This window comes from Rhodococcus sp. Leaf247 (genome assembly GCF_001426185.1).
Taxonomy (GTDB): Bacteria; Actinomycetota; Actinomycetes; order Mycobacteriales; family Mycobacteriaceae; genus Rhodococcoides.
In genome coordinates this window covers 1-57,671 of the sequence record NZ_LMRP01000004.1, presented here as the reverse complement: position 1 = coordinate 57,671, position 57,671 = coordinate 1, and the positions used below count along the sequence as shown (strand labels likewise).

Genomic DNA, 57,671 nt, shown 5'->3' with positions numbered 1-57,671 from the left:
GAACGCTGTGTCCGTGCGCATCTCGATGACCGGATCGATCGGCGCCGTCATCATCGATCGGAGCGCCTCGACGGCCTCGCGGGTGTGATCGAGCCTGTCCTCCAGACGCGCGAGATGCTCTGTGAGGACCCGATGTCGACTCACCTCGTCGTCGGCCGTGAAGTACGACGCGACGTCCGCAATCGGCATGTCCAGATCGCGTAACCGTCGTATCGTGCGGGCTCGGCCGACCTGCGAGATGTCGTAGTAGCGATATCCGGTGAACGCGTCCGTCTCTGCAGGCATCAACAGGCCGACGTCTTGATAGAGCCGCAACGCTTTCCGAGTAAGCCGCGTCATCGTCGAGAACTCACCGATGGTCACCATCGTCGCCACTGGAACAGTCTCTCATCCACCGATACGCAGACCCGTGATCGACGAACCGTCGAGTTCGAACCGATACACCAGGTCGGCCACCCCGCCCGGGAAGTTTCCGGCAATACGGACCGATACGCGATAGTTCGAGGCATCGACGAACTCCGAGCCCGTCACGGTGGTGGTGTAAGTGTAGCGCCCGGCGACCGTGTCGCGCCAGCGTCGGACCTGGTCGTGTCCGCGGTAGGTATGGCCTTCGTCGGTCACGCCGGCGTCCGGCGCGAAGCAGTCGACGAGCGCATCGATGTCGTCGAAATCAGCGGCAGCGAGGTAGCGGGTCACGACGTCCGGAGTTGTGGTTGTCATTACACCAGTCTGAGCCTGGCCCCGAGGTGAAGGTCCAGCCCCGCATCGGTATCTCTTCGCCACTCTCACCATAACTCCGACAGTGGGGCTTGCGGCAAGGGCCCGTGCGCGGTGCACACTCTCCCGATCACACCGTCGATGGAGGGATCGAATGGCAGACATGGCCGATACGCCGGAACGCTTCGTGGTGCATGAATCGGGTGCGTTCTTCCACGGCACCAAGGCCGACCTTCGGGTGGGCGACTTCCTCACAGCCGGCCACCGGTCCAACTACCGGCCCGAGCACATCTCCAACTACGTCTACATGACGATGGTCCTGGACGGAGCGGTCCTCGCAGCCGAGATGGCAGTCGGGAACGGTCCCTGCCGCGTCTACGTCGTGCAGCCGCACGGAGATGTCGAGGACGACCCCAACGTCACCGACAAGAAGTTTCCCGGGAATCCCACCAGGTCGTACCGCAGCGCGGAACCGGTGGAGGTTGTCGGAGAGATGACGGACTGGGTCGGCCACTCACCGGAATACCTGGACCGTTTTCGCGCGGGCTTGGAGACCTTGCGTGAGCAGGGCCGCGCAGTTCTGTACGACTGATCGCCTCGAGCGTGATTCAGTGGACCCATGACGTGGATCGGTCGAGAGCTGGTTGTCGCGTCCGCACTCGGTGCACTCTCAGGTGCTGCGGTGATGCTGGACAGTGTCGCCAACACGGCGGGTCTGATCCTGGGCGCCGTCGTCGGATCGATCGTCGGCCTCGTCGTCGGATCCGTGGCTGTCTGCGGCGGCAGGTTCGCTATGAAAACAACACTGCACTGGCAGCCCCGGTCGCGCAGCAGCTTCCGACACCGGTTCGCATTCTGGTCGATGATCCCCGTCGTCGGAGCGTGGGCCGTGTTCCTCATCTGGGGCGGCGCGGCGTCGTCGTCTGTCTCCGATCCCTCGACGCCGAACTACGTGCTGCCTCTCTCGATCATCGGCGCGGTGGGTGCCGTCAGTTACGTTGCCGCCTATATCCTCGCCCCCACACATCAGGACGTCGCACACCTCGATGCCACCACGGACAACTAGGCCACCGGGAGCGAAGCGTCGTGTCATGGATGGAGAGACATCAGATCCCGCTGTATCTAATGGCACTCGCTCTGGGAGCGGTGGTCGGGCTCGGTGCGCCGTCCACTGCACCTACCTTCGAACATGCGATCAATCCGGTCCTGATCCTGCTGTTGTACGCGACCTTCCTCGCAGTCCCCTTCGCCGCTATCGGACAATCGTTGCGAGACAGGAGGTTTCTTGCCTGCGTCGTCGCACTGAACTTCGTCGTAGTCCCCCTCGTGGCGTTTACACTGACCAGGTTCGTCGACGGAAACGACGCGGTCGTCGTCGGTGCCCTCCTTGTTCTCCTCGCACCGTGCATCGACTACGTCATCGTCTTCAGCGGGCTCGCCGGTGCGGCATCCGAGCGATTGCTCGCTGCTGCACCACTTCTGATGCTTCTGCAAATGGCTTTCCTACCGCTCTATCTGTGGCTGTTCGTCGGATCGGACGTCGTGTCGGTCATCGACGTCGCCCCCTTCGCCGAAGCCTTCGTGCTGCTCATCGCGCTTCCCCTGGCAGCAGCGGCAGCGACCCAGGCTCTCGCGAGGCGCTACCGCTCGGGTGGTGTCGTCATGGACTTCCTGGCGACGTCGATGGTTCCGATCATGATGGCGACCTTGGCCGTCGTCGTGGCCTCGCAGATCGATACCATTCGTGCCGAAGGCATGCGGTCGGTCGCCGCCGTCCCGGTCTTCGTCGCTTTTCTCGTCGTCATGGCGTTCGTCGGAAAGTGGTTGGCACACTTCGCCCGACTCGATGTGCCGGCGAGCCGCGCGTTGACCTTCTCCGGTGCCACTCGCAACTCGTTGGTCGTTCTTCCTCTGGCCCTGGCGCTCCCCGACAGCCTGTCGCTTGCAGCAGTCGTAGTCGTCACGCAGACGCTCGTCGAACTCATCGGGATGGTCGTCTACGTTCGGGCCATCCCGGCTCTGATCCCGGACCGCGGTACGCCACGACAGGTGCTGGACAACCTCGACACCCCTTGAGACCTGGAGCGTATGCACAGCTGACGTGACGCACGCTAGATGATCGACCCCACGTCGGCGGCGACGATCTTGTCGAGCGCGCGCTCGGCCACCGCGGCGATGGTCATCGACGGATTGCACGCCGCGCAGTTACCGGGGATCAGGGCGCCATCGAGAACGTACAGGCCGCGTTGTCCTTCGACTCGACCCTCCAGGTCGCACACCGTTCCCATGTTGGCTCCGCCGAGCGGATGCCACGTGGAGGGAAACACCGCGTTGGTGTCGACGACGATGCTGTTCGGGCCCGCGATGGCACGCACGCGCGGGTCGATCCGACTCTGGATCGCGGCATCCGCCTCGTGCGGCCACCGTAGGACCGCGTCGTCACGCGAGCCGTCGTACACGAAACGTCCGCGGGCATCGCTGACGCCGTAGCCGACGAGAATCGTGGTGCGAGGATCGAATCCGATCGGCGGAAACGATGCCTGAATGACGGTCATAGCTCGCGACGGGTCAGCCCAGTCGAGACTTCCGAACACCACCGGACCACCCTGAGCAGGCCCGAAGTCCTGGTCGAGTGTGGTCCAGGAGTAGATCCGGTCCGCATTCGATCCCCATCCTTCGCCGAGGGCGTCGGGCATGTCCGGGATCCGCCCGGATGCACCCGCCCGCATCAGCAGGCGCGTCGTATTCATGCTTCCCGCGGCCATGATCAGGGTCGGCGTCGTCAGGATCTTGTTCTCGAGTACCTTCCCCGTCGTGTCGATGCGATCGACGTACACCGTCCACCGGCCGTCGGGGGCCCTCTCGACGTCCGTGACCTGATGCAGCGTCTGCACGGTCACCAGTCCGGTCGCCTCCGCTTCCGCGATATAGGTGACATCGACGGAGAACTTCCCGCCATTGTTGACTCCGATCGCACCGTCGCCGTTGGTGTAGGACGGCTTCATCCGGCCGCGAAGTTCGTCGAGCGCGAAGTTCCAGTCGATCGGCATCGGAATCTTCGACACCGGCAGCCCGAGCCGTCGAGCGTTGTCTCGAAAAGCCCTCGGTGCAGCATAATTGGGACTGTCGATCAGCTCGTCGGGCGCAACCTGCAGATGCAGCATGCGCGCCACCCGCGGATAGTGCACGCGATCGAGCAGCCCCCAGTCCAGCTCTGCCGGGAACTGTGTGGCGAACACCGACTCGGCCGGCTGCAGCGTCATCCCCTGATAGACGAGGGATCCACCACCGACACCGGCGGCGCACAGCGCAGTCATGTTCTCCCCCGGTACCGCCTCGACCAGCCCGGTGTAGGCGGGAACATCGATGGGGCGACCGAAGGCGTTCTTGGCGGAGCCGTACCAGAGCAGACGGCCGTCGGGCGACTTCACGTGAGGGAACGTCTCGGCGTTCGGACCCGTCGGCCACCGCAATCCCCGTTCGAGCACCGTCACCGGCACACCCGCCTGAGCCAGACGCAGCGCAGAAACTCCCCCACCGAAGCCCGAGCCGACCACCACGACCCGATGATCTTCGCGGGACAACGGAACCCGTTGCACGCGTGCGCCGATTCCCTGCGCCGCGGCACGTCCGGCGCCCCGACCCGCTACCACCGATCCACCTGCCAGAGCAGCTCCGGTGAGAAACGTACGGCGAGTGAACGGTGTCATGCGGTATTACCCCCGGATCGACGCACACGCTCACCGATGTGTCGAGCACCCCCCGGTGAGCACCGACCTCTGCGGTCGGTACGCAGAATCTGACAGACATGACCCAATGTGTCAAGTATTCCGAGACCCGACGACATCGTGGTCCGTGGCAGAATGTCCTGGTGTCGGCACGAGAGAAGTTGATCGAAGGCACACTCGCGTTGATCGCGACAGGTGGTTTCTCGGCAGTCACCGTCGCGTCCGTAGCCCGCCAGTCCGACGTCTCCCGGCAGACCGTCTACACCCTGTTCGGATCCAAGGAAGCGCTGGTGTCCGAGGCTGTCGGAACCGTTGCCCTCGGCGTCCTCGGTGTCATCTCGGACCACGCGTCGGCGACCGACACCCCCCTGGACTATCTGGTGGAATTCGCGGTGGCGGCTGTCACCGAAGTGCGTCGCGACGCAGTTCTGACCACCCTTCTGTTCGCGAACGAAGGAAACCCGATCTTCATGCGGGAGACAGTACTTCGAGCTACCCCGATAGCTCGTGAGCTGCTGGCACCGATGTTCGACAAATATCCCCAGCTCACCGAGAAGAGCGACCGAGTCGTCGAACTGGTGGTGAGGCTGGGCATCAGCGTCATCATGTTCGACAGCGAGGCCGTGCGTGACGACGAGGGGCTGCGCGCATTCCTGCGGCCACCCCTCGCGTCCATTCTCTGAACACCCCCCCTGTCAGCGGCCCGCACCGGCGGGCATACCGCCGCCCGGCCCGCCTGTCGCCGCCTGCTGGGTGACGCTGCCGGCGTAATCGTTCGTGGGGTCCCGGTAGATGGTGTGGACGTGTCCCCAGCCCGAGGTCACCACACCGTCGACGTCCGCACCAGCGGAACCCCGCTGTGCCGCGAACTCCAGGTAGACGTCCGGTCCACTGATCTGGAAGTAGATGCCGTCGCCCTGACTCATGTCGTAGGTCGTCGCCCCCGACCAGTCGATGTAGGTCGTGTCCAACGAGGCTTCGATCTCGGCGAGTTGTGCAGCGTCGGTCTCGTCGTCGGCCATACCCGCCCAGTTCGCGATCACCGCGAGGAGTAGTTGTCGCTGGTCGTCGGTCAACTCCGCGCCGGAAAGGCCGGTGCCGGTGGGGAAGTCACAGGTGCTGCCCGGTGCGCAGACCATGTCGGGAATGCTCTCACCTTGATAGAGCTTCGCCTTCTGGTCCTCGGTGAGACTGTCGTAGAACGCGAAGGCATCGGTGTAGATACCGTCGAACGGTTGCACCGTCGTGCCGTCAGCGGCGGTGTACGCGGCCGGCTGGATCCCCAGATGGGTGGGCGCGAACGTGATCGCGTTCGCTGCGCCGTCCAGCGTGGCGTTGATACCGAGGTGATGCCCTCCGAACTGGATCTCCCACGCCGACGTATCGGACGGGTCACCGAAGAAGGCAATGTAGTACTGCCCCAACGACTCCTCGGTCGACGAACTGTTCTCGTGCAGGTACTCGTCGCCGCCCATGATGCCGGTGACGGTCGCGTAGGCGTCGTCACTGAGCAGCGACTCGAGGACGGCCATGGCGGCGGTCCGCTGCTCGTCGGTGAGGTCGGTCAAGTTCAGCCCCGCACGATCGACGAAGGTGACGGGGAAGTTCGACCAGGAGGTCGTCTTGGTCTCGTCGTCGTAGGCATACGTGACCTGCTCGCGTTGCTCGTCGGTCAGGGTAGCGAGGAAAGCGTCAGCCGCAGCGACGCTGTCGGTGATGGTCCCGGTGGTCGTCGTGGCGTCGGTCGTAGAGGCGTCGGACGCCGCAGCGGACCCGTCCACGCTCTGACTGGACGTGACGGTGGACGTAGGAACGGTCGTGGTGTTCGCCGCCTCGGCGGAGCATCCACCGAGCGCGAGACCGCCCGCCAACAATGCGGAGATGAGGGCGGTGCGGCCGCGGCCCGTTCGAAAGACTCGTCGTGGGGGCGAAGTTTCGTGTGTCATAGGACGAAAACTATGGGGCTTGCCCGGGACCCAGCTGGATGCCAGCTGGGTGCCGGCTGTGAGAGATTCTCGCTAGACGAGCTCGGCCGGCAGTTCGACCGGATAGAGACTGAAGGCGCCCGACAACCCCTTCAAGTGGACCTCGCGAGGGGTTCCGAGCGCTATGCCGGGTGATGGCTCGAGTGCTTCGCGGACCTGCTCGCTCACCAGTATCTCGCCGCCGTCGGCCTGACTCGCCACTCTGGCCGCCAGCGCGACGTTGAGCCCGAACAGGTCGTTACCCCGGCGCACCGAACTGCCCGTGTGGATACCCATGCGTACCCGAATTCCGTTCCAGCGCTCCGGCTTGTCGTTCAACGCCGCCTGCACCTGCATCCCGCATCGAACTGCTTGGCCTGGGTCCGAGAACGCCATCATGAAGCCGTCACCCTGATTCTTGACCACGTGCCCGCCATGGGACTCGACCTTCTCGGTGACCAAGCGATTGTGACGCTCGAGCAGCTTCAACCAATCACGATCCCCGAGCTCCTCGTTGCGCGCGGTCGATCCCTCGATGTCGGAGAAGGCGATGACCACCGCACCGGCAGCAGTCATCCGCGCAAGGTCCGGCCGCTCGATTCGCGCCCATCCCGCCAGGTCTTCGACCGAGTTACGCACCGTGACCCCGAAGCCTTTGTGAACCAGCGAGTCCGCCGTATTGAACGCCGTCTTGATCGCCAGCGGCGCAAGGCCCCGGCGGCGACGACGCGGCGAGTCACTTCTCGCGAGTTCGAGCGCCGCCCGTGTCTTCCTCAGCTTCACCCGTGAGACGACGAGTACGACGACGAGGGCCACGATCAGGGCCAGTTCTACCGACGCCGCGATTATCAACAAGGTCACGCCGCTCATCTTGGCCCCCATTCGACAAGGGCGATCCCCTGACCCGCGTTTTCTATGAAACGTCCCGGCGAGTTCTGTTCGAACGGGTCACATCACCGGACCGCTCTGTGACCGCTTCGGCGGCTAGGCCTGTCCACGATCGTGGATGATGGACCCCGGATTCCGGGGTCCAAAGTCCACAATTCGTACGAGGACCCGACGCACGCCTATACGACCGTTCCGGCGGACGGTGATCGCGAGCTGACATGCGACGTATGGTGACGCCCATGAGCGCGACGACACCACGACCGGGGCAGGCAGTCCGCGGCTCCCGCTCGGGGAGGCCGATCATGGTCGCGCTCGACCTCCTCGGCCGCCGCGGAGCTCTGACCGTCCTGTGGTCGCTTCGGGACGGTCCCGCCACATTTCGCAAGCTCCAGGAACTCGCCGACGGTATGGCCGCCAGCACCCTCAACACGCGCCTCCGCGAGCTGAGGGACGTCGGGCTGATCGAGCGTTCCGACGGGGGATACCGATTGGCCGTTGACGGTCGGGCGCTGCTCGACGCCGGTGAGCCGCTGCTGGATTGGGCGCACGAGTGGGCCCTGCGACTCCCCCGGTCCGACTGAAGCGGTCGGTTCAACCCACCTCGGCCGCAGTACCTCTCACCAGGGTGACGCCGGGGATCGTGTCGATGAAGTCGACACCGAACGCCGTGGATGGTGTCAGGGCACCGGTCACCGGAGAGTCGGCCAGCGCGATCATTGCCTGAACCATCGACTTCGCGGTGAAGGCGTAGGTGTTGTCCACCTCGATGGACCGCTCCACGCTGCGGCCCGAGCCGTCGGTCAACCGAACCCACCCGGCACTACGAGTGCGCCCTCGCGTCGCTTCCGACGGTACGGGCACGAACGCCAGCAGCTTCTCCAGAGCGTCACCGACACCACGGACGGACAGCAGTCGACGCATCGGCCGATCGAGTCGTCGCAACAGCGTCGCTCCCGGCAGGGCGGTGAAGGTGGTGACGTTCTGCAGGCCTGCAGTGCGGGCCGCGGACGCGAGATCACCGAGTGGAGTGGATGCGACCGTGGCCTTCTTCGAACCCGGCAAGTCGATGGTCAGGATGCGATGGCTGTGAGCGACGGGCTCGAATTCACCCGACACGCGAATCTTGTTTCCCGCGGCCATCCCGAGCAGGGCCGTGCTGAGTGTGCCGCGACTGAAACCACCAGGACTGACCATGGCGATATCGCCCGTGATCGCCTCGAGGAGGGCCTGTTTCGCCACTGCTGCGAGGTGGTCCGTGGGAACCACGTCGAAACCCACTCCCGGAACGAGCGCGACGCCGGCGTCACGCGCGTCGGAGTCGCGGGCGTACACCGCTTCGAATACATCCGCCTCCCCCGTCAGATCGAGGTAGTGCGTTCCTGTTCGAAGACACGCATCGACCATGGGTGCCGACGTCCGCTCGTACGGGCCCGCGCAGTGCGCGACGATGTCGACGTCCGCCAGTGCAGCGTCGAGGCCCTCCGCATCGTCGAGTGCCACGACACGGAATTGCACGCCGAGGTCGCGGGCTGCGGCTTCGGTGCGAGCTCTGTCACGACCGGCCGCGATGATGTCCACGTCACGGCGTACTGCCTCCCGCCCCACGAGAAGCCCTGTGTAGCCGTAGATTCCATAGACGAGAACGGTCGTGCGGACGGCTTCGCGCTCGGATGTCGTGGGTTCGCTCACGCACCGCAGTCAACACGATCGATGCTTCGATAACAAGAGCGAATCAGCTCCTCCCGGAGGTTCTGCAAGCTCATCACCTGCGATCCCGTTCTACAGTCTGAACATGACCATCGAACGAGTACCGGTATCCGGCGGCAGCATGGCCGTCGAGATTCTCCACGGACCCTCGGAGCCGATTCTCGTGGTGCACGGGGTCTCCAGCCAGCGCAGGCTGTGGGGCTGGCTGCACACGGAGGCGCCACACCTGACACTCGTCGCACCGGACCTCCGCGGTCGCGGTGACAGCGTGAACATCTCGGGTCCGTCCTCGCTGGCCCAGCACGCCGACGACCTTCGTGCCGTCGTCGATGCGCTGGGACTCGACGCCGTGCACGTGTGCGGTATGTCGATGGGCGCGTTCGTGGCGGTCGAATTCGCGGCTCGGCATGCGTCCCGAGTGAAGAGCCTCGTTCTCGTCGACGGGGGCGTGCCGGTAGGACCGCCCGCGGGTCTCACCCGGGAGAACGTCGCGGCAGTCTTCATGGACAGGATGGCTCGAACTCGGCAGCGGTGGAACGATATCGACGACTACGTCGACTACCTGGTGTCGACGTCGTTGCCGCTGCTCGACCGTACCGACCCCCTGCTGCGGGAGTACGCCGAACACGACCTCCTCGACGGGTCGGTCAGGTTGTCGTCCGAGGCGGTCGTCGCGGACGCTACGGACGTATTCTTCGGCGATTCGCGGTTTCGGGACATCACAGTTCCGGTCCGATTCCTGCACGCTCAGTGGAGCATCGGGGCCGATTCGGCGCCGATGTATTCTCCGCGAGACATCGAAGCGCTGGACGTGACCTCGGTCGAATCGATGGTCGGGCTGGATCATGCCGGCACGATCATGACGTCGACGGGAGCCCGCGCTGTCAGCGCCATGATCGACACCGCGGTGAAGGGCGGGTGAACGCGTTACCGACGGATCGTGCCGAACACGTCGACCGGGTGAGGCACTCGAAGCCCGCCGTCGTCACCGGTGACCGACACCGCCTCCAGGTAGGCGCGCACCGGCCCGTACAGGTCAGGGCTCAGCTGGGCCTGGACTGCGAAGTTCAGCACCAGGTCGCTCGCGGACGCCAGGTCCACCAATGCGTCCAGGGTGACCGCGTCGTCGATGACGATCTCGGCATCCACGAAAGCCTTCTCGACGTCGGCGCTGAACCACTGCCGATGACCTTCCACGGGCGGCGCGAGAACGCCGACCAGCGCATTGAGTGCGGCCGTCGGTGCCACAGCCACCCACAGTTCGCCGCCGGGACGTAGCAGGGCGAGCGCGGCACGCAGCGTTGCACCGACATCGACGACGTAGTACATCGAGTGCACGAACATCACGACGTCGAAGGTCTCGTCCACGGGCGAGTCGTCGAACGATGCGACGAACGCGTCAGTGCTCAGCTCGTCGGCTCCCAGCGCATCCATCGTGGACGTGAAGAGGTCGGCGCTCCCGAGCCAGGGGTCGACGCCGACATACCGAACTGGTCGGCCGGGAACTGCTCGCACAAGGCTTGCGGCAAGTCTGGCGTCGAGCACGCCGTCGCCGCATCCCACCGACAGGACCGAGATCGGTCCGTCGCCCCTCGTCGCCAACCGACCGGCGAAGTGCTCGGCGATCAGACCCCGCTGATCGGAGAGTCGCTCGAAGGCGGCGTGCTGTCGGGCATAAGAGTCGGGCTCGAGGCCCGCGAGCGCCGGAGCGCCACGCCGAACGTCGCGCAACCCGTCGATGAGCACGGCAGCGGTGTCGGTCGGCGGAGTCGGCGCTATGTTGGACATCGATACGAGTCAACCACGACGCACCCACCCGGTGTGCTGCGGTCGGCTTCCTAGGAGGAATGTCGTGAGCAGCGGAGATACAGCCGAACGCAGTCTCGAGCACTGGAGCGAGGCCTGTCGGACCGGCATGGAGGCGTTCTACGCGCTTGCCACCGAGGACTACCGACAGCTGGCACTGGCAGCCGAGTGGCCCACTCTGCTCGCCGACCGGGCCCACGACGGGTGGTCACTGCTCGACGTCGCCTGCGGCAGCGGGAAATTCCCCACCGCTCTCCGCCGCTACACCGACCTGTCGGCGGTGCCCGAGATCGCCTACGACCTGCTCGACCCGTCCGCGTTCTCCGTCGCCGAAGCGCGGGGGGCTCTGGGAGCACCGTTCGCGGCCCGCCACGACCTGGTGATGACTCTTCAGGACCTGCCGGCGGACCACACCGGTTACGACGTCGTGTGGGCAACTCACGCGCTCTACGCCCTTCCGCCGGCCGAATTGGACGCAGCCGCAGAACGATTCGTGGCAGCGATCGCTCCGGGCGGCCTCGGCCTGGTCGCTCAGGCCACGGCGTCGTCCCACTACCTGGCGTTCTACGACGCCTTCCGAGCCGGCGTGCGCGACGCGACCCCGTACACGACGGCCGAGCAGGTACGCGACGCGCTGATACGCGCAGGCGCGGACGTGCGAGACCAGCGGGTCACGTACACCACCGGTACCTCCGATCGCGCCATCGCCGAGGGTTTCCTACAGCGCTGCGCATTCGACGACTCCGTGTCCCTGGACGAGATGGAGGCGGCACCGGTGCTGGGCGACTACCTCGCGTCGTGCCGTGACTCGTCCGGTGCCTACACCTTCTCCCATGAGGCGGCCCTGCTGTGGCTCTGACCGATCCGACGACCAACGAGCGGCTTCCCGAACAGAACCGGGACGGCGGTATCGATCAGGACTGGGCAGGCGACGATCAGGACTGGTGGGACTGGTACGTCACCCTCGCCGCCAACGACGCGACGTCCACCGAACTGGTCGACGGCCCCGGCCTGCCCGATGTCGAGGCGGCCACGGACGAACAGGTCGAGCGCGAGCTGGCGGAGCCCTACGACCTCGATCCTGCCTCCGTCGAAGCTTTTGCGCGACAAGCATTCGTACGGCTACCGGGCGTGCTGTCTCCGGCCGTGGTCCGGCGACTCGCCGAGCGGCTCGAGGAACTGCTGCGCGCCGAGCACGGTGAGGACGTCGCCGGCCGGTTCACCGCGCTGGAACAGATGTGGTTGCACGACGACCTGATGCGTACCGTGGCGCTCTCGCCCCGGATCGGAGGCTTGGCCGCCACCCTTCTCGACGTGTCCGGCGTTCGGCTGTATCACGACAATGCTCTGTCCAAGGAGCCCGGCTGCGGGCGTACGCCCTGGCATCACGACGCCGAGCACTTCCCGCTGCAGACCACCGACGCCGTCACCGCCTGGATGCCGATGTCCGCCATTCCCGGTCGGATGGGACCGCTGTCGTTCGCGCGCGGCCGCACCGTTCTGAGCGAGGTAGCCGACCTGGAGTTCGACAAGGTCGGTACGTCGTACGACGAGGCCGTCGCTCGCCGTTTCGTCGAGCGCGATGTCGCCGTGGAGTCGGAGCCGTTCGCAGTGGGCGACGTGTCGTTCCACTCCGCGCTGTGCTTCCACACCGCGGGCCCGAACCGGACGACGCAGCCACGCCGTGCGTTGGCGACCACCTACTTCGCCGACGGGACACGCGTCGTGGAGTCGCCGACGCTGATCAGTGGCACGTGGCGCGAATTCCTCCCCGGCATCGAGCCCGGTGGCCTCGCGAACTCCGGGCTCAATCCGGTCGTGGGCCGGCGAACCTGACTCGAGACCAGCACTGGGCGTTCAACACCTCTTCACGGTGGTCGATGCCCTGAGTTCGTCGCGCCGTGAATCCTGTTCTCGATAGACCCCAGCTCGATACTGACGATATGCTCAGTTCTGTACGGGTTCTCCACGAGGAACGGACACTCCATGGTCGAGGAAGGCTCGGATCAGGCTCTCTCCCGACAAGCGAGACGTCGCCTGCACACACGGGCCATGCTCGTGCAGGCAGCGTGCGCATTCCTTGCCGGCGACGTCGGCGCCGACGCGAGCGTCCAGCAGTTGGCCGACCGAGCGGACGTCGGGGTCGGAACGTTCTACAACCACTTCGACAACAAAGAAGCCTTGTTCGAGGCCGCGATCGCAGAGACACTCGCCGAGTTCGGCCGATTCTTCGACGACGCGTGCGCCGACGTGGACGATCCCGTGATGCTGTTCGCCCACGGAGTGCGAATGACCGTGCATTTGAGCGAGTCTCACCGAGAGATGACCAGCATCCTGATGCGACTCGGGTTCGGATACCTCGCAGGCGATACGGCGTTGGCGCCCCGCGCCGCCGCCGGACTTCGGGCGGCAGCCGAGTCGGGTCGGCTGACGATCACCCATCTCGACACCGCTCTCGCGTGCACGGCCGGATCACTCCTGGGGTGCTTGCACGTGCTCGCCGCGGACCCCTCCGCCGATGTGGCACGCACGGCAACTGCCCTCGCTGCCGGACTACTTCGCATGTTCGGCCTCGACGACGCGACCGCGTCGGACCTCGCGTCCCGGCCCCTACCGACGCACCGAGTCATCCAGTCGGCCTGACTCCGCCGCCAGAACTGTCCGTTGACCTGCAGTACTGCATCGGCAGTCCGGTCACATGCAAACTGACGAAATCGTCATAAGTGAGGGTTCTTGACCCCCACAGGGCTCGAACGTGACGATTCGTTCACCGACACCGCCGAACACACCTCGGAAAGAGAGCCATGAGCATCGCCAGTACGAATCATCCCTCATCGGACGTCGACGTGGACGTCATCGTCGTCGGACTCGGTCCGACGGGAGCCACCGCAGCAAACCTGCTCGGACAGAGGGGCATTCGTACTGCGGTGATCGAGCGGGATGTGGACATCTATCCACGTCAACGCGCCATAGCCTCGGACGAGGACGCGCATCGGGTCTGGCAGAGCCTCGGATTGTTCGACCGCATGCTCGACACGATGTCTACCGACGTGAGAGTTCACCTCAAACACGGCGACCGAACGTTCCTGACCACCCACTCGGCAGAGAGCTACGGCCAGGGTGTTCCCGGGATGGCTTTCTACCACCAGCCGGAGCTGGAGCGAGTCCTCCGTGACGGCATCGAGCGCTTCCCCAGCGTGACCGTGACTGCAGGTCTCGATGCGGTGGCCCTCACCCAGGACGCCGACCGGGTCGTGCTGACTCTGCGGCCGGCGGACGGGAGCCCTGATCGGACGCTACGGGCTCGCTACGTCGTCGCCGCGGACGGCGGATCGAGCTCGATCCGGAAGATGCTCGGAATCCCGCTGCCGGGCAGACACATCGAAGAGCAATGGTTCGATATCCAGCTGCGCGCATGGTACGACCTACCTTCCGATGCACCACTCGACTTCACGTTCATCTCCGACCCGTACCGACCGGGCGTCGACTGCCCGTGTCCGATGGGCTACCACCGCGTCGAATTCCGCGTCAACAAAGGAGAGACGATCGACTACCTGCAATCCGAAGCGGGTTTGCGGGCGTTGCTCGCCGAACGTGGCATCGACTACGACACGGTGGAAATCTTTCGTAGTTGGGCCTACACCTTCCACATCCGACAGGCCGAGAAGTGGAGCGAGGGCCGGGTGTTCCTCGCCGGCGACGCGGCTCACATCATGCCTCCGTTCGCCGGTCAAGGCGTCTCGTCCGGGGTACGAGACGTCGCCAACCTGTGCTGGAAGATCGCCGCCGTGCTCGACGGCGCAGAATCATCACTGCTCGAGACCTACGAGCCCGAACGACGCCCGAATGTCACCGCACTGACTCGCTTCTCGTTGACGATCGGACGAGTGGTCATGCTGCGCAACGATCGACTCGCACGAGTCCGAGACTCCCTCTTCGTCGCCGCATCGAAGACACCCGGCGTTCGATCATGGCTCGCGAGAATGGGACTCAAACCCCGATACACACTCGGGACCCGCCGGGGCTTTTTCGCGGAGCAACCTGCCCGAGGCAGCATGCGCGGCACCTTCATCGAACAGCCGTGGGTGGTGGGGTCGGACCTGACGCCGGTACGCCTGGACACACTGCTGGCCGACTCCTGGACGTGGATCGGCTTCCCCTCCGCCCCGATACCGCACCGGTTGGCCGAGGCGGGGGTGTCCGAGATCAAGGTCGAGTATTCGTCCGCGCTGGCGACTCACCGTGTACCGACCGGACACATCGTCGACAGTGAACGCGTTCTCGAACGGCAACTCCGAAAGTCCGGGGCCGCCGGCATCCTCGTACGCCCGGATCGCTTCATCTACGGCAGTGACCGTGACCTGACCTCCGCGGACCATCTGCGGGTTGCCTCCGTGATGGGCTCGGCCCCTGTGCGCGGTGTCGTGACAGGCGCCGGGCAGTGATCGTTGCCGACGGTGTCGGCGAGAACGTCCTCGTCGAATCACGCAGGACAGCAGCATGATCGAAACCCCGCGGCCATCGGTGCGACGACTGTCCGGCGCCGCGTTCCTTGTAGCGGTGGCCGTATTCATCGGGACCAGCGTCGCAATCTACGCCCGAGCATTCGAGCCGGTGTTGCACGTCGAGCTGACCACCGATTCGGTGGGTAATTCCCTGACCCGCGATGCCGACGTCAAAATGCGGGGTGTTCTTGTCGGACGCGTCGAATCATCGAGGCCCACGAGTTCCGGCACGGTGGTGTCCACATTGGCGCTGAACCCGGATACCGCGCGGATGATTCCCGGCAACGTCACCGCCCGCATTCTCCCGAAGACCCTGTTCGGGGAACGCTATGTCGCCCTGCAAATGCCGGACCGGCGCGACGGCACAGCGCTCCGCGACGGGGCCACCATGCTCCAGGACCGCAGCGGCAATGCCGTCGAGGTCAGTGAACTACTGGACAGCATTCTCCCGCTACTCGATGCCGTCCCTCCTCGAGATCTCGGCGCCACTCTCGGGGCGCTGTCGGGGGCGCTGTCCGGCCGCGGGGAACAGATCGGACTGACCATCGACCGCCTCGAGAAGATCTTCACCGGTCTCGATACACAGCTACCCGCGATCAAGGCTGATCTGCAGGGCGTGGCGAAACTGTCGGTAACCTATTCCACCGCAGCACCGGACCTGGTGGACGCACTCGACAATCTCAGTTCCGTGGGGAACACGGTCGTCGAGCGCCGCAACGACATCACCGCCCTGCTCGCCTCGGCAACCACGACGTCCACCTCGGTCGCAGACGTGGTCGAACAGAATGCCGACTCGATCATCGGACTCGCCGCAGGTTCTCGTGCCACACTCGACATCCTGGCGGAGTACTCCCCCGCCGTCGGATGCACGCTGACATCACTCGCGAGAACCCGCGAAGACGCCGTCGCAATCCTCTCCGTCGACGATCCCTACCCCGGGATCCGCGGCACCCTGAAGTTCGACAACCCGATGGGCGCGTACCTCCCGAACCAGGACGAACCGCGCTGGTTCGACGACCGAGGCCCGTCCTGCTACGACACTGTCACCGCACCGGGCGAATTCTTCCCGGCGTATCCCGGTAGCTCGCGCAACGACGGCTCCTACCAACCCCCCTCGCGCAACCCCGGACCCGCGGAACTGGTGCCCGCCAGGCTCGCCCAGAATTCGCCGACTCCCGGGTACGCCGGATCCGCTCTCGAACGCGACACCCTCGCCGTCGTCTACGGTCAGGGCAGCGGCATCGATCCCGCGCACGTCCCTGCCTGGACCACCCTTGTCGGTGCACCAGCACTACGAGGCCGCGACGTCGACATCAACTGACAGCGCGCGCTATCGGCGTCCAGAAGCGATCGACGTCTCCTCCGTGCGGTCCGATCCGTCGGTAGGTGAGAAATACGGCAGCCAGGTGCGTCGGACGACATCGACGAACTGCCGTCCTGCCGCGTCGGCATCGTCACGCGAACGCCATACGACGTGGCCGTCGGCACGGACGACGACTGCTCCGCTCGTTCCCACCTCGTACAGGTCGACCGTGGCCTCGGGCGACGGGACCCCTGTCATATCGACGACGCGAGTTGTCAACGGCGACAGCTCGGTCGACAACGACGACAGAACTCTCGTCCACGACGCGGGGTCGGACGTGAATATGGTGAAAGCACTCGGTGTCGTAGCGACGAGCTCGAGTGTCGACCGCGGCCCGGACGGGGTCTCGACGACGGTGTGCGGCAGACGTCCTCCTGGCCTGGTTGTGGGGCGGTACTCGACGACATCCTCGGGGCCTAGGGCCGGCTCTCGTTCACCAGGTTCGGCCGCGATCAAGGGACCGCCATACCGATACCCGTACTCCAATCCTGTCGAGACGAAGTGCGCGAGTTGCCCGGGGATACTTCCTGCCACGAGATCGCGAACACGTTGTGCGCGCCGTCCCGTCGACGCGAGTATGCGCGTACGTGCCAGCCCGGCGCGAGTCACTCTGTCCGCCAGAGGCGCTGCGAGACGACCGGGAATCATCGTCATCGGTCGCCGCGACATCGCTGCCGTCGCCCGTTGCAGCATCGTGTTGGTGACACCGAAATAGCGGGTCGTGTCGTCCATCTTGACGTGATTGCTGACGCTGTGTCGGGCGAACAGGTCGATGACCGGTCGACGCTCGGTCTCGTAGGTGTCGAGCAGTCGGTCGGTGGCGTGCCCACCGAGAACGGCATCGAGCTTCCATGCGATGTTGTGCGCGTCCTGCACCCCACTGTTGAGTCCGTAGCCGCCGGTATGCGGAAAACGGTGTGCAGCATCACCTGCCAGAAGAATCCGGCCACGGCGGAACACCTCGGCGGTCTGGGATGTCATCGTCCATGTCCCGGTCGAGACGACCTCGACGTGCACTTGGTCGCCCAGGACGGCCGGCAACGTCGTGGCCCAGAAGTCCTCGCGGCGACGGGCCACGTCCTGATCGGGGTGAAGGTACGTGTTCATCAACACGTAGTGGTCATCGGCATGAGCGATCATGACTCCCGCGAAGTTCGGCTGATAGATCCAGCTGAGCAGCGGGCGGGCGTCGGCGGGATAGAGCCCGGGCGCACGAAAGAATGCGCTTCCCATGCGGGCCAGCACCGGACCATGCATTTCTACATTCGCGAACTCGCGGATATCGCTGTTGGCGCCGTCTGCACCGACAAGGTACCGCGCAGCCACGGTGGCACCGGTGCTCATCTGCGCGGTCACTGCGTCACCACGCTGCTCGACGCGCTCGACGCGAGTGTTCCTGCGGAAGTCGATCAGTGGTTCCCGGTCGAGCGCCGTCCACAGCACAGGCATCAACTGGTGCTGTCCGATGTGCGAGATCAGAAAGTCACTGTGCGACTTCACACGAGCGAGTTGTTCCGGACGCGATGACAGGTCGATCTCGCCGAGAGCTCGCCCGCTCAGCTCGGAACACCAGCGGATGAGACTCACATCCTCGATCGGGGGTGCCAGCGCGGCGATGTCGCGCGCCAGAGCCGGATCCGCCTCGCGCCAGATCTCGAGGGACCTGCCGTGGATGACGTGTGCCGCGGGATGAGTCAGTTCGTCCGACCTGCGGTCGACGACGATGGACGCGATGCCTCGACTTGCGAGCAACAGCGCCGCCGTGGCGCCGGTCGAGCCGGCCCCGGCGATGAGGACGGGCGCCGGATCGGAGGTGCTCACAGCGTACGAAACGTGATGGCGCGTCGGTTGACTCGCGGAGTGGTCCCCGGTCTTACGCCGGCGTCACGTCGTAGCAGCGACTCCGCGGGGGCACCGTCACGGAGTCGTTCGAGCAGGTAGGACGGGTCGATGGTGATTCCGATCGGGTTGCTCGCGAACTCGTCGCTGGAGAAGAACCGAGCGGTGTCCTCGGCTGCGGAGAAATTCTCCGTCTGGAACTCCAGACGCGTTCCGTCGGGATCCTCGTAGTAGAGCGACGTGGTCGGGCCGTGATTGATAGCCCACACCGGGGTGATGCCCCGCGCGGCCAGTCGTTCGTAGTTCAGCAGCAGCGGCTCGAGCGTGGCGTAGGTGAAGGCGAGGTGGTCGACGCCGTAGATCTTGCGTCGAAACCTGGCCAGCGGGAACAGGTATCGGAGCATTCGAGGCACCTTGACCAGGGCCAGACGGTGACTTTCGTCGTCCCAGGTGAGGAAGGCGATCTGACCGTCCTCGTGCACGACGTGGGCGCCGAGAACGGCGGCGTACCAGTCGATCATCTCCTCCGGACGCGCTGTCTTGACGACGAAATGGGCGATGAGGTCCGGGGCGAGCGCTGTCGTTGTCGGAGCGGGGCTCGCAATGGGCGATGGCATGGAAGTCTCCTCGGTGTCAGTTCGGTGCGATGATCGGCGTACGTTGCTCACCGAGATCCAGGGCGCCGTCGGACGATCGGATGGTGCTGGTGACGGTGTCACCCGGGCTCAGGAACGGGCCGGCGAGGTTGCGGCGGACGAAGAGTTTCCACATGACGTGCTCGGGCAACAACGCGGTCGCGAGCCGTCGCACGATTGCGGGTGGCGACTTTGCCGCGGTGCCGTGCGGGGTCCCCGTCAGGAGCACGTCGCCCACGTCGAGATTGCTGAAAGTGCTGAGCTCGGTGAGTGATTCGGCGGGACGGTAGACGAAGTTCGCGGTGGTGTCGGTCTGACGCAGATCACCGTTGACGTGCAACCGCAGTACGAGGTCGTCCAGGCGGTCGTAATCTGCATCGTCGAGGACCGCGAGCAATGGGCCCAGCGGGCAGAAGCCGCGGTAGCTCTTGCCTTTCAGATACTGCCCTTGCGGGAGCTGCACGTCACGTGCCGACAAGTCGTTGGCGATGGTCACCGCGACGACGTACTCGCGTAGCGAGTCGTCGGTGATCGTGACCGGCTCGGTGATCGCCTTGCCGATCACCAGCGCAAGCTCGATCTCGTGGTCGAGCAACCGGACGTGCGACGGGCGGGTGACGGCCGAGTGCGGGCCGGTGATCGAGGCGTCGGTCTTGTCGAAGAAGAGGTTGAACGCCGTGTTGTCCGGATCCATCCCGGAGTCGATGGCATGTTGGCGAAAGTTCGCGCCCTGGCACAACACTCGGCACGGAGTGGTGATCGGAGACAGCATCTGCACGTCGTCGGCCACGTGGGTGGGCCGCCGCGATGCCGCGGCCGTCCAGTCGTCGCGTCCGTTCTCGAGAAGTTCACCGGTGGTCGCGTAGTCACCCTCGAGCGCGATGATCCCGCCGGCCGTCACCACACCCCACAGCTCGGCCTTGTCTGTCGTGAAGCGGCTGAGGTAGGTCGCCATCGTCTGAACTCCGTCCGTCGTGGCTGGGAGTGTCAGACTAACGTGTTCGCTGAACAACAGTCAACGAATCGTGTTCAGTCGGATCGGCCGTGGTCGTCCATAGTTGCGGCGGCGGAGAGTACGGCGATCTGTTCACGCAGGTCCGGACAGCCGTCGATGGCCTGAACACCCCTCAACGCGCCGATGCCGATCTCGATGAACGAGGTGACGAGGGCGTCGACAGGCAGCGGATCGGGGTCGTTCAACCACCACGACGACGCCTCGTCGAATGCGGCGACCAGGGTCGTGCCGACGAACTGGATGAGCTTGTTGCCGGGGTCGAGATCCAGGGCGTGCGCCAACGCGGTCAATGCCCGCGTACGTCCTCGGTCCGACGCGGCGACGACGGTCGGGTCCGGGTGTCGCCGCCCGACGATCAATCGCAGCGCGACTCCGCGGTGATTCTCGAGGTAGCTCAGATGAGTGCGCAGCGCGGCCCGGACGACCCTCGGGACGTCCGCGTCGTCAGGAATGCTGAACGCGGAATCCATCTCTGCAACAACGTTATCGAGGACGGCTCGATAAATTCCCTCTTTGTTCGAGAAATGATGGAACAGCAATCCGTGGGCGACACCGGCCCGTTTGGCGATGTCCGCGATCGTCACATCGCCGTAGTCCCGCTCGGTGAACAACTCGGAGGCCGCCGTCAGCAATCGTTCCCGTGTGGCGGCCTTCTGCTGCGCTCGTGTCGTCAACGAACAATCCTGGAGGTCACTCGACGAGACTACCCGGGGCTGTCACATGGGTCGTCCGATCACGACCGTTCGGCGAAGGCGTAGTCGTTCAGGTCGAATCGTCGGCTCCGCCACGACGCCTCGAGCGTGGTCGACGCTCTGAATGGCACATCCCCGTTCTTGGTGAAGTAATAGCTGTTGGCGCTCGCACAGCTCGGGTCGGTGAACACCTGCAGCGGCCGCCGCTCCAGGATGGCGCTCATGTACTTCTCCTGCGCCGCCGGTGTCACCTCGGCAACCGACGCCCGGAGGCGGCGAGCTTCGCTCAAAACCCGCACGATGTGGGCGGCACTGTTCTCGACCAGGGTGAAGAACGACGCGCCGTTGTAGCCGTAGGGACCGAAGACGGTGAAGAAGTTGGGGAAGCCTGCTGTCGTCACGCCCTGGTAGGTGTGGAACCGCGCAGCGTCCCAATGCTCGGCGAGGTCTGTTCCGTCGTCGGACGTGAGCGGGTACGTCGGCAGCGCGTCCTTGTCGGTCACCTTGAATCCGGTGGCCAGGATGAGCACATCGAGCTCGTGCAGATCGCCGTCGGCCGTGCGAATCCCTGTCGGCGTGATCGCCTCGATGGACGCCGTCTGCAGAGCGACGTTCTCGCGATTGAACGTCGAAAGGTACGAATTGTGGAAACTCGGCCGTTTGCATCCGAGGGCGTACTTCGGGGTGAGCGCCTCCCGCGTCGCCGGATCATCGACCTGCGCGGCGATGTATCGACGCGCGGCGACCTGCAGGGCGGCGGTGCCGGGAACCCATCGATGGAAGTGGGCCAACACCGGAAACGTCGCCTCGACGAATGTCTGGCTCGCCAAGCGAGCGACCTGCCGAACTCCGGGAACTCGCCCGAGGCCGGCGCGTCCTACCCGGCCGAGCGGGAAGTCCGGTTTCGGCAGGCACCAGATGGGCGTGCGCTGGAACACGGTCAGGTGCTCGACCTCGGGTGCGATTTCCGGAACGACCTGCACAGCCGTCGCGCCGGTGCCGATGATGCCGACCCGCTTGCCCGCCAGCGATACCTCGTGGTCCCAGCGGCTGGTGTGCATCGTCGCGCCACCGAAGGAGTCGATGCCCGCGATATCGGGCAGTTTCGGTTGGCTCAGCGGCCCGCCTGCGTGAATCAACCAGCGGGCCGTGACATCTCCCCCGCTGGTCGAGATCGACCACTGGGCAGACTCAGCGTCGAACGAGGCTCCGTGCACCCTGGTACCGAATCGAAGGTGGGCACCCAAGCCGTATTCCTCCACGATCTGCTCGGCGTAGGCACGTAACTCGCTGCCCGGGGCGTAGCTGCGGGACCAGGTCGATCGTTGAGCGAAGGAGAATTGGTAACTGAAGGACGGGATGTCGACAGCCACACCCGGATAGGTGTTCCACTGCCAGGTACCACCGGGACCGTCACCGTCGTCGACGATGAGCACGTCGTCGAAACCGGCTTTCGCGAGAGCGATCGCGGTCCCCAGACCGGAGAAGCCCGCACCGACGATGACGATCTCGTGGTGTGGGCGGGCTGAAACGTCAGGCACCGACGGTTCCCTTCTGCACTGTGCGTCGCGGCGAAGCACTCGGACTGATCATGCGACCGTACAACCGCGTCGCCGGTCCTGGTACGGACTCTTCCATCCCCGGTTGCGCCGAACGGTTCCTCGCGGGTACCGATGTGCAGATGAAGACCTTCGACCTCCCCGGCACCGACCTGCACGCCTCGAGCATCGTTCTCGGACTCATGCGTATCGAGTCGCTCGACGACGAGCAGATCCGCACACTCGTCGGAACCGCCCGTGACGCCGGTGTGTCGGTGTTCGACCACGCGGACATCTACGGCAGCGAACGTCATGCGTGCGAGCGACGGTTCGGTGATGCAGTGTCGTTCGCGTCCGACCGCGACGATGTGATCATTCAGAGCAAGGTCGGCATCCGCGAGGGTTACTACGACTTCTCGGCCGAGCACATTCTCTCCACTGTCGACGAGTCTCTCGCTGCGCTGCGCACGGACCACCTCGACATGCTTCTGCTGCATCGACCGGACGCCTTGGTGGAACCCGCCGAGGTGGCTCGGGCCTTCGACACCTTGCAGTCCGCGGGAAAGGTCCGACACTTCGGCGTCTCGAACCACACTCCCGGTCAGATCGCCGTGCTGAAGACTGCGGTGCAGCAACCCCTCGTCGTGAATCAGGTGCAGCTCAGCATCACTCATGCACCGCTCGTCGCGGCAGGCGTGGCCGCCAACATCGCCGGGCTCGACCAGTCCGTGGATCGGGACAATGGACTTCTCGACCACGCACGCGTGCACGGCATCACGCTCCAGGCGTGGTCACCGTTCCAGAAAGGTACGTCGGACGGGGTCTTTCTCGGCGACCGTGAGAACTATCCGGACCTCAACGATGCACTCGACGACCTCGCCGACCAGTTCGGAACCACTCCCACCGCCATTGCCACAGCCTGGTTGACCCGGCACCCGGCGAATATCCAGGTCGTTCTCGGTACGACCACACCGTCACGGGTCGCGGAGGCGGCGGCCGGCTCCGACATCGAACTCGATCGTCAGCAGTGGTACCGGCTCTTCAGGGCCGCGGGCCACACGCTGCCGTGACCAGTGCACGTCCGAGCAGCGGGGTATTGACAGCACTCCTCACTCGTGGAGGTTTTCGGACGTCCGGTCGTGGACGTCTACCCCCGCCCCACGGTGGTGGAAGTCCACGATCACCGGGCCGAAATCGGGCCTGGAGGCATCCCTGGTTCACATCGAATTGCTACCTGCCCACAAAGATTTCACTGAATCACTCAGTCCTCGTCGGCCTCGAACTGCTGCTTGCGTCGACGGCTGCGAAAGATCGCCAGAGCAGCTCCACCGCCTCCGATCACGGCTCCGACGATCAGGCCGGCCCATGTGCTCGTATCTGCACGCCCCGGCAGATACTCGTCCGGAGCGAGGGTCACCCCGATGCCGACGAAGGCCACCAGCAGGAGGACGGCGCTCACGTTGCCGCGGGCGGTGAACCACCGAGTCTCCGCGAACAGGTCCACATCCCTGGACTTGGCGTAGGCGAGGGTCGCGCAACTCACGACTCCACCGAAGATGATGATGCCCAGTGCAGTCCACGCCCCGGGGCGTCCACCGACCCACGGGAGAACAGCGGCGGCCACCAGCCCACCGAAGGTGTGCAATTGCAGCCCGACGGCAGCGGCTTCGTTCCATACGTCCCGCTGACGCTCGTCGCGATAGAACTCGGCGTCGAGATCGCCGACGAACCGCATCGATGTGGTGAACGCACTCATCAGGACTCCTTCTCGCTGAAGCTCGGGGTGTCGGACTTCGGGGTATCTGACTGCGGGGTGTCGGTGTCGACCGGGAACAGATGCTCGACCGTGGAGTCGAGCGCTCCCGCCACTTTCAGTGCCAGATACACACTGGGGGCGTAATCCCCGCCTTCGATCGAGACGATCGACTGTCGGCTGACTCCGCAGACGCGGCCCAGCTCGGCCTGAGTCATGCGGGATGCCTTCCGGAGGTCTCGCACTCGGTTCGTCACGACCATGTAAGAAGTCAACTGTACTTGTCATTTAATGTCAAGGGTCGTTGACATTTGCTCGATCGGTATCGATCGGGGCCAGTGCGACGTGGGGCCATCACGGCATGCGCCCATCGCTGAGTCTTGCGTTATTTGCATATTGTGTGCAGTCTTTGCAGCACGCACGGGGACGAACCGGGTGCGGACACCGAAGGGGGTTTCATGATCACAGTGACCAGTGCCGCAGGCGGTGTCGGACGACTGCTCGTCCGACAGCTCGCACAACGCGGTGTTCCGGTGCGCGCGGTGGTGAAGAACATCGACCAGGAAGGTACGACGCGACGGGACGGCGCAACAGAGGTCGTCGTGGGCGACCTACGATCTCCGCAGACACTGGACACGGCCTTGGTCGGCACGACCGTTCTGTACCACGCGGCTCCCACCCAGATCATCGACGAGCGACCCATCATCGAGCACCTCATCGCCTCGGGACCGTCCCAGGGATTGCAGCACATCGTTTTCCACTCGGTGATCCACCCGGATCTGCACGAGCTGACCCATCATCGACAGAAGGATGTCGCGGAGGGGCTGCTGCGCGACAGCGCTCTGCCCACCACAGTCCTGAGACCGTCGCACTACATGCAGAACTATCTCGAAATATGGGATCTTCTGCAGGCGGGCGTCATGCCCTACCCCGTCTCGCCGAACAGCGTCATGGGCGTGGTCGACGTCGCCGATGTCGCCGAGGCGGCAGCCACCATCGCGCTCGATCCGACACCGCACACCGGACGCACCTACGACCTGTCCACCGTCGAACTGACGCGTCACCAGATGGCCGCGATCTGGGCGAAGGTGTTGGGACACGGCGTGACTGCGGTGCGCATTCCCCCGTCGTCGCTGACACAGAGAGCAGCCGCACTACCTGCACTCGGGGCGGTGGTGACCCATGCGGTGCGGGCCACCGGGCTCCGTTCGGTCGGCCACCTCGTTCGTGGCGCCGGCGCAGCCTCGAATCCCCGCGGCATGAACGACTGGCCACCCGATGCCCGCGTTGCGTACCGAACGATGATGTCGCACTACGACCGCCACGGACTTCCCGCCGGCGACCTGACCGTACTGCCGGCGCTGCTCGGCCGTGAGCCCACCTCGTACGAGGACTTCGCCCGACGAGCCATCGCAGAACACGACCAGCAGAGCCGGAGTGACCGCGGATGAAGCAGGCGCCGCACCGATTTCGCCCCCGACGGTCCCTGGTGACCGGCGCGAGCTCCGGCATCGGAGCCGAATTCGCCCGAGCCCTTGCTGAGCGCGGCTCGGACCTGGTGTTGGTGGCGCGGCGCGAGGACAGACTCGTCTCTCTCGCAGCCGAACTAGGACGCGAGCACGGAGTCCACTGCCGCATCGTCTCCCACGATCTGTCGAAACCGGCGGCCGGACGTCACTTACGAGACCTGGTGCCCGAAAGACTGGACCTTGTCGTCAACAATGCCGGCTTCGCTGTTCAAGGCACCTTTATCGACAACGATGCCGACGATCTCGCACGGCTACTCGCCGTCGACGTCGCGGCCGTCGTGGACATCTGCTCGGCGTTCCTCCCCGACATGATCGCTCGCGGCACAGGATCCCTCGTGAACGTCGCCAGCACGACGGCATTCCAGCCCGTCCCGACCCTCGCTGTGTACGCCGCAGCCAAGGCGTTCGTCCTCAGCTTCACCCAATCCTTGTGGTACGAATCCAAGCGCCACGGTGTCCGAGTGTTCGCGCTCGTCCCGGGTCCGACGCGCACCGAATTCTTCGACGTCATAGGCGAGACGGCCGCGGTAACGGGCTCACACCAGACAGCGACCGAGGTCGTCGCCACCGCGATGCGCGCCCTCGACGCGAAACACTCGCGCCCGTACGCAATCTCGGGCCGTAAAAACTCGATCCAGGCTGCGACGGCGATGTTGACTCCACCACGGATACTGCTTCCCGCCGTGGCCCGTCTGCTGCACTGAAATCCGTCGTCCCTCGCGCCGACACGGCTGTACTGTCACCACTATGGCCAGGGTCTCGAGATTCACGGCGGCCGACCGTCGCGACGCGGTGGAACGTGCATTCACAGGAACAGAAAGTCCGGCCGCTGTCGCCGCGGCCATGGGCATCCACACCACAACGCTGTATCGATGGGCTGCGTCCGACGCTACGGACGACTCGGGTCCTGCCACGACCCGGCTCGTCCGCGCGACCCAGGAGCTCCTGAGGCACGCCGACTACGGCGACATCACCGTCGAAGCCGTGGCACAGCAGTGCGGCCTCTCTCCCAGAACTGCGTTCCACCACTTCCCCGGCAAACGCGACCTGTTCCAGGCGGCGGTCAACGACGCCGCCACCACCCTGATCGACCGCATGGCAGCACGGTCCGCGAAAGTGGAGTGGCCGGACGATCCTCTGGGGCAGCTTCAGTCGTTTCTACACATCGCCGCAGCCACCATCTACGACACCCCGGCGACCCACGTCCTGTTCCGCGACATCGGTGTTCCTCGCAGCGAGGGAACCGCTGAACGGTGGCACACCGACTTCGTCCTCGCGATCGAACAACTGCTGCACCGCGCGGCCGACGCCGGCCAGATCGATCACCGGACCGATGTTGCTGCAGCAGCGCAACTTCTGACCGGCGCCATGCGCGGGATTCACAAGGCAGTGTTCGACGGCGCTTCCCCCGGTGTCGCGCTCGACCTCGTGGATCGCGTCCACCTGCTGGTCCCCGTCAACCAGCGAGCGAGCGCCGTGTCGACATGTTCACGCTGAAGTTGTGCCCGGTCGACCCGATGTGAGAGTCGTGATCCTGTCGGCGACAGCTCGAGCGGCCGACAATGGTCTCACCATGACGGTGAAGTCGTCGATGAGGCCGTCGTCGTCGACATGCACGATGTCGCATCCGTGCACGGCGATATCGCCCACCCGGGCGGTGAACACCAGTACGTGGTCGCGGCCACCGACATCGTCTATGACGCGGACATAGTGGAAGTCCTCGAACACACCGGTGATGGCGGCGCCCAGCAGCGGCGCTGCAACCTTCTTGCCCCGGTACGGGGTGAAGGCCACGGGTGAGTTGAACAGAACGTCGTCGTCGAGCAGAGCTGCGATGGCGTCCGCATCCTTCGCCTCGACTGCGTCACGGAGTTGCTTCATGGCATGTCCTTCGATAGTGATGGTGGATGTCGGGAACAGCACGCTCACGCGGACGGAGTCGCGACGTCGAGTCGAGGCCTGCTCTGCCGAGTCGCTCGTGCAGCCGCGAGCGAATCCCACCCGCTGGGTACGGCGGCGATGGTGCCGGCGGGTACCAGAGGACGACCGTCGCGGAACTCTGCTACCAGGTTCCGGCCGAGAATTGCGCCGGCCGTGACGATTCCGGACAGGAGAACGCCCTCGGTGGCAGGCCCCGTGCGGCAGCTCGCTCCCGCCAGGAACAGTCCGTCCACGTGCGTTCTGGGACCGGGCCGTGACACACCGGTCTGCTTCATGTTGAACTCGATGCCGTAGGACGCTCCCTCGGTGGACTGGGTGTACCGCTCCTGAGTGAGAGGCGTTGCAGCTTCGCGGTGGATGATGTGGCCGTCGAGTTCGGGAAGTGCGGACTGCGTGCGCGCCACCATCAGGTCGGTGAGTGTGGTCTTCATGGTGTCGTAGGTCGCGCTTCCCGCATAGCCGTGATCGCGTCGATCGACATCGTCTGCGCCCCAGAGTCGGTGGTCCATCACGATGGGGAACATCGACTCAAGGGAACTGCAGCCGTCGGGTGCATATCTTTTCGCGGTCGGATCCTTGATGTCGGAGCAGTGGATGTAGGCAGGCAGGACGGGACAGATCCGGTCCAGCCAGCTCTGCGCAGTGTCGCCTGGCCGGAACCGTTGCCCTCTTTCGATGTCGGACAGCGAGGTCCAGGAGGGCACCGAAAAGCTGTCCTGATTCGGCCTGGTCGCGGCGAGGTCGACATCGGCTCCGAGGAAGGCGTTGAAGAACGGCGCCGACATCCGAAAGCCGTCGACACGCTTCATGGTCGAGGCGTCGACTGCGCCCGCGGGGAGGAGGACGTTGTACGTCTTCTTGATGTCGGCCGTCGAGATCACGGTGTCGGCGCGGTACGTCGCTCCCCCGGCCAGTCGTACACCGGCGGCTCGGCCGTGTTCGATGATGATCTCCTCGGCGAAGGCGCGGGTGACCACCTCGCCGCCGAAATGCTCGATGACCCTGAGCAGGTTCGAGGCGAACGTCTGTCCGCCGCCGTGGGGGAACCAGGCACCTCCACCGACGAATTCCGCCAGGAACGAGGCGTAGGCGAGAAACGGCAGTCGGTGCGGAGGGCAGTTCATACTTCCTGACGGCGACATCGACAGCAGAATCTGCAGGCGTGGGCTCAGTCCGAAGTGGTCCATCACCGCGGTGAGCGATGATCTGGCCAGTGGCGCATGGCGTCCGAGTTTCCACGCTGTCTTCGCCATTCCGGTCACCGACTCCGCCGACGCGACGCGATCGACGGCGCCGCCGAACTTGCGGGTGACTTTGACGAAGCGTTCGATGGCCCGTCGCTCGGCCGGAAAGAGCGTCGTCAGCCGGATGCGGTATTCGTCCCAGTCGGTCGGCACCTCGAATTCGAGATCGGGGAACACGAAACGTTCGTACCCGTCGCGGCTCATCGGCTCGAACGTGATGTGCTCACCGAGCCCGAGGCCTCGGAACATCGTCGGCATGTCGCCGTCGGGACCGCAGTCACCGAGGTGATGCAACCCGACCTGCCACTCCCACTGACCCTTTCGCCGGAACACGTGCGTACTCCCACCGACGACCGAATACTGCTCGAGGACAACTACTTTCTTGCCTGCCGCGGCCAGGGCAGCTGCGCTGGTCATGCCCGCCAGGCCGCCGCCGATGACGACGACGTCGTAAGTCGACACGTGAGACGTTCCTTCCGTCGCGCTCACCGCCCCGCAGTCGATAGCTCGCGTGGCGATGGCCGATGAGAGGTGAACCGATCGGTTCACGTGGTTCATTGGTAGCATGGACCGATCGGTTCACACAAGGACAGCGGAGGCCGGACATGACGGGACCACGGGAGCGGATGATCACCTCCGCGATTCACCTGGTCTGCGAGCGCGGCGTTTCCGCGACGGGACTGGCCGATCTGTTGTCGCGCAGCAAATCCTCGCGCAACTCGCTCTATCAGCACTTCCCTGCCGGCAAGAGTCAGTTGATCGAGACCGCTGTGCGCGCAGCGGGTACATCGATGAATGTGGACCTCGGTGCGGCCATGGCCGACGCGACACCCGCCGAGGGCGTCGGTCTCATCGTCGACGACTGGAAGCGGCGCTTGACGACGTCGGAGTACACACGGGGGTGCCCCGTCATGGGTGCGGCCCTGGCCGAGTCCGAACTCGCCGTCCAGGACGCCGCAGCGGATGCCTTCGAGCAATGGCGCGACACATTCGCGAGCGCCTTCGCAGGTCGTGGTCTACCGCTCGATCGCGCCGGAGCGCTGGCAGGATTCGTCGTCAGCGCGATCGAGGGGGCGATCGTGCAGTGTCGCGCCAAGAAGAGCACTGTTCCACTGGATGACGCGCGAAGCGAGTTGATCCTGCTGCTCGACACCCACTTCCGAGAACGACCCTGACATGCGAGGCCGCACCGACTACCGATGAACCGTCCATCGTCAGTGTGGTGAATGTCAGGCATGGCTACTTCTTGTGCATGCCGCTCGCGTCGTCGACGGATTCCGCTGCCCAGCTGGCAAGGAGTTGCAGACCGTCGTGCGAGGGCGTCCCGACCGCAGCAGTGAAAGCGATGAGCATCAGCCCGGGGGCAGAATTGACTCCGAACGCCTCGTAGGTCAGATCCAGGTCGCCGACGACGGGATGGTGTATTTGCTTTATCCCCGTCTCGTGGACACGCACGTCGTGCGCCGCCCACATCTGACGGAACTCGTCACTGCGAGTGGACAATTCTCCGACCAGATCAGTGAGCGCACGATCATAGGGAGCACGACCGGCTTCGCCACGAAGCAGGGCGACGATCTGCTCGGCAGAGTCGAACCAATCTCTGTAGAAATCGGCCGCTGTCGGATCGAGAAAGACATATCGAGCGAAGTTCGTCGGCCGACCCTCGTCACCTGACATCTCCGAGAACAGAGCGGACCCGAGGCGGTTCATCGCCAGGACGTCGAAACGCCCGTTCTGCACGATGACCGGCACATTCGTCATCGAGTCGATCGTTTGTCGCACGGCATCACTGACTTTCCGCGCGGAAACCGGGCGGCGCTTTCGCCGCGCACCGCCACGTTCATTCGCTGTGCGCACCAGCTCGTGCAGATGGAGCCGCTCCGCGTTGTCGAGCTGCAGTGCTCGGGAAAGGCCCTCGAGTATCGATTCCGAGATGCCGGTGGCGTCACCGCGTTCGAGACGGATGTAGTACGCCGTGCTCATCCCTGCCAGCAGTGCCACCTCCTCGCGCCGGAGACCCGTGACGCGCCGTATCCCACCGAACAGGGGTAGACCGGCCGCTTCGGGTGTGAGTCGGGCGCGCCTGGTCATGAGGAACTCACGGATGTCGTCCTTGTTGCTCATCCCCCGAATATAAGCCGATCACCGTGCACCCGGGAGTTACTGGCGTTACCCCCGAAGTCCGGGACTCCCCGACGGTCGCAGTGTGCGCTTCACTGGATGTCGGCCGGAGCGTCCCGGCTGATCGGACATCCTCGGCAGCCTATCGACGCGGCTGCCCGTGGAGTTCGAACACGCTGCACCACAATGACACTGCGCCGACTGCCGGCGCACGGAAGGACATCATGAGCAAGGTCATCATCGTCACCGGAGCAGGGCGGGGACTGGGCGCAAACATCGCCCGCGAAGCACTCGCAGCAGGGCACCGTGTCGTGGCCACCGGCCGACGGCCCGCGGAGGTCGAGAAAGCACTCGGGGGACCGCAGGCCGACCTGCTCGTCACCGAACTCGACATCACCAGCGTCGAAGACGCCGAGGCCACTGCACAGGCTGCCATCGACACGTTCGGGGCAATCGACGTCCTGATCAACAACGCCGGCAACCTGTACACCGGCTACTTCGAGGAAATTTCCCCCGAGCAGTTCCGCCGACAGTTCGAGACCAATGTGTTCGGCTCCATGAACGTCACGCGTGCGGTCCTGCCGTTTCTCCGCAAGCAACGATCGGGCCATGTCATCACTGTGACGTCCACGGCGGGATTGGTCGGCATGGAGTTCACGTCCGCGTACGCATCATCGAAGTTCGCGGAGGAAGGGTGGATGGAGTCGTTGCACTACGACGTCGAGCCGTACGACGTTCACACCACGATCGTGAATCCCGGCTACTTCCGCACCGAACTCCTGGTCGACGGATCCACCATCTGGCCCGAAATCTCCCTCGACGATTACGCCCCGCGCACCGCGCCACAGATCGAGAGCATGAAGAGCATGAACGGCCGTCAGCCCGGCGATCCCGCCAAACTTGCTCGCGCCCTTCTGACCGTTGCCGATCAGAGCACGCCGGTACGCCGATTCATCGCCGGCTCGGACGCAATCGACGCTGCCGTGACCAAGGCGCAGGAACTCCTCGCGGACGCGGAGGCTTCCCGTGAACTCGGAGAGCGACTGTCGTTCGACGACGTCGCCTGACGTCGCCCTCTCCCCTCGAACACTCGATAACTCTCTCTCAGTGAAGGGTTCACCATGTCCAAGATCCTGCTGATCGTCGCGCATCCCGACCTGGCCGACGCCTCCAAGGCCAACGCCGCGCTCGTGAATGCGGTGAGCGATCTCGACCACGTCACCGTGCACGACCTGTACGCCGCATACCCCGATTTCGCGATCGACGTCGAAGCCGAGCAGAACCTGCTTCTCGATCACGACGTCATCGTCTTCCAGCATCCGGTCTACTGGTACAACGTGCCCCCACTGTTCAAGCTGTGGCAGGACAAGGTCTTCACGATGCCGTTCGCCTTCACCCCGGATCGGTCCCCCTCACAACTGTCGGGGAAGAAGGGCATCGTGGCCGCCACGACAGGCGTCCCGGCAGAGCACTACACCCTCGAGGGCGCCAACCGGACGACACTCGAGGCGCTCCTCGAAAACTGGACCGCGACCCTACGTCTGTGCCAGTTCGACGTTCAGCCCCTCTTCAAGGTTCACGGAGTGGCATTCGGAGGCACCGACGAAGACCTTGCGACGTCAGCGAAGGACTACCGCGAATTGATGCTCTCGTACGCGGACTGACCGGTCGCGCACCCAGGGGGATCCTGGCAGTAACCCCACTGACAGGACCTTCCTGCGGTGCGCCGAGTGCAGTTCACTGGACAGCGGACGAACCATCGGCGAAGGAGAGAGCCTGACATGAAGACTGCACGCCTCGGTGACCTGACAGTCTCGCGCATCGGCCTGGGCGCGATGACGATGGCGGGGACCTACACGACCGGCGTCACGCTCGACGACGGCGAATCCATCCGCACCATCCGGAGAGCGCTCGACCTCGGTGTCACCCACATCGACACAGCAGAGATTTACGGCCCCTTCCACAGTGAGGAAGTCGTCGGGCGAGCGATCGCAGGTCGACGCGACGACGTCATCATCGCCACCAAGTACGGCCTCGTCTCCCATGCCGGCGGCGGACCCGGAAACATCGACAGCAGTCCCGACAACATCCGCGTCGCCGTCGAGGGTTCACTCTCGCGACTCGGGGTGGACCACATCGACCTCTACTACCAGCATCGAGTGGATCCGGCCGTCCCGATAGAAGACACCATCGGAGCTGTCGCCGACCTGGTCGAGGCGGGCAAGGTTCGACACATCGGCTTGTCCGAGGCAGGCGTGGCGACTATCCGACGAGCTCACGCCGTCCACCCCATCGCAGCACTGCAGACCGAGTACTCGCTGTGGAGCCGCGAACCCGAGACCGAGCTGTTCCCGACGCTTCGGGAACTGAACATCGGGTTCGTCCCCTACTCGCCGTTGGGTCACGGTCTGTTGACAGGCCGGATTCGTAGCGTGGACGACTTCGCCGACGACGATTGGCGCAAGGACAACCCCCGCTTCGTGGGCGAGAACTTCCGACGCAACCTGGCACTGGTCGACGAAGTGCGCCATATCGCCGAACAAGCGAACGCCACACCGGCTCAGGTTGCCCTCGCGTGGATCCTGCTCCAAGGAGAGGACATCGCACCGATTCCGGGTACCCGCAGGGTCGATCGGGTGGAGGAGAACACGGCTGCCGATGGCATCGAACTGTCCCCGGAACAGGTGCAGCTTCTCGACGATCTGACTCCTGCGGCCGGCGCACGCCACAACGACGCGAACATGGCCACTATCGATTCGTGACGACGGGGTTGGAGCACCTCGTCGCGTGAACGACGCCTCGACGGACGAGACTCCGACAGCCGTCCTGATTGTCTAGCGGGTGCTGAACTTCTCGACGTACTTGTTCATGGTGTCGAGTTGTCGTCGGGAGACGTCGTGGGCGTTCTCGTTCTCGGCGAAGACGCTCGAGACCATGACGGTGTCCTTGTCGTAGAACCCGAGTTCGCCGAGGCCGCCGAAGAACTGGTCCCAGTCGACGTCCCCGTCCCCGATCTCGAGGTGCTGATGCACCCGCACCGCGTTGCCGGGTGGGTTGGTGATGTACCGCAAGCCGTGCGAGCGGTGATGGTCCATCGTGTCCGCGACGTGGACGAGGCGGATCATGTCCCCGGCGGTGGCCATGATCGCCGGCAGGTCACCGCCCATGTGGAACTGGTGGCACGCCACGATGACCATCCCGATGTTGGGGGAGTTGATTCCGCGGATGGTGCGGATCGCGGCGAGCCCGTCCTCGACGAAGTCGTCCGGGTGCGGATCGATGAGGACGTCGAGTCCTTCGCGTTCGATGATGGGGACCAGTTCTTCCATCGACCGGTAGAACGCCCGCTCGGATTCCTCCGGCTTCTCCGGTCGACCGGAGAACTCGGTGTTCATCGTCGACACGCCGAGGTCGACGGTGATCTGGATGGCCCGCTTCCAGTACCGCACGGCCGCTTCGCGGGCGTCCTCGTCGGGACCGGACCAGCGCAGCACCGGCAGCACCGAGGCGATCCCGACGCCGGCGTCAGAACAGGCTTTGCGGAACTTCGCGACCAACCCGTCGTCGGCCTTGGGGTGGTTGAAGAACGGGATCATGTCCACGTGCGGGGTCAGCTGCAACCACTCGTACCCCAGATCGGCGACCACGGCGGGCAGCTCGAGCAGTGAATGCGAATGATGGAACGGCGTCGGATCGAGAGCGATCTTCATAAATAGTCCTGTACTGGTCGGGAGTGAACGCCGGCGTGAACTCGTTGGTGCACAGCAGTAGTCACGAGGCGAGCGACCGAGCGTCGTGCCGTGGGGTTCTGGCGACCAGGCCCCCGGATTCGACTCGCTGTGCGTAACCGTCTCGGACGAGTACGCGCTGAGCATGGATGACGGTGTCGCGGGAGACTCGCAATCTCCGCGACATGGAGCGTGCGCTCTCCAACGCGCCGCCGTCATCGAGTGCTCCGGAGTCGATCAAAAGCCGAACCTGTTGCACCATCTGGTGATAGATCGGAACCGGGCTCGACGTGTCGAGTTCGATGCGGTGATGCGACATGGCTGTCTCGCTCCTACGGTCCTAGCGAGTGCCGCCGGCGGCGAGGTCGGCGATGGCGTCGATGTTGGTGGCGTCGATGAATGACGGTCCCGTCAGCACGGCCTGCCCGCCGCCGAGCGTGTTCTTGTTGTTCAGGTAGAGCCAGAGCGAGTCGACCGCCAAGTATCCCTGCAGGTAGGGCTGCTGGTCGATGGCCCAGGCCACGTCCCCGGACTTCACGGCGTCGACGAGCGCACCGTTGGTGTCGAACGTCGCGATCTCGGCGTCACTACCTGCGGCGCTGCGTGATTCGACGGCGGCGAGCGCGATGGGCGCGCCCAGTGTCAGGACTGCGTCGATGGTCGGATCCTGCTGCAGCTTCGCCTGGATGGTGGCCTGCACGGACGGCAGATCCTGGCCGTTGACGTTGAGATTCTCGATCTTCCCGCCGAAGCCCTCCGCGACACCGGCGCACCGCGCTTCGAGCGACACCGCTCCCTGCTCCTGGATGACGCAGACGGCATTGGTCGCACCGTCCGCCTTCAGGCGCTCACCGGCGGCGATCCCCGAGGTGCGCTCGTCCTGACCGAAGTACCCCTGGACTCCCATGTCCTTCCAGTTGTCGTAACCGGAATTGAAGGCGACGACCGGTACCCCGGCCGCGACCGCGGCTTCGACGTTCGGTTGCATCGCATCGGGTTTGGCCAATGTGACCGCCATGGCGTCGACGCCGGAGTCCAGCGCGTTCTGCACGAGGTTCGCCTGATTCGGCGCCTCTACCTCACCGTTGTATTGCAGGTCGATGTTGTCCTTGGCGGCAGCCGCTTCCGCTCCGCGCCGGATCAGATCCCAGAACGTGTCACCGGGAGGGGCGTGAGTGATCATGGCGATCGTGGCACGCGGAGTGTCGGCGACGCCGGCGTTCGCACCTCCGTCGGCCTGGTCGGGAGCGCCACCGGAGCTGCTGCACGCGGTGAGTGTGGTGGCGGCAGCGAGTGCCATGGCGACCGCAGCGCGACGTGTGGAGATCACGAGGAGTCCTACTTTCCAAGGAGGTAGACGGATCTATTTGACCGGTCTAGTAGCAGAACTATGACGTGGCACACAGGGCGCTGTCAAGAGGTGGGTCAGGTCAGGACGGGACGGGACCCGACGTCGAACGTACGACCAGACGTGGTCGCAGCACGACGGACCGTGGTTCGGTCCGTCCGTTGTCGAGTCGATCCACCGCGGCGTCGACGGCACTGACGGCCTGCTCGCGTGCCTCCTGGCTCACCGATGTGAGATCCACGTGCGCGAGCTGGGCCAGCACGCTGTCGTCGTATCCGGTGACCGACATCTGTTCCGGCACAGTGATTCCTGACCGTTGCAGTGCGTCGAGGAGACCCACTGCACTGCGGTCGTTCGACGCGACGACGGCCGTGGGGCGCGTGGCTCGCCGCATGACGGCCGCGGCAGCAGCCACGCCCGAGGCCTCGGTGAAGTCACCCTCGATGATGTCCACGTGGGCGTCGAGGCCGTGGCGGTGCATCGCTCGCACGTAGCCGGATCGCCGGTCCACCGCGATCGGGTTCGACCCGCCCGTCAGATGAGTGATGCGCTGATGACCGAGCCCCACGAGATGGTCGACCACCGAGCTCATCCCGCGGAGATCACCGGCGCGGACCACGTCCACGTCGGGCCGGGCCAGGCGCCGACCCACCGACACGATGGGCACGCGGGCGTTCCACAGGCTCAACAGCTCGGACTCCACCTCGGGACCGAGAAGTACGACTGCCTCGCAACGGAAGTCGAGCAGGGTGTTCATCACCGCCTCTTCCCCGTGCGTCGGAGTGAGTGCGCCGAGGACCACCTCGTATCCGCGTTCCGACGCGTGCTCGACGAGGTGCTCGACCATCTCCGCATGAAAGGTGTTGCGAATGTTCGTCATCACGCCGAGGAGGTGCGTGCGACGCAGTGCGAGCAGTGCCGCACTGCGGTTCGGCCGGTAGTCGAGCTCCGCCGCAACCTCCATGACCCGCTCACGCGTCGCCGCGCTGGGCCCCTGCACGCCACGAAAGATCATGCTCACGAGCGCTTTCGACACCCCTGCTCGATCGGCTACGTCCTGCATCGTCGTGGTACGGGAACGGCCTCCGCCGCGGGACACCGAGCTGTCGGACACGCGGATCCCCTCATCGGTCGGCGGGCAGCACCCTTGACAGGGGCGTGATGCGACTCTCATAGTAGACCTACTAGACCGGTTCAATAGACCGAGTCAGTGTCCCCCCACCACGAATCTCGAGAGAGCAGTTCTCATGACCCACGACTCGATCGGCGTCGCCGTCATCGGCGGCGGTATGGCCGGCCGCGCCCATGCTGCCGGATACCGCATGGCCTCCACTCTCTTCGGCACCGACCGGCCCGACGTCCGCCTCGTCGCCATCGCCGACACGAATGCCGCAGTAGCCGACGACACTGCGAAGCGTTACGGGTACGAGCGCGCCGAGTACGACTGGCAGTCGATCGCCGTCGCCGACGACATCGACGTGGTCAGTGTCGTCGTCGCGAACCATCTGCACCGCGAGATCGTCGAAGGTCTGCTCGCCGCAGGCAAGAACGTGCTGTGCGAGAAGCCGCTCGCCGGGTCGATCACCGATGCGGAGGCGATGGTTGCCGCCGCGTCGATGTCGTCCGGTATCGCCACCGTGGGGTACACCTACCGCCGCTCCCCTGCCGTCCAGGCCATCGCCGACGAACTCGCGGCCGGCCGCCTCGGCGACATCGTGCACTTCGACGGCCGCTATCGCGCCGACTATTCACTCGACCCCACGGGTCCCATGACCTGGCGTTACCGAGGCGGCCCCGGCACCGGTGCGCTCGCCGACGTGGGCAGCCACCTGATCGACCTCGCCGAGTACGTCGCCGGGCCCATCACCGAGGTGCGCGGCGCCCAGTTCGCCACCGTGATCGGCGAGCGGCCTGTTCCCGTCGGCGTCACCTACGGACACACCAAGGCCGAGACGACCGGCGACATGGCCTCCGTCGAGAACGAGGACGTCGCCACCTTCACCGCGGCGTTCGCCGGCGGCTTCGTCGGCACCTTCTCCGCCTCACGTGTCTCCCATGCCAACCCCGACGGACTGTCCTTCGATGTCTTCGGCACGACAGGATCGGCCTCCTGGGCGCTCGAGCGCGCTGCAGAATTCCACATCTCGACCACCGACATCGACGACGCCGTCAACGGCCGTCGCCAGGTGATCGTCGGACCCCAGCACCCCTACATCCGGGGCGGACTCCCGATGGACGCCGGCGGCGTCGGTCACGGCAAGGCCGAGTTCTTCGCTTACCAGGCACGCGCCTTCCTCGACCAGGTCGCGGGGATCGACGGCCTGCCGCCTCTCCCCGACTTCGCCCACGGGTTGCGCGGTATGCAGCTCGTCGCCGCGATCACCGAATCCGCAGCGAACAACGGCACCGCCGTCAAGATCTGACCACTCGACCACCACACACTGAGGACCAGCCATGAAGCTCGGCGTCTACAACGCGATCCTGCACGACAAGCCACTCCCGGAGGCGCTGGCGACCATCGCCTCCCTCGGGCTCGAGGGCATCGAGATCAACTCCGGCGGGTTTCTCCCGCCGGTCCACATCCCCGTCGACGACCTCCTCGCCGGAACCGTCAGTGCAGCTGACTATCTCGCGACGTTCGAGGGAACGGGCGTCTCGATCCAGGGACTGAACTGCAACGGAAATCCGCTGCACCCCGATCCCGAGGTAGGACCGGAGGACGCCGACGATCTCCGCAAGTCCATCCGCGTCGCCGGACTGCTCGGCATCGACCGCGTCGTCACCATGTCCGGCCTACCCGCCGCGCACGCCGGCGGCACCTGGCCCGCGTGGCACGTCAACACCTGGGACTCGGGCTATCTCGACTCGCAGGACTACCAGTGGGACGAGGTCGCGGTGCCGTTCTGGAAGGAGATCGACGCCCTCGCCCGCGAGCACGGTGTCAAGATCGCCATCGAGATGCACCCGCAGAACCTCGTCTTCAATCCGCCGACCATGAAGCGACTCGTCGACAAGGTCGGCGCCACCAATGTCGGCGCGGAGATGGATCCCTCGCACCTGTTCTGGCAGGGCATCGACCCGGTCAAAGCTGTCGAATGGCTGGGGCCGTTGGTGTTTCACGCCGCTGCGAAAGACACGCGCATCAACCCGAACTGCGAGATCTACGGCGTACTCGACGATCGCTTCACCCGCATCCCGGAGGATCAGAACCCAGTGGGCCTCGGCGGCAAGCACGTGGTCAACAAGTGGCCCGAAGACTCGGCGTGGGACTTCGTCGCCGTCGGCAACGGACACGACACCGCCTTCTGGGCACGCTTCCTCCAGGCCCTGCACAAGGTCGACCCGGACATGGCCGTCAACATCGAGCACGAGGACACCGCCTACGGACCCATCGAAGGCCTACGGATCGCGGCGGAGACGCTGAAGGATGCAGCCCGTACCGCTGGGATCTGACGCCCTCGCATCGGTCGTGCTCGTAGATTTCCGGATGCCGCTGCGGTGCGCGGCATCGGCCAGATCGGCGGTGACTTGGAGGGAGATTCCTCAGGTTGAAGTCGCGCCTCAGTCTGAAGGCCGAGGAACTCTATCCGTGGCTCGACGAGCAGTTGGCCGGGTTCACCCCCTGACGAACGGCCGCGTGGCACGCTGACCAACTTCGCCTCACCGACAAGGGTGTGGTGGGCTTACCCACTGATCGGTGCGGTAACGGCACCGGTTCTGGCTGCGCCGTGTGCGATCGCCGACGTACGACTGGTTCGGCAACGCCGGCGTACGACTGGTTCGGCAACGCCGGCGACCGATGGTCGACCGGACGCAGTGAACGACCGCTCGACGGTGAGTTGGCGCCGTCACGCTCTTCTGTGGCCGGCGATCTGCTGCGCTCTCGCATCGATCTGCGCCGTCCTGTGGGTCGCGGCGCTGGGTGGGTCGACCACGACCTGGGGTCGATTCTCGCGGTGCCGGCCCGGGTGCCGATCGCTGTGGTGGTGTCCGTGTTCGCTTTCGGCATCGTCGCCACGCTCGCGTCGAGTATCTACGCGCGTGATCTTTTCGCCGACGTGCCCGCACCCATCGACTGGGATCGCGAAGTCTGATTCAGCTGATTCCACCACGCTTCGGACGCTGATCCGGCGCATACTGTTCGCCATGGCAACCGTCGCAGACCACTTCGTGCAGACCCTGACCGAGAGTGGCGTGACCCACGTCTACGGTCTTCCGGGTGATTCGCTGAACGGCTTCACCGACGCGATCCGTCGGCACGACGGCATGACGTGGCAGCACGTCCGTAACGAGGAAACTGCCGCCTTCGCCGCAGCCGGTGACGCCGCGATCACCGGTGAACTCGCGGTGTGCGCCGGCAGTTGCGGTCCCGGTAATCTGCACCTCATCAACGGGCTGTTCGACGCGCACCGCAGCCGGGTACCCGTGCTCGCGATCGCGGCGCATATCCCGCGCAGCGAGATCGGATCACAGTACTTCCAGGAAACCCACCCGCAGAACCTCTTTCAAGAGTGCAGCGTCTTCTGCGAGCTGGTCAGTGACCCGGAGATGGCGGAGCACGTGTTCGCGATGGCGATGCGCGCGGCGATCGAGGAACGCGGAGTCGCGGTGGTTGTCGTTCCGGGCGAAGTGCTGCTGGCGCATGCCGAACAGAGAAAGGCCACCCCGGCAATCCGCGCCACGACGTCCCACGTGCGTCCTGACGACGTCTCGCTCGACGAGGCCGCGTCGATCCTCAACTCGTCGGACAACATCACCATTCTGGCCGGCGCCGGTGTAGCAGGCGCGCATCGGCAACTGCTCGAGATCGCCGGCGCCCTGCAGGCTCCGGTCGTACACGCGCTGCGCGGCAAGGAGCATGTCGAGTACGACAATCCCTACGACGTAGGAATGACGGGTCTGCTCGGCTTCGCCTCCGGATACCGTGCAATCTCACATGCCGACGTCCTTCTCATGCTGGGCACCGACTTTCCGTACCGCAATTTCTACCCCGACGACGCGAAGATCATCCAGGTGGACATCCGTGGCCAGAACCTGGGCCGCAGAGCGACCCTGGACCTCGGCTTGGTGGGTACCGTCGCCGATACCGTGGACGCTCTGCTCCCCCGTATCCACGCGAAGACGGACAGCAAGCATCTGGACACATCGGTCAAGCACTACCGCAAGACACGCAAAAATCTCGATTCGTTCGCCGTGGACGACCGGCACCGCACACCCATCCGGCCGGAGTACCTGGCACGCATGGCAAACGAGCTGGCCGACGATGACGCCGTCTTCACCGTCGACGTGGGATCGCCCGTCGTATGGGCCGCCCGGTACCTGACGATGAACGGCAAGCGCCGGCTGCTCGGGTCGTTCAATCATGGATCGATGGCGTGCGCTCTCCCGTTGGCGATCGGTGCGCAGACCGCACAACCCGGACGGCAGGTGGTCGCTTTCGCCGGTGACGGCGGTTTGACGATGGGCTTCGGGGAGCTGATCACCTTGATGCAGAGTGGTCTGCCGGTCAAGGTCATCATCTTCGACAACTCGTCGCTGAATTTCGTCGAGCTCGAGATGAAGGCTGCCGGCATCGTCAACTACGGCACCGACCTGAAGAACCCCGACTTCGCAGCTGTAGCAGAGGCTTTGGGAATGTTCGGCCGACGAGTGGAGAAGCCGGAGGATCTCGAGGCGGCCCTGACCGACGCGTTCGCGTACGACGGTCCCGCCGTCATCGACGTCGTCACCGCGGCGCAGGAGCTCTCCATCCCTCCCAAGATCACCCTCGAACAGGCGAAAGGGTTCACACTGTACGGAATTCGGACGATCCTGTCCGGCCGGGCCGACGAACTCGTGGACCTCGCGGACACGAACGTCCGTCGCCGAATTTTCGACTGAGAGATTCGTCGCCTGTCCCCCTGGTCTGGCTGGTCGACACCGATGGACGTGCAATGTTGGCGGAACTGCCCCGCGAGCGCGAGAACGGGCTGGTCGCACCGCCCGCACTGGTAGCGCTGGACGCAGTGACACTGGTTAAGGCACTGCGGCTGGGCGTCTGTGAATATCTGTCGTATGACGGTGCGGCCCACCATGAATAGCGCTAGGCGTGACTTGCGGCAACCACCCGCAGCCCTTCCGGTGGCACTTCCCGGACGATGAACTCGTTCTCCACCGCGGTCACGACGGCAACGTAGAACATCGGGTTACCGTCGATCTGGACCGAGCAGCCGATGCTGAACCCTTCGAGCCTCGGGATTCGCCGCAGGGCGGGCTCGACGTGCCCAACCATGTCCGGGCCGTGCAGGCGCACCGCCTCCGCTGTGACCGCGCGCCGCACAGCCTCGCGGTCGACGAGTTCGTCGTCGTCGGTGAGCGACGACAGCGACACCATCTCGGGGGAGATGAAGGGAACCTCCAGCACCGCCGACGGGTCGGCGCCACCGTCATGCACCTGCTGATCTGTCGGCGGAAGGAACTCGAGTCGATAGGCCGCCAGGGGCCGGTGGGAGCCCACGTCGAGTAGGAACGCCCAGTGCGCGCCGTGCACGGGCACCGAGCCGTGCAGTGCCGGCCCCCCTCGGGCCGCGACCTCACGGAACTCGTCATACCCGACGAGCTCGGTATCGGTACGGCTGTCGTAGTCGGCCGCCAGCAGTTGGGTGTGCACGTCGGCCATCTCCGGCTCGAACAGCTGGATCGGGTACGGGTACTTCCAGCCGTCGATCTCGCGGTGGAAACGTCGTAACGCGTCGGTGTGCAGATGACCGGCGATCCACCCGGCCACGTCCCGAGTAGTCACCGACGCGACGGGTTGCGCAGGTTCCGGGAAGCCGCGGAAGACGCCGTCTGCGTCGACGCTGTCCGCGAAGTCGTCGAAATCCATGTTGGCGAGCGACAGATTGTTCTCGATGCTCCACATCTCCGACGGAACTACTCGGAAGGTCTTTCCGCGCGGACGCTCCGGATCGTCGTCGGCGGTCTCGACGACGACAATGGGATGTTCATGGTTCTGTACCGCTTCGGTATCGGCGACAAAGATGTAGTACGGCGGCGGGTCACCCAACGCCAGCAGAAGTTGCTCGATGGACCAGCCGTCATGATCGGAGTTGTCGATACATGTCAGTACGGCTTCGAACTCCATGTCGTCGCCTTGGTCGACAGGTGCCATAGCGGCGAGCGCGACCTCACGCCAGGCCGCGTCGTCGGAAAAGTCGGTCCGGATGAGGAGCGACTCCCCCGTCAGGTGATCGGCGAGCACACGCCCCGTTCCGAGCATCTCGCGAATCTCCGCTTCGCGTCGTGCGTGCGCTTCTTGGTCGATCTCGGCCGTGATGTCTGCGGCATCGCGTTCCGGCGGGTCTACGGGCACGATCGACTCGATGATGCGCTCGCAGTCCTCCTTGCGCATCTCCTCGTAGGAACGGATCTCGTAGGTCCATTGACCGATGCCTCGACGATGACGGGCCGGGGTTTGGTCGTTCGGCCAGGTCACCTCGGGCTCACCGATCGCGGTCACCCAACGGCGAAGCGTGAAGTGCGCAGTTTGTCCCCCGACTGCCAGAACGAGTTCACCTGTACGAGGATCCCCCGATTGAGGCGTGGTGGTGATCGTCATCGGCAACCAGGTAGGAACTGCTCGGGCGATGCCTGCCAGGGCCTGCTCTCGCTCCTGCTGCTCGCGTTGCATGCGGGCCATCTCGTCGGCTGCCGGGCGTGACGGTCCCGACCAGCGGAACAGGTCGGTGTCGAATTCCTCGTCCAGGACCGGGTTCTCGAGTTCCATCCACTGGTCGCCGTACTGCCACCGCAACGCAACTCCCAGTTCGGCGTCGATCACGTACGTGATCTGTTCGGTGGAGTGTGGATCGGCGGCAGTCACTTCCCACCCGTCGCGCCCGCGCACGGTGACCGGTCGCGGAGCGGTCGGATCGGTGAAACGTGAGTCATCGAACCCGTGATTGCTCCTCTGGGGGAACGCGTCGTAGGCGCGCAGCAACGGGGACGGCGACCCCATGTCCATGTAGAACGTGTTCGCATTCTTCACCGCGTGGACCATCCCGCCGTCCGCGTCACGCGACCACCGGTTGTCAGCGTTCTCGATGAATGTCGGTGATCCCGACTCGTCCTCGTGGCGCCACGACGTCGTTTCCGGCTCGTGGCGGACAAGCTGTCGAGATCCATCGCTTCGGTGCACGACACCGCGGACGGTGCGGCCCATCGTGCCGTAGTTCTGTGCTCGGACTTGTTCCCACTTCGGAGCCATGAGCAGAACGTACTCGAAGGTACGAAGTGTCGCCCCTGCCTCCGAAGTCCGGTGACGTTCTTCGTGGTGTGTCGACTGCGGCGAGCAGTACTCGAGCACGGGCGTCGAATCGGTGTTCCGTGCACGGGCGGCTTACGTGTGTCGAGGGCTTCTCACGCGCTGAGGTCGACCTCCATCCCGAGTCCGCGTTCGCGAGCTGCGGTGATGACGAGGTGGGCGACGGCGAGGTCTTCCGCTCCGATTCCGGTGGAGTCGAACAGTGTGATCTGCTCGTCCGATGACCGACCGATTCTCCGGCCGGTGATGACGTCACCGATTTCAGTGCTCAGGTCGTCTTCGGTCACCGCCCCCTCGGCGAGCGCCAGCACAGCGTCCCCGGACTTCGACAGCGCAGTGCTTCGACTGTCCACGACGACCCGCGACCGCGCCATGGCCTCCCCGTCCACTTCACGCTCGTTCGGGCGTGGCGCTGCACCGACCACGTTCAGATGCGTTCCGGTGGTGAGCCATTCGCCGCGCAGGATCGGCTGTACCGACGGGGTGAGAGTGCAGACGATGTCGGCGCAGCGGGCGATCTCTTCCACCGACGTTGCCGACCGCACCGGGAGATCGTCACCCTCGAGGGCCGTACGGAACGTCTCCACCGTGCTCTCAGATCTGGACCACACCAGGACACTGGTCACGTCCCGCACAGTGCGGATCGCGCGGACATGCTCGACCGCGAGCGCGCCGGCGCCGACGACACCCAGCACAGCCGGCCCCGGCCGTGCCAGGTACCGGGTGGCGACTGCACTGGCGGCTGCGGTCCTGATGGCAGTGATCGCACGTCCGTCCAACAGAGCGACGCATTCTCCGGTGCGAGTCGAGGTGACCAGCATCGTCGACCGCTGACGAGGAAGTCCGCGCGCACGGTTCGCGGGTGCGTCGCAGAGCACCTTGGCCACCGCCAGTTCCGCGACACCGGACTGGGCCACCATGGGGATGATGCAGGCGTCGTCCGTTCCGTTCATCGACGGCGGAACCGGGTTCTGGGCGCTGCCCTGACTCAATTCCACGAACATCCGCTCGACTGCTTCCAGGACGGTCGTGCGGTCCAGCAGCGCAGAGATCTCCGAGTGACGCAGTACCAGTGTCATCGTTCAGCCGACCGTCGTCAGTTCCGCAGCGTCGACGATGCGCGAGGTGACCAGGTCCTCGAACGCGGGGGCACGACCGACCATCTTCTCCTCGTGGAGGATGCGCATCCAGCGGTCGCTCGCAGCACCGTCGATGCGCACCGTGTCCCAGGTGCGGGACTGCTGAATCCTGGTGCAGGCGGCGGACAGAGTGGACAGCGGCATCGTGGGCCAGTGCTCGGCGAGCAAGGGTTCGAGTTCACTGACCGGAGTCGCCTTGACCGTTGCCATCGCAGCGTCCAAGGCGGATGTGAACGCGACCAACCGGTCCTGCAGTTCGTCGACACGATCGGTGCGGCAGTAGTACACACTGTTCGGGCCGAGCCCGCCGACGTCCGCGTACTCGACGACGATGTGTCCGGTGTGGCGGTCCGACATCGACTGAGCGGTCGTGATGTCGAGAATGATCGCGTCACCCAGTCCGTCCTCGAACAGTTCGACGAACATCGGCGTGGAGAGGTCGCGGAGGAACGTGGTGGCGGCGGAGTCGATTCCCGCTTCCCGCATCATTCCCGCGGTGATCGCATACGGCGCGCTACCACCGATTCCCGGCGCCAACACGGTCTTTCCGGTCAGCATCGACCAGTCGAATCCTTCCGGTGTCGACTCTCGCATGACGAGCGCCTTGGGGAACTGGTGATTGAGCTGCGCGAACACGGTGAGCTGACGAGATGTACCCCAATACATTCCGGGAACCCACAATCCGCCGAGCGCGATGTCCGCAGCACCGCTGTCGAGATCGTCGAGCACGCCGGTCCACGGGTCACACGCCTTCGCGTGCACCGACAGACCGCGCTCGGCGAACATGCCGGCGTGATCGGCGTAGTACTCGGGAAGGTAGTTCAGCCCGTGCGCGGTGGCGGAGACGAACAGTGACTCGGTCATGATGGATGTTGCCTTTCTGTTGTGGTGCACTGTGTTCGAGTGTCAGGCTGCGACGAGTTCCTTCTCGTTCACTTCCTCGAGGGACTGTCCGAACGTCTCGGGTCCGAACCGGGCGACGACGACCAGGAGGACGTACATGGCCGCGATCATGAAGAACACTCCGGCCACTCCCGCGCGGTCGAAGAAGAAGAGAGCTGCGAACGGCATGACAGCGCCGGCTACATTGCCGATTCCGTTGACGATGGACGTGCCCATTCCGCGGATCGAGGTGGGGAACAGCTCCGGCGTCCACACCGACAGCATGGTGTTGAGCATCATGGTGAAGAACTGGAAGACGGCACCGAGAACGAGGATGGTGGCCACACTGTTCGCGAGAGTCGCGAACGCGACCGCAGACACGCATCCGAGTACGGCCGCTGTCATGACAGTGGGTCGCCGCCGGACTCGACCGGCGAGATAGCACGCGGCACAGGCACCGAAGAGACTGCCGACGTTCATGATCATGGTGAACAGCAGAGAGTCCGTGAGCGAGTAGCCCCGCGAGACCAACAGGATGGGCATGAGGAACAGAAGGGTGACCTGGGCACCGAACGACATCCACGAGGCGGCTCCGACGGCCGCGGTGCGGCGCAGATTCTGCCCGCGGAACACCTCGGCGTACGACGTCGATGCGGTGGTGGGCAGGATGTCGGCATCGGTGACGAACTGCTTCGTCGGCCCCGGGTCGCGAAGCCCCGCGATCGAGCCGCTGGCCAGACGCGTCAGACTCCGATTGGCTTCGTCGACACGCCCTTTGGACAACAGGAACCGCGGCGATTCAGGAAGGTAACGCCGGAAGAACACCACCAGCAGCGCCGGCACGGCAAGGATGACATAGGTCCAGCGCCACGATGTGTCGTCGCCGCCGAGCACGCCTCCGAGCGGACCGAGCACGAGCATGAAGAAGCCGAACGATGCGATGTTGCCGATGCCTCCGGACGAGATGTTGAGAGTCGCCAGGAGGGACCCGCGGTGGCGGGTCGCGACCAGTTCGGCAAGAATCGCCAAGCCGACCGTGAACTCGCCGCCCAGACCGATGCCCACGATGAATCGGCTCGCGAGCAGCATCTCGTAGCTGACGGATGCGGCACTGATCAGTCCGCCGAGGGTGTAGACCAGAAGGTTCAGGCTGAGCGCCACGCGCCTGCCCCACCGGTCGGCGATGTAGCCACCGATGAGGCGGCCCACGAGCCCACCGATCACGGTGGCGGTGTTGATGAATGTCAACTGCGCGTTGCCGATTCCGAGAGAATCCTTGATGAGTGGGCCCATGGCGCCGGTGGAGTTCTGCTCGAGACTGTCGAAGAACAACCCCGCCATGAGCAGAAGGATGACGGCCCCCTGGACGCGGGTGAAACCGATGCGGTCGAGGGCGCTGGACAGCGCCGATGCCGGTACAGGATCGACGCCCGGTGGGATAGACGCCGGAGTGGATGTGGACATGGTGTGCTCCAGGGGACTGGACGGCACCGGGAACGGATGTCAGCCGGCGAGTCGCCTCTCCACGTGCTCCGAAACGACTGCCTACTTTGTATACAAATCATGTGTCATTCCGGTTGCTGACAGCTACGGACGTGTTAATCCCCTGATATACATCCTAGATAGTATACGAAACAGTGGTCGTCGACTCAGGTGCCGGTCTCGTCGCGCCGGAGATGCTCGTCCATGAGGAACCCCGCCTGGACGGGTGCGCCACCGAGGATGGCCGAGGCAAGCGCCGCGTGGTCGTGAACGGTGGCATCGGGATCGTCACCGAGACCCCACTCGACGCGCCGATTGACACCCGCCAACATCTCTCTGAGCTGGTCGTTTCCCGAGGCAATGGCGATGAGGTCGTGGAACGACCGGGCGCCGCTCCGGTCCGCGGGTGGTCCCCCGCCGCACTCCCGCGCCCGTTCGACGACGCGCGCCAGCTCGTCCGCCACCGAACCACCCCGGTTACGGGCAGCGAGCTGGGCGGCGAGAACTTCGAGCCCGTGCCGAACTTCGAGCAGCTCTCGATTGTCCTTGTGGAGAGTGGTCGACACCGTCGCACCGCGATACCGCACGGTGGTGACGAAACCTTCGGCTTCCAACTGCGCCAGAGCCTCTCGAACCGGCACGCGGGACACACCGAAACCCTTGGCGATGGTCTCCTCGACCAGCCTCTCCCCGCCGACACGGCGACCAGAGAGGATCTCCTCCCGCAAGTGTGCCGCGATCGTGTCGCCGGGTGACCTGTCATCCCCTCGATCCGCATCCACACGCGCAGTCTAGTTCTCCGCTTCCTCCTGTCCGGGACCGTGCCGATCAGCGATGGCACACCCGTCGACGGGCGGACAATGGTGTTCTCGTCATCGACACCTCGAGACTCGACGTGGCGCGGAACAGTTTCTCGGTCGAGATGGTTGACTTGTAAACTAACCAAGGGTCGACGTCGTGGCCCCGACCGAGAGGCTCAGCAATGCATGTAGGTGTGGACAGCTTCGTATCCTCCGTGACCGACCCGACCGACGGACGCGTGATCGGCGCTGCCGAGCGAATGGAGCATCTGCTCGAGGAGATCACCCTCGCCGACCGGGTGGGTCTTTACTCGTTCGGGATCGGCGAGCACCACCGCAGCGAGTACTACGATTCTGCTCCGTCGATCATCCTGGCGGCCGCGGCAGCTCGCACGGAACGAATCCGGCTGGGCAGTGCGGTCAAGGTACTCAGTGCGGACGATCCGGTGCGAGTCTTCCAGGAATTCGCCACCCTGGATCTGATCTCGAAGGGGCGGACGGATCTGGTCGTGGGCCGCGGCTCGTTCACCGAGTCGTTCCCCCTGTTCGGTCTGGACCTGGCCGACTACGACTCGCTGTTCATCGAGAAGCTCGAGCTGCTACTGCAGATCCGGGACAACGTCGAGGTGACCTGGTCCGGCAAGCACCGGCCGGCGCTGACGCGGCAGAGCATCTATCCGCGTCCCATGCAGGATCCTCTGCCGATCTGGGTGGGTGTCGGCGGCAGTCCCGAATCATTCGCTCGCGCAGGTCTGTTGGGGTTGCCGCTGATGATTGCGATCATCGGCGGTGAGCCGCGCCAGTTCGCGCCGCTCGTCGATCTGTACCGCCGCGCGGGTGCGCAGGCAGGTCATGCGCCGGAGAAGTTGAAGGTGGGCCTGCACGTGTTCGGGTTCGTCGCGGAGAGCACGCAGGCGGCGGCGGACACCATCTACCCCGGGTGGAACGAGATGTTCACGAAGATCTCGCGGGAGCGAGGATTCGCGCGACCGACCCGAGCGCAATTCGATGCCACGTCCGGACCGAACGGTGCCTTTTTCATGGGTGACCCGCAGACGGTGGCCGACAAGATCGCGCGAGTGGGCGAACAGCTCGGCGGTGTGGATCGATTGTCTCTGCAGATGACCAACCCCCGCTTGGCTCACAGTGATCTGCTCCGCGGCATCGAGCTGCTGGGAACGGAGGTCGCACCGCTGGTGGCCGATCTCTGACCGTGGGCTCGGTCACGACGAGCTAGCGGACCTGCGGCCGGCTCTGCGGAATTGCTCGGGCGCGTTCGACCTCGATTCCCAGCCGACGTAGATTTCGTGGAACTTCGCCCGCCGTCCAAGTTCGGACGGCGGGCGTTGGCGCTGGATTGCATTGTGCCCCGCACGGAGAAGATTCGATTCACAGTCGCCGATCCCTCGACCGGTAGGGCGACCGGCCGGGCCGGCCTTATCTGAGGTGCCGGGTGAAGAATCGGTCTGCCTCGTCACTGGCGTATTCGGGGACGCCGGTGTGCCTACCCATATCGGCGTGCAACGTTCGGTGGTGGTCCACAGTGCGGTGATGAGCTCGTCGCCCCCGGTCGAGATCGGAGTTCGACGGTGTAGATGTACGGCAGGCGTTCCCACGATGCACAGCAACTCCCACTCCGCCCAGGGGACGATGTCGCGTCCGAGTTCTCGATGTAGCGGACGGTGGCACCCCAGGCGTCGCAGTAGGCGCGAGCAGCCTGCACCGCAGGTCTATCGGACCCGGTACAGACAGCTTTGCAGCCGCCTGAGCAGGCACATGCGCCGTTCGATATTGCCGAGAGGACCCGACACCGTGAGTTTCGAGTTCACAGTCATGAATAAGTAGTGAGTGGTACCGAAACCAGAAGAGCCCCTGACCAGCATACCGCTGATCAGGGGCCCTTTTTGGTGCGCCCACAGGGACTCGAACCCCGGACCCAGTGACTATGCCCGGCCAAACCTAGGAACCCGAGTGGAACCACGAAAGTCCACCTGACCAGCGCGGATTAAGAGTCGAATGACCACACGGGACCATCACGGTGCAGGTGGGATCAGAATGAAAGTCATGAATAAGTCGTGAGTGGCTACCGCGGTGTTGAGTGACGACGCAGGCGCTCGTAAGTGGCCCACCGACAACCACTGCCGTGCTAAAACCTAGCCATGAAACGCAGTATTGTTGCGCTGCCGATCTCGGCATCGATGCTGGGACTGGTCCTCTCGTGCGGATCCCCGGCGCCCACTGTCGATCCACCCGCCCAGACGTTCGATCAGCCCACCAGCCAACCGCCAACCATCAAGACCGGTGCGCCAACGAACTCGCGCGGAGCGATCGAGAAGGAATGGCTGGAGTTGGCGGGTGCGGGCTGCGACGTACCCTCCGACTGTGACGTGCTCTTCTCGATCGACGCACCGCAATCTGCAACGGAGTGTCTCGCGCAACTACCGCCTGAGAACGGGACCTTGCTGGCGTTCCCCAGCATTCTGCAAACGGGCACCAAATTCGACCCCGCGACATACGGTGCATTCCTGCGAGCATTCGACTTCAAAACTATCGACGCATCTGGCTACACCGTCGCGGGACTTTCAACGGACGCGTCCATCAATTGCGCGGAGTCCGACACGATCCCGGCCAACCTGGCCAAGAACTCCAAGTACAGCGGCTTCGTGGTCCTTGATGTGCCGGCCAACGCCGTGACCTTGACCTACGACCCGTTCGGTGACGGTGGCTGGGAGTGGAAGCTGAACGGCGGGATCATCTGACACTCGCACCGTCCGACCCAATGTCAGCACCGACCACTCATCCTCAACGACGAACTTCGCGCGCATCCCCTGGAAACTAGTTTCAGGCCTTTCCGTAAACCCATACCAAACAGATTTTGACGATCACCACGTCAATCAACGTGCGTACACGGTGCAGACACAAACTGGCAGCAACCGGCGGATCAGCAGTGAACCGGTTCCCTGAAGCTAAGTCCGCCATGATGATGCAACTGCGTGGTGGCCGCGAATGTCGTTGGGCAGCACTACACTGTTGACGTGACCGGCACCTCTCAACCCTCCCGGCCCAACGGGGGCATCGAGGAATCCGGGCAGTCGAGCAAAGCGTCGTATTCCACGCCTCAGCACCCGAAACGGACCCGCATGCTAGGCGCCAGTGGTGGCGTGGCAGACAAGCTGGGTAACAAGTACGAGTTGGGCTGGGCCATTCGTCACGCATTGCTCTGCATCCGGGATGAGCGCCGCAGTCTTGTTCTCGAAGAGATCGACCCTGATCTGGCTTGCGGCTCGGAATTCACCTACATCAACGAACACGGTGTGACCTCGGTGACCCAGGTGAAGCGCCAGAACAACATCACCGATCACTGGACCATCGCAGCCCTTAGAAGCCTTGGAGTCTTGGCGGCAGCTGCCCATCACGTAGCCGCGGGCCGTGAATTCCACTTCAGCTCGATGACGCCGAGCGGGGCACTTCGCGTCATGGCTGACCTGTCGCGACAATCGGAGAACGTACAGCAATTCGTTGCGCATCAGCTCACGAGCAAAACGAGGCCAGTCTTCGATGAGCTCACCGCTCCGAACGTCTTCGAAAGCGCAGACAGGGCTTGGCAGACCCTGCGCGGAATGTACATCGAGATCGAAGTCGAAGAGCACCTATGCATCACAAACTCGACGCTCGCCGATCTGATTCTGGAAGGCGCGACCGGCGATCTCACAGCGGTCGCCATAGGTGCGGTACTGCTTGACAACCTGCGCAGGCGGATGACGCAACGCGAATTGCTCGACGCTCTTGCCCGCGACGGCATCACACCGCGCGGAGCCCAGGCCACGCTGACGTCCCATGAGCAGGTGGCGACAGCTACCCAAAGCTGGCGCGGCACGATCGAGCGCGAACTGCTCACGCCGACGATCGAGAGGCAGGAAGCTGCGACTCTCATCGACCTGATGACTACTACCCGGCTTGCGCTTGTCGTCGGGGCCGGCGGCGGTGGGAAGAGTTCGGTATTATATCAGGCTGCGCGCAAGTTGGAGGCACGGGACGCAGAGGTCTTGGCGTTCCGGCTCGACCGCCGTGGCGCCTTCGGTTCGACAATGGAACTGGGCGTCCAGTTGGGCCTCTCAATCTCGCCCGTTGCGGCGTTGCGCCAGGCAGCGGATGGCCGCGACGCCTTCCTGATTATCGACCAACTCGATGCCGTATCCCTTGCTTCCGGGCGCCTTTCGGAGCGCTATGACGTCATTGCTGATCTGATCCAAGAAGCAACCGCAGTTGAAGGTGTGCGCGTCATCCTGGCCTGCCGACAGTTCGACGTCGAGAACGACCACCGCATCCGCAAACTCGACGCGCGGAACGACGTCGAGCGACTCACCGTCGAGCCACTATCAGGCGAAGCCACAGCGCACGCTGTCGCAGCCATGGGTCTCGATCCCGGCCTTCTAACCGTTACGCAACGTGCGCTCCTCCGGTCACCGATGAACCTCGTCTTGTTGGAGACAATCGCCGATCAGCCGGGTGCTCTGAATTTTACCTCTCGAGGATCGCTCTTCGAGGCTTTCTGGTTGCGCAAAGAACAGACCTCGGAGGAGCGGCGACCTGGAACGTTGTTCAACGACGTGCTGGCGCGAATCGCCAATAACGCGAGCGAAAACCAGACGCTGTCCGTCCCCGTCGATATCCTTGGTCCCGGTGACTTCATCAAACACGCGCGAGTTCTGGCCTCCGAACAGGTCATCGCAATTGATGACGATCGAGTCTCCTTCTTCCACGAGACGTTTTTCGACTTCACATTCGCTCGGCAGTGGCTGTCGAGACAGCAATCAATGGTCGACTTTCTCTGCGCCCAAGAGCAGGAACTGTTCCGGCGCGCGCAGGTCCGGCAGATCCTTGAGCTCCTCCGGGAGCGAGATCCCAATCGGTTCCGAACCGAAGTCGAGGCTGTGCTGAACAACGAAAACGTCCGTTTCCACATCAAGGAGACGGTCGCTGCGGTCTTCGCCAACATCGGTGCTCCGACAGTCGAGGACGTCGACCTTGCACTGCGCCTGACCGTCGGGGAATCTACACTCACGAATCGGCTGTTGTTGCAGCTCGCACGGCCTGCCTGGTTCGGCCCCTTCGATTCCCAGGGTCACATCGAAAGCTGGCTCGACAGCGACAACGCAGAATTACGCAACAGAAGTGTCAATTGGATGGGCAACGCCGGCGCCGAGCACGGCGACAGGGTTGCGGAGCTTCTGCAGAAGCGGCACAGGTCACCCGACTACGTGGCATGGCTTCGCTCGGTGACCTGGCGCGTCGAACTGCACCAACACCGGCGGTTGTTCGAGTTATTTCTGAAGGCAGTCCGCGCCGGCGACATCGACCCAGCCGATCAGAACGTCTGGTACTCAGTACACGATCTTGTAAATCACAAGCCACCTTGGGCAGTTGAGATGCTAAAGGCGTGCTTGGCAGACAGTCCGTGTGCACTTGCCCTCGGCGACGACGGCAAAGTAGCCCTCCTCGGCATGCAGGAATACGGTGTGACGGAAATGATCAAGGCAGCGTGCAAAGCGGAGCCGCAAGCTTTCGCCGAAGCGTTCGTGCCGCACCTGCTGATGGTAATGGAGGCCACCGCCGACGACCGACACGAACAAGAACTATTTCGTGATCGACACTTCTGCATGAGACTCCCAATGGAGCCGGGGTACGGCGACGTCGATGACGCGTTGTTCAACGGCGCGGCGGACGCGTTGGGACAGTGGGCGCAAGTGTCACCGGACACCGTCGAGTCGATGCTGCAACTCCTGGCCGCGAGCGAATACGACGCCGCGCAGTCAGTGTTGTACCGAGCCCTGGTTACGGGGGCCGAGAATTTCGCCCCGTGGGCGGCTGAGCTGGTCCTGCAAGGCGGCAACCGCCTGAAAGCAGGCTACATATCCGATGTCCACTGGCTTGCGCGCGAGGTAGTTGAGGCCATCGCGCCGATCGTCAGCGACGAGGTCCACCTGCTACTCGAGGAGCTTTTTCGAGACCTCCCCGCGACATACATATCTTCCGACCTCCACCACAGGCTCCGGTCGTACGGTTACACGGCCTTCGAGTTCCTATCGGCGCTCGACCGCAGCCGTTTATCACCGTTGGGACTGCGACGGTTACAGGAGTACCAGCGCAAGTTCGACCGTGATTCGCCCGAGCCACCGACCGGCATCATCTCCTACGTGGTGGGGCCGCCGATTAGTAGCCCATCCACAGGCAAGATGAGCAACGCGCAGTGGCTTCAGGCCATGGCAAAGCACGACCATGACGACCGTGACTTCGGTAGCGAGACGGGCGGTGCTCGTGAATTGGCGCAGCAGCTCGAAATGCTGACGGCTGAGGATCCTCGTCGATTCGCTGGATTGGCAATGCAGTTGACGCCGGATATCAACGAGGCCTACCCCAGCGCGATCCTAGGAGGCTTCGGAGAGGCTTCCATTCCAGACGAAGCACTGCCCGCCTTATTCGACGCCATCCGTCACGTTATGAACCTCGGACACGACAACTGTGACCGCTGGCTTGGCTGGGCGGTCCGCCAAGTCTTGGACGAGACACCTCTGGACATTGTCGAGCTGGTCCTCGATCGGGCGCTGCACGCGTCCAACCCCGTCGACAACTCACCAATCTTCGTACGCCAGGACGACCACAAACCCGGACGTGACCTGCACAGAAACGGAATCAACACTTCGCGAGGAACCTTGGCCGAGTCCCTCGGCGACCTCTTGGTTCACGACCCTGATGGCGCCCGCACGGAACTTGTGGCTCCGCATCTCGCCAAACTAGCGAACGATCCGGTGCTGAGTGTCCGCGCCTGTGTCGCCCACACCATCGCCGCTTGTTTGCGAAATGCGCGGTCGGCGGCCTACGCAGCCTTTGAACGTCTCATCGACGCCAACGATCTCCTGCTCGCCTCGGACAGGTTGGACGTCTTGATGATCTATATTGGCAACGCCAATCCCGAAGTGATTGACCCAGTCATCGGTCGCATGCTCAGCTCACCGGATGCCGAGGTTCGCAAGGCAGGCGGGCGCATGGCGGCATACGGCGCTTCGCAATGGGGGCGTCCCGCGCTCATGGAGCGAGCCCTGGCGGGCGATGTCGATGTTCGAAGGGGATTGGCTGAGATCTGCGCCGCGAGGGTTGACATGTCCGCCGATTCAGAACTTGTGTTGTCCACTTTGCGCCAGTTGATGCACGACGAGGACGATGACGTCCGCAAATTGGTCGGCACTCTTGCTGGTTATCTGCGTGGGGCGAGTTTGCGCCCCTATGCCGACGTCCTATCTGATTTGATCGTCTCGCCGAGCTACATACACGCGACGCCGCAGCTGTTCATCACGCTGCAGCATGCACCGGACAGGGTCGACGATCTAGCTGACCTTGCTGCACATCAATTTCTGAACGTCCACGGCGAAGACGCCGCCAACTTTACGACTGGTGCTGCCGGCGATGCCCACTACATCTCAGACCTGGTGATCCGCGGGTTGGCGCAAACGCGCACTCAGGAACGCGTCAAAGCGCTACTAGATATCCTTGATCGGATGCTCGCACTCGGCGTCTACGGAGTAGACCGAGCAATTGATGAAGCCGTTCGCAAATAGACCTGAACTGGTGGTAAAAGGCAGGCGCAAGGCGTCGTCGGACCTGTCGAGCTCGTTCAGCTCGCTCGCAAACTGCACGATGCACCGACGAAGCCTGCCGCCGGTGATCCAGAGGTCGAGTGCTTGTCGGTAATACCGCTCGGCGGGGCCTGCTGCCCATCCGCATCGAGGGCGTTCGCCAGCTCGAACAGGGCAGGACCGTGAGCGGGGTAGGTCTGTGCGAGATCGGTGAACTCCGCGACGGTCGGCGCCAAATTCTCGCGGTCGCGGTCGCGGTCGCGGTCGCGGGCGGCGTGCAGCGCGTCCGTCGCGAGTCGTCGTCTGTAACCCGCTCCGCGCGGGGACACGTGATCACCAAAGTCGCGGCGATCGAGTCGCTGCGCGCCGACTGAGCACGACGCGTGACCCCGTAACCGAGACAGGCTGCAGCCCGTCGTGGAGAGCGGGCCGATGGCCAAACCGTGGTGGAGCGCCACAGCTACACGACTCTTATAACGACCGTCTATTGGAACCGGTACAGACTCGAGCGCGAGGCTCTGACCAGCAGCTACGCGTCGCAATTGTCCGGCCGAGGGGCCTGAAACCGCCGGTCTGGAGTTGAAAGTCATGAACAAGTAGTGAGTGGCACCGGAACCAGAAGAGCCCCTGACCAGCATAACTGCTGATCAGGGGCCCTTTGTGGTGCGCCCACAGGGACTCGAACCCCGGACCCAGTGACTATGCCCGCCGAAGACAAGGAATCCCGTTGGAACCACGAAGGTCCACCTGACCAGCGCGGATTAAGAGTCACATGACCACACGGGACCACCGCAGTTCATGTGAGACCGGAACGAAAGTCATGAATAAGTGATGAGTGGCTGTTCGAGTGTCTAGTCATGCGTTCGCCGCGTCTGATCGTGGGCGGACGACGCCTGTCGACACTGCCTCCCGCTGGCGTCGATGACGTCGGTGGTCCAGGACGGACCCACCCGACGTTGTGCGAGGCTTCGCGAGCCGTGACCCATTTGCTGCAAGGAGCGCGACACGCTTCCCGGATTGACTCTTTGCGGGACCAGACGCAAAACGCACCGCGACGCCGTTGTCGGCGAGCGATCCAAGCCCGATTGACGTGCACGGAGTTGGAGTGATTCGTTCACGTTGCGTGGGAACGGAGCTCGCAACGAAACGGACCATCCAGGCGTGACGGTCATGTGGAGGCATCAAGTTTGCAGCTGTCCGGTGCAAACCGCGCGCAGGCGGCAAGTGCACGTATATGATCAAATATTACAATACAACTGATGGGTGGACATGGTGGCACAGGCATTGAAGCTGGGATACAAGGCATCGGCCGAGCAGTTCGGCCCCCGCGAGCTCGTGGAGATCGCCGTTCTCGCGGAGTCGTCCGGCATG

At 64.4% G+C, this 57,671-nt stretch carries 53 protein-coding genes and 1 pseudogene (1 of these 54 running past the window's edge); 27 read left to right on the top strand and 27 right to left on the bottom strand.

What is annotated here, in order from left to right; all coding sequences use genetic code 11:
- Together ASG64_RS18290 and ASG64_RS18285 are read right to left on the bottom strand one after the other, a co-directional pair.
- On the bottom strand, positions 1–366 hold the beginning of the coding sequence (locus ASG64_RS18290; protein WP_235579647.1) for a MerR family transcriptional regulator. It extends 426 nt beyond the left edge of the window; the window shows 366 of its 792 coding nt (coding positions 1–366); its start codon is at positions 364–366; its stop codon lies off the left edge, out of view.
- Between the two features lie 21 nt (positions 367–387).
- Positions 388–720 (bottom strand): nuclear transport factor 2 family protein, encoded by a 333-nt coding sequence (locus ASG64_RS18285; RefSeq protein ID WP_056075339.1) that lies wholly within the window; start codon positions 718–720, stop codon positions 388–390.
- A gap of 160 nt (positions 721–880) precedes the next feature.
- Between ASG64_RS18285 and arr the strand changes: the two genes are divergently transcribed.
- From arr to ASG64_RS18270, 3 genes are read left to right on the top strand one after another with little or no spacing between them, the layout of a single operon-like run.
- Complete coding sequence (gene arr, locus ASG64_RS18280; protein WP_056076213.1) at positions 881–1,309, top strand: NAD(+)--rifampin ADP-ribosyltransferase; 429 nt, start codon at positions 881–883, stop codon at positions 1,307–1,309.
- A 27-nt stretch (positions 1,310–1,336) separates the two neighbouring features.
- On the top strand, positions 1,337–1,783 hold the full coding sequence (locus ASG64_RS18275) for a hypothetical protein (protein ID WP_056075338.1): 447 nt from the start codon (positions 1,337–1,339) through the stop codon (positions 1,781–1,783).
- Between the two features lie 29 nt (positions 1,784–1,812).
- Positions 1,813–2,793 carry an arsenic resistance protein gene (locus ASG64_RS18270; protein ID WP_056075335.1) on the top strand — a complete coding sequence of 327 codons (981 nt, stop codon included), beginning with the start codon at positions 1,813–1,815 and terminating at the stop codon, positions 2,791–2,793.
- A gap of 35 nt (positions 2,794–2,828) precedes the next feature.
- Here ASG64_RS18270 and ASG64_RS18265 read toward each other — a convergent pair whose 3' ends face one another.
- Entirely contained in the window at positions 2,829–4,427 is a 1,599-nt protein-coding gene (locus ASG64_RS18265; RefSeq protein WP_082518494.1) for a GMC oxidoreductase, read from the bottom strand.
- Between the two features lie 98 nt (positions 4,428–4,525).
- On the opposite strand from ASG64_RS18265, the gene ASG64_RS18260 reads away from it, so the two are divergent.
- On the top strand, positions 4,526–5,128 hold the full coding sequence (locus ASG64_RS18260; RefSeq protein WP_082518493.1) for a TetR/AcrR family transcriptional regulator: 603 nt from the start codon (positions 4,526–4,528) through the stop codon (positions 5,126–5,128).
- Between the two features lie 12 nt (positions 5,129–5,140).
- Here ASG64_RS18260 and ASG64_RS18255 read toward each other — a convergent pair whose 3' ends face one another.
- Positions 5,141–6,391, bottom strand: coding sequence for a DUF3500 domain-containing protein (locus ASG64_RS18255; protein WP_056075332.1), 1,251 nt, complete (start codon positions 6,389–6,391; stop codon positions 5,141–5,143).
- 72 nt (positions 6,392–6,463) lie between these two features.
- Positions 6,464–7,279 carry an adenylate/guanylate cyclase domain-containing protein gene (locus ASG64_RS18250; protein ID WP_235579614.1) on the bottom strand — a complete coding sequence of 272 codons (816 nt, stop codon included), beginning with the start codon at positions 7,277–7,279 and terminating at the stop codon, positions 6,464–6,466.
- A gap of 257 nt (positions 7,280–7,536) precedes the next feature.
- Here ASG64_RS18250 and ASG64_RS18245 point away from each other — a divergent pair, with 257 nt between their 5' ends.
- Positions 7,537–7,878, top strand: coding sequence for a winged helix-turn-helix transcriptional regulator (locus tag ASG64_RS18245; RefSeq protein ID WP_056076201.1), 342 nt, complete (start codon positions 7,537–7,539; stop codon positions 7,876–7,878).
- Between the two features lie 10 nt (positions 7,879–7,888).
- Here ASG64_RS18245 and ASG64_RS18240 read toward each other — a convergent pair whose 3' ends face one another.
- The gene (locus tag ASG64_RS18240; protein ID WP_056075325.1) at positions 7,889–8,986 is read right to left on the bottom strand and encodes a saccharopine dehydrogenase family protein; all 1,098 of its coding nucleotides are present in this window, start codon (positions 8,984–8,986) and stop codon (positions 7,889–7,891) included.
- 103 nt (positions 8,987–9,089) lie between these two features.
- On the opposite strand from ASG64_RS18240, the gene ASG64_RS18235 reads away from it, so the two are divergent.
- Complete coding sequence (locus ASG64_RS18235; protein ID WP_056075322.1) at positions 9,090–9,926, top strand: alpha/beta fold hydrolase; 837 nt, start codon at positions 9,090–9,092, stop codon at positions 9,924–9,926.
- Positions 9,927–9,931: 5 nt separating this feature from the next.
- Here the strand turns inward: ASG64_RS18235 and ASG64_RS18230 are convergent, their stop codons facing one another.
- The gene (locus ASG64_RS18230; protein ID WP_056075319.1) at positions 9,932–10,792 is read right to left on the bottom strand and encodes a methyltransferase domain-containing protein; all 861 of its coding nucleotides are present in this window, start codon (positions 10,790–10,792) and stop codon (positions 9,932–9,934) included.
- 64 nt (positions 10,793–10,856) lie between these two features.
- Between ASG64_RS18230 and ASG64_RS18225 the strand changes: the two genes are divergently transcribed.
- From ASG64_RS18225 to ASG64_RS18205, 5 genes are all read left to right on the top strand, one after another.
- The gene (locus ASG64_RS18225; protein WP_162245397.1) at positions 10,857–11,669 is read left to right on the top strand and encodes a class I SAM-dependent methyltransferase; all 813 of its coding nucleotides are present in this window, start codon (positions 10,857–10,859) and stop codon (positions 11,667–11,669) included.
- Entirely contained in the window at positions 11,660–12,646 is a 987-nt protein-coding gene (locus ASG64_RS18220) for a phytanoyl-CoA dioxygenase family protein (RefSeq protein ID WP_056075311.1), read from the top strand. Before ASG64_RS18225 ends, ASG64_RS18220 begins: the two co-directional genes overlap by 10 nt.
- A gap of 216 nt (positions 12,647–12,862) precedes the next feature.
- Positions 12,863–13,453, top strand: a complete 591-nt coding sequence (locus ASG64_RS18215) for a TetR/AcrR family transcriptional regulator (protein WP_062575815.1) — start codon at positions 12,863–12,865, stop codon at positions 13,451–13,453.
- A gap of 161 nt (positions 13,454–13,614) precedes the next feature.
- Positions 13,615–15,255, top strand: coding sequence for an FAD-dependent monooxygenase (locus tag ASG64_RS18210; protein WP_056075305.1), 1,641 nt, complete (start codon positions 13,615–13,617; stop codon positions 15,253–15,255).
- Between the two features lie 55 nt (positions 15,256–15,310).
- Positions 15,311–16,636: an MCE family protein gene (locus tag ASG64_RS18205; RefSeq protein WP_056075301.1), complete on the top strand. Its 1,326-nt coding sequence runs from the start codon at positions 15,311–15,313 to the stop codon at positions 16,634–16,636.
- A 9-nt stretch (positions 16,637–16,645) separates the two neighbouring features.
- Here the strand turns inward: ASG64_RS18205 and ASG64_RS18200 are convergent, their stop codons facing one another.
- The 5 genes from ASG64_RS18200 to ASG64_RS18180 all read right to left on the bottom strand — a co-directional run bounded on the left by ASG64_RS18200 (position 16,646) and on the right by ASG64_RS18180 (position 22,400).
- On the bottom strand, positions 16,646–18,499 hold the full coding sequence (locus tag ASG64_RS18200) for an FAD-dependent monooxygenase (RefSeq protein WP_056075299.1): 1,854 nt from the start codon (positions 18,497–18,499) through the stop codon (positions 16,646–16,648).
- On the bottom strand, positions 18,496–19,134 hold the full coding sequence (locus ASG64_RS18195; protein ID WP_056075296.1) for a VOC family protein: 639 nt from the start codon (positions 19,132–19,134) through the stop codon (positions 18,496–18,498). Before ASG64_RS18195 ends, ASG64_RS18200 begins: the two co-directional genes overlap by 4 nt.
- Before the next feature lie 16 nt (positions 19,135–19,150).
- Positions 19,151–20,107 carry a fumarylacetoacetate hydrolase family protein gene (locus ASG64_RS18190; RefSeq protein WP_056075292.1) on the bottom strand — a complete coding sequence of 319 codons (957 nt, stop codon included), beginning with the start codon at positions 20,105–20,107 and terminating at the stop codon, positions 19,151–19,153.
- A gap of 74 nt (positions 20,108–20,181) precedes the next feature.
- Positions 20,182–20,841: a TetR/AcrR family transcriptional regulator gene (locus ASG64_RS18185; RefSeq protein ID WP_056075289.1), complete on the bottom strand. Its 660-nt coding sequence runs from the start codon at positions 20,839–20,841 to the stop codon at positions 20,182–20,184.
- Between the two features lie 59 nt (positions 20,842–20,900).
- On the bottom strand, positions 20,901–22,400 hold the full coding sequence (locus ASG64_RS18180; RefSeq protein ID WP_056075286.1) for a flavin-containing monooxygenase: 1,500 nt from the start codon (positions 22,398–22,400) through the stop codon (positions 20,901–20,903).
- Positions 22,401–22,540: 140 nt separating this feature from the next.
- Here ASG64_RS18180 and ASG64_RS18175 point away from each other — a divergent pair, with 140 nt between their 5' ends.
- The gene (locus ASG64_RS18175; RefSeq protein WP_056076198.1) at positions 22,541–23,467 is read left to right on the top strand and encodes an aldo/keto reductase; all 927 of its coding nucleotides are present in this window, start codon (positions 22,541–22,543) and stop codon (positions 23,465–23,467) included.
- Between the two features lie 191 nt (positions 23,468–23,658).
- On the opposite strand, the gene ASG64_RS18170 is transcribed toward ASG64_RS18175, so the two are convergent.
- Positions 23,659–24,153 carry a hypothetical protein gene (locus ASG64_RS18170; protein WP_056075282.1) on the bottom strand — a complete coding sequence of 165 codons (495 nt, stop codon included), beginning with the start codon at positions 24,151–24,153 and terminating at the stop codon, positions 23,659–23,661.
- A complete protein-coding gene (locus tag ASG64_RS18165) occupies positions 24,153–24,413 on the bottom strand; it encodes a helix-turn-helix transcriptional regulator (protein WP_042576586.1) in 261 nt (86 codons plus the stop codon). Before ASG64_RS18165 ends, ASG64_RS18170 begins: the two co-directional genes overlap by 1 nt.
- Positions 24,414–24,608: 195 nt before the next feature.
- On the opposite strand from ASG64_RS18165, the gene ASG64_RS18160 reads away from it, so the two are divergent.
- The 3 genes from ASG64_RS18160 to ASG64_RS18150 are packed head-to-tail and all read left to right on the top strand — an operon-like array spanning position 24,609 to position 27,176.
- Entirely contained in the window at positions 24,609–25,601 is a 993-nt protein-coding gene (locus tag ASG64_RS18160; RefSeq protein ID WP_056075278.1) for an SDR family oxidoreductase, read from the top strand.
- 38 nt (positions 25,602–25,639) lie between these two features.
- Positions 25,640–26,383 (top strand): SDR family NAD(P)-dependent oxidoreductase, encoded by a 744-nt coding sequence (locus tag ASG64_RS18155; protein WP_235579613.1) that lies wholly within the window; start codon positions 25,640–25,642, stop codon positions 26,381–26,383.
- A 43-nt stretch (positions 26,384–26,426) separates the two neighbouring features.
- A complete protein-coding gene (locus ASG64_RS18150; protein ID WP_056075271.1) occupies positions 26,427–27,176 on the top strand; it encodes a TetR family transcriptional regulator in 750 nt (249 codons plus the stop codon).
- Here the strand turns inward: ASG64_RS18150 and ASG64_RS18145 are convergent.
- Both ASG64_RS18145 and ASG64_RS18140 read right to left on the bottom strand, forming a co-directional pair.
- The gene (locus ASG64_RS18145; RefSeq protein WP_056076195.1) at positions 27,168–27,560 is read right to left on the bottom strand and encodes a nuclear transport factor 2 family protein; all 393 of its coding nucleotides are present in this window, start codon (positions 27,558–27,560) and stop codon (positions 27,168–27,170) included. The two genes, ASG64_RS18150 and ASG64_RS18145, sit on opposite strands and share 9 nt — an antisense overlap.
- A gap of 44 nt (positions 27,561–27,604) precedes the next feature.
- A complete protein-coding gene (locus ASG64_RS18140) occupies positions 27,605–29,326 on the bottom strand; it encodes a phytoene desaturase family protein (RefSeq protein ID WP_162245396.1) in 1,722 nt (573 codons plus the stop codon).
- A 143-nt stretch (positions 29,327–29,469) separates the two neighbouring features.
- On the opposite strand from ASG64_RS18140, the gene ASG64_RS18135 reads away from it, so the two are divergent.
- Positions 29,470–30,039, top strand: coding sequence for a TetR/AcrR family transcriptional regulator (locus ASG64_RS18135; protein ID WP_056075265.1), 570 nt, complete (start codon positions 29,470–29,472; stop codon positions 30,037–30,039).
- A 64-nt stretch (positions 30,040–30,103) separates the two neighbouring features.
- On the opposite strand, the gene ASG64_RS18130 is transcribed toward ASG64_RS18135, so the two are convergent.
- The gene (locus tag ASG64_RS18130) at positions 30,104–30,988 is read right to left on the bottom strand and encodes a helix-turn-helix domain-containing protein (RefSeq protein WP_056075264.1); all 885 of its coding nucleotides are present in this window, start codon (positions 30,986–30,988) and stop codon (positions 30,104–30,106) included.
- A 221-nt stretch (positions 30,989–31,209) separates the two neighbouring features.
- On the opposite strand from ASG64_RS18130, the gene ASG64_RS18125 reads away from it, so the two are divergent.
- The 3 genes from ASG64_RS18125 to ASG64_RS18115 all read left to right on the top strand — a co-directional run bounded on the left by ASG64_RS18125 (position 31,210) and on the right by ASG64_RS18115 (position 33,747).
- Positions 31,210–32,052, top strand: a complete 843-nt coding sequence (locus ASG64_RS18125; protein WP_056075261.1) for an SDR family oxidoreductase — start codon at positions 31,210–31,212, stop codon at positions 32,050–32,052.
- Between the two features lie 54 nt (positions 32,053–32,106).
- Positions 32,107–32,649: an NAD(P)H-dependent oxidoreductase gene (locus ASG64_RS18120; RefSeq protein WP_056075258.1), complete on the top strand. Its 543-nt coding sequence runs from the start codon at positions 32,107–32,109 to the stop codon at positions 32,647–32,649.
- A 117-nt stretch (positions 32,650–32,766) separates the two neighbouring features.
- Positions 32,767–33,747, top strand: coding sequence for an aldo/keto reductase (locus tag ASG64_RS18115; protein ID WP_056075256.1), 981 nt, complete (start codon positions 32,767–32,769; stop codon positions 33,745–33,747).
- 72 nt (positions 33,748–33,819) lie between these two features.
- Here the strand turns inward: ASG64_RS18115 and ASG64_RS18110 are convergent, their stop codons facing one another.
- The 4 genes from ASG64_RS18110 to ASG64_RS18095 all read right to left on the bottom strand — a co-directional run bounded on the left by ASG64_RS18110 (position 33,820) and on the right by ASG64_RS18095 (position 37,124).
- On the bottom strand, positions 33,820–34,695 hold the full coding sequence (locus ASG64_RS18110; protein WP_056075254.1) for a sugar phosphate isomerase/epimerase family protein: 876 nt from the start codon (positions 34,693–34,695) through the stop codon (positions 33,820–33,822).
- Between the two features lie 61 nt (positions 34,696–34,756).
- Entirely contained in the window at positions 34,757–35,032 is a 276-nt protein-coding gene (locus ASG64_RS18105; protein WP_056075251.1) for a GntR family transcriptional regulator, read from the bottom strand.
- A gap of 21 nt (positions 35,033–35,053) precedes the next feature.
- Positions 35,054–36,013 carry a substrate-binding domain-containing protein gene (locus ASG64_RS18100; protein ID WP_056076191.1) on the bottom strand — a complete coding sequence of 320 codons (960 nt, stop codon included), beginning with the start codon at positions 36,011–36,013 and terminating at the stop codon, positions 35,054–35,056.
- A 130-nt stretch (positions 36,014–36,143) separates the two neighbouring features.
- Positions 36,144–37,124, bottom strand: a complete 981-nt coding sequence (locus tag ASG64_RS18095) for a LacI family DNA-binding transcriptional regulator (RefSeq protein WP_056076188.1) — start codon at positions 37,122–37,124, stop codon at positions 36,144–36,146.
- 184 nt (positions 37,125–37,308) lie between these two features.
- Between ASG64_RS18095 and ASG64_RS18090 the strand changes: the two genes are divergently transcribed.
- The 4 genes from ASG64_RS18090 to poxB all read left to right on the top strand — a co-directional run bounded on the left by ASG64_RS18090 (position 37,309) and on the right by poxB (position 41,941).
- Positions 37,309–38,484 (top strand): Gfo/Idh/MocA family protein, encoded by a 1,176-nt coding sequence (locus ASG64_RS18090; protein WP_056075248.1) that lies wholly within the window; start codon positions 37,309–37,311, stop codon positions 38,482–38,484.
- A 31-nt stretch (positions 38,485–38,515) separates the two neighbouring features.
- Positions 38,516–39,514: a sugar phosphate isomerase/epimerase family protein gene (locus ASG64_RS18085; RefSeq protein WP_056075246.1), complete on the top strand. Its 999-nt coding sequence runs from the start codon at positions 38,516–38,518 to the stop codon at positions 39,512–39,514.
- Positions 39,515–39,921: 407 nt separating this feature from the next.
- Positions 39,922–40,155 carry a hypothetical protein gene (locus tag ASG64_RS21675; protein ID WP_156388411.1) on the top strand — a complete coding sequence of 78 codons (234 nt, stop codon included), beginning with the start codon at positions 39,922–39,924 and terminating at the stop codon, positions 40,153–40,155.
- A 52-nt stretch (positions 40,156–40,207) separates the two neighbouring features.
- Complete coding sequence (gene poxB, locus ASG64_RS18075; protein ID WP_056075238.1) at positions 40,208–41,941, top strand: ubiquinone-dependent pyruvate dehydrogenase; 1,734 nt, start codon at positions 40,208–40,210, stop codon at positions 41,939–41,941.
- A gap of 202 nt (positions 41,942–42,143) precedes the next feature.
- Here the strand turns inward: poxB and ASG64_RS21930 are convergent, their stop codons facing one another.
- The 5 genes from ASG64_RS21930 to ASG64_RS18050 form a co-directional block, all read right to left on the bottom strand.
- Positions 42,144–44,306 (bottom strand): DUF6924 domain-containing protein, encoded by a 2,163-nt coding sequence (locus ASG64_RS21930; RefSeq protein WP_200933497.1) that lies wholly within the window; start codon positions 44,304–44,306, stop codon positions 42,144–42,146.
- A gap of 152 nt (positions 44,307–44,458) precedes the next feature.
- On the bottom strand, positions 44,459–45,442 hold the full coding sequence (locus ASG64_RS18065) for an ornithine cyclodeaminase family protein (protein ID WP_056075231.1): 984 nt from the start codon (positions 45,440–45,442) through the stop codon (positions 44,459–44,461).
- A 3-nt stretch (positions 45,443–45,445) separates the two neighbouring features.
- Positions 45,446–46,366 carry an ABC transporter substrate-binding protein gene (locus ASG64_RS18060; RefSeq protein ID WP_056075229.1) on the bottom strand — a complete coding sequence of 307 codons (921 nt, stop codon included), beginning with the start codon at positions 46,364–46,366 and terminating at the stop codon, positions 45,446–45,448.
- A gap of 42 nt (positions 46,367–46,408) precedes the next feature.
- A complete protein-coding gene (locus ASG64_RS18055; RefSeq protein WP_235579612.1) occupies positions 46,409–47,848 on the bottom strand; it encodes an MFS transporter in 1,440 nt (479 codons plus the stop codon).
- A 185-nt stretch (positions 47,849–48,033) separates the two neighbouring features.
- Complete coding sequence (locus ASG64_RS18050; RefSeq protein ID WP_042576598.1) at positions 48,034–48,648, bottom strand: GntR family transcriptional regulator; 615 nt, start codon at positions 48,646–48,648, stop codon at positions 48,034–48,036.
- 200 nt (positions 48,649–48,848) lie between these two features.
- Between ASG64_RS18050 and ASG64_RS18045 the strand changes: the two genes are divergently transcribed.
- The 3 genes from ASG64_RS18045 (at position 48,849) to ASG64_RS18035 (ending at position 56,282) form a co-directional block, all read left to right on the top strand.
- Positions 48,849–49,877 (top strand): LLM class flavin-dependent oxidoreductase, encoded by a 1,029-nt coding sequence (locus ASG64_RS18045; protein WP_056075226.1) that lies wholly within the window; start codon positions 48,849–48,851, stop codon positions 49,875–49,877.
- Between the two features lie 948 nt (positions 49,878–50,825).
- Entirely contained in the window at positions 50,826–51,425 is a 600-nt protein-coding gene (locus tag ASG64_RS18040; protein WP_056075223.1) for a hypothetical protein, read from the top strand.
- Between the two features lie 276 nt (positions 51,426–51,701).
- Positions 51,702–56,282 (top strand): hypothetical protein, encoded by a 4,581-nt coding sequence (locus ASG64_RS18035; protein ID WP_200933496.1) that lies wholly within the window; start codon positions 51,702–51,704, stop codon positions 56,280–56,282.
- Here ASG64_RS18035 and ASG64_RS22325 read toward each other — a convergent pair.
- Positions 56,205–56,405 (bottom strand): annotated as a pseudogene (locus ASG64_RS22325) (hypothetical protein); the annotation flags it as partial. The gene ASG64_RS18035 and the pseudogene ASG64_RS22325 sit on opposite strands and share 78 nt — an antisense overlap.
- Between ASG64_RS22325 and ASG64_RS21665 the strand changes: the two are divergent.
- A complete protein-coding gene (locus tag ASG64_RS21665; RefSeq protein WP_156388410.1) occupies positions 56,402–56,674 on the top strand; it encodes a hypothetical protein in 273 nt (90 codons plus the stop codon). The pseudogene ASG64_RS22325 and the gene ASG64_RS21665 overlap by 4 nt on opposite strands.
- Positions 56,675–57,671 lie beyond the last annotated feature (997 nt).

Bases quoted from the DNA above. Each gene is read 5' to 3' on its own strand.
- arr (WP_056076213.1), top strand. From the start codon at position 881: ATGGCCGATACGCCGGAACGCTTCGTGGTGCATGAATCGGGTGCGTTC.
- ASG64_RS18100 (WP_056076191.1), bottom strand. From the start codon at position 36,013: ATGGCACTCGCTGCCGCCACCACACTCACCGCGTGCAGCAGCTCCGGT.
- ASG64_RS18245 (WP_056076201.1), top strand. From the start codon at position 7,537: ATGAGCGCGACGACACCACGACCGGGGCAGGCAGTCCGCGGCTCCCGC.
- ASG64_RS18145 (WP_056076195.1), bottom strand. From the start codon at position 27,560: ATGAAGCAACTCCGTGACGCAGTCGAGGCGAAGGATGCGGACGCCATC.
- ASG64_RS18175 (WP_056076198.1), top strand. From the start codon at position 22,541: ATGAAGACCTTCGACCTCCCCGGCACCGACCTGCACGCCTCGAGCATC.
- ASG64_RS18250 (WP_235579614.1), bottom strand. From the start codon at position 7,279: ATGAGCGGCGTGACCTTGTTGATAATCGCGGCGTCGGTAGAACTGGCC.
- ASG64_RS18150 (WP_056075271.1), top strand. From the start codon at position 26,427: ATGGCCAGGGTCTCGAGATTCACGGCGGCCGACCGTCGCGACGCGGTG.
- ASG64_RS18115 (WP_056075256.1), top strand. From the start codon at position 32,767: ATGAAGACTGCACGCCTCGGTGACCTGACAGTCTCGCGCATCGGCCTG.
- ASG64_RS18110 (WP_056075254.1), bottom strand. From the start codon at position 34,695: ATGAAGATCGCTCTCGATCCGACGCCGTTCCATCATTCGCATTCACTG.
- ASG64_RS18265 (WP_082518494.1), bottom strand. From the start codon at position 4,427: ATGACACCGTTCACTCGCCGTACGTTTCTCACCGGAGCTGCTCTGGCA.
- ASG64_RS18125 (WP_056075261.1), top strand. From the start codon at position 31,210: ATGAGCAAGGTCATCATCGTCACCGGAGCAGGGCGGGGACTGGGCGCA.
- ASG64_RS18170 (WP_056075282.1), bottom strand. From the start codon at position 24,153: ATGAGTGCGTTCACCACATCGATGCGGTTCGTCGGCGATCTCGACGCC.
- ASG64_RS18045 (WP_056075226.1), top strand. From the start codon at position 48,849: ATGCATGTAGGTGTGGACAGCTTCGTATCCTCCGTGACCGACCCGACC.
- poxB (WP_056075238.1), top strand. From the start codon at position 40,208: ATGGCAACCGTCGCAGACCACTTCGTGCAGACCCTGACCGAGAGTGGC.
- ASG64_RS18060 (WP_056075229.1), bottom strand. From the start codon at position 46,366: ATGACCGAGTCACTGTTCGTCTCCGCCACCGCGCACGGGCTGAACTAC.
- ASG64_RS21930 (WP_200933497.1), bottom strand. From the start codon at position 44,306: ATGGCTCCGAAGTGGGAACAAGTCCGAGCACAGAACTACGGCACGATG.
- ASG64_RS18190 (WP_056075292.1), bottom strand. From the start codon at position 20,107: ATGGCGACCTACCTCAGCCGCTTCACGACAGACAAGGCCGAGCTGTGG.
- ASG64_RS18055 (WP_235579612.1), bottom strand. From the start codon at position 47,848: ATGTCCACATCCACTCCGGCGTCTATCCCACCGGGCGTCGATCCTGTA.
- ASG64_RS18130 (WP_056075264.1), bottom strand. From the start codon at position 30,988: ATGAGCAACAAGGACGACATCCGTGAGTTCCTCATGACCAGGCGCGCC.
- ASG64_RS18210 (WP_056075305.1), top strand. From the start codon at position 13,615: ATGAGCATCGCCAGTACGAATCATCCCTCATCGGACGTCGACGTGGAC.
- ASG64_RS18230 (WP_056075319.1), bottom strand. From the start codon at position 10,792: ATGTCCAACATAGCGCCGACTCCGCCGACCGACACCGCTGCCGTGCTC.
- ASG64_RS18260 (WP_082518493.1), top strand. From the start codon at position 4,526: ATGACCCAATGTGTCAAGTATTCCGAGACCCGACGACATCGTGGTCCG.
- ASG64_RS18090 (WP_056075248.1), top strand. From the start codon at position 37,309: ATGACCCACGACTCGATCGGCGTCGCCGTCATCGGCGGCGGTATGGCC.
- ASG64_RS18195 (WP_056075296.1), bottom strand. From the start codon at position 19,134: ATGCCATCGCCCATTGCGAGCCCCGCTCCGACAACGACAGCGCTCGCC.
- ASG64_RS18065 (WP_056075231.1), bottom strand. From the start codon at position 45,442: ATGACACTGGTACTGCGTCACTCGGAGATCTCTGCGCTGCTGGACCGC.
- ASG64_RS18285 (WP_056075339.1), bottom strand. From the start codon at position 720: ATGACAACCACAACTCCGGACGTCGTGACCCGCTACCTCGCTGCCGCT.
- ASG64_RS18095 (WP_056076188.1), bottom strand. From the start codon at position 37,124: ATGCAGGACGTAGCCGATCGAGCAGGGGTGTCGAAAGCGCTCGTGAGC.
- ASG64_RS18205 (WP_056075301.1), top strand. From the start codon at position 15,311: ATGATCGAAACCCCGCGGCCATCGGTGCGACGACTGTCCGGCGCCGCG.
- ASG64_RS18235 (WP_056075322.1), top strand. From the start codon at position 9,090: ATGACCATCGAACGAGTACCGGTATCCGGCGGCAGCATGGCCGTCGAG.
- ASG64_RS18275 (WP_056075338.1), top strand. From the start codon at position 1,337: ATGACGTGGATCGGTCGAGAGCTGGTTGTCGCGTCCGCACTCGGTGCA.
- ASG64_RS18135 (WP_056075265.1), top strand. From the start codon at position 29,470: ATGACGGGACCACGGGAGCGGATGATCACCTCCGCGATTCACCTGGTC.
- ASG64_RS18215 (WP_062575815.1), top strand. From the start codon at position 12,863: ATGCTCGTGCAGGCAGCGTGCGCATTCCTTGCCGGCGACGTCGGCGCC.
- ASG64_RS18105 (WP_056075251.1), bottom strand. From the start codon at position 35,032: ATGTCGCATCACCGCATCGAACTCGACACGTCGAGCCCGGTTCCGATC.
- ASG64_RS18120 (WP_056075258.1), top strand. From the start codon at position 32,107: ATGTCCAAGATCCTGCTGATCGTCGCGCATCCCGACCTGGCCGACGCC.
- ASG64_RS18085 (WP_056075246.1), top strand. From the start codon at position 38,516: ATGAAGCTCGGCGTCTACAACGCGATCCTGCACGACAAGCCACTCCCG.
- ASG64_RS18165 (WP_042576586.1), bottom strand. From the start codon at position 24,413: ATGGTCGTGACGAACCGAGTGCGAGACCTCCGGAAGGCATCCCGCATG.
- ASG64_RS18160 (WP_056075278.1), top strand. From the start codon at position 24,609: ATGATCACAGTGACCAGTGCCGCAGGCGGTGTCGGACGACTGCTCGTC.
- ASG64_RS18040 (WP_056075223.1), top strand. From the start codon at position 50,826: ATGAAACGCAGTATTGTTGCGCTGCCGATCTCGGCATCGATGCTGGGA.
- ASG64_RS18270 (WP_056075335.1), top strand. From the start codon at position 1,813: ATGGAGAGACATCAGATCCCGCTGTATCTAATGGCACTCGCTCTGGGA.
- ASG64_RS18255 (WP_056075332.1), bottom strand. From the start codon at position 6,391: ATGACACACGAAACTTCGCCCCCACGACGAGTCTTTCGAACGGGCCGC.